General features: G+C 71.6%; 47 protein-coding genes and 1 pseudogene (1 of these 48 running past the window's edge). 38 read left to right on the forward strand and 10 right to left on the reverse strand.

Translation table 11 applies throughout. The annotated features are described in order from the left end of the window. Positions 1 to 40: 40 nt before the first annotated feature. Positions 41 to 1654 (reverse strand): NADH-ubiquinone oxidoreductase-F iron-sulfur binding region domain-containing protein, encoded by a 1614-nt coding sequence (locus ACFULQ_RS09700; RefSeq protein WP_383540579.1) that lies wholly within the window; start codon positions 1652 to 1654, stop codon positions 41 to 43. After that, a complete protein-coding gene (locus ACFULQ_RS09705) occupies positions 1651 to 2982 on the reverse strand; it encodes a cytochrome b/b6 domain-containing protein (protein ID WP_383540581.1) in 1332 nt (443 codons plus the stop codon). The genes ACFULQ_RS09700 and ACFULQ_RS09705 overlap by 4 nt, the downstream gene beginning before the upstream one ends. A gap of 447 nt (positions 2983 to 3429) precedes the next feature. Between ACFULQ_RS09705 and leuS the strand changes: the two genes are divergently transcribed. The 9 genes from leuS (at position 3430) to ACFULQ_RS09750 (ending at position 15300) form a co-directional block, all read left to right on the forward strand. Beyond that, positions 3430 to 6297: a leucine--tRNA ligase gene (gene leuS / locus ACFULQ_RS09710; RefSeq protein ID WP_383540584.1), complete on the forward strand. Its 2868-nt coding sequence runs from the start codon at positions 3430 to 3432 to the stop codon at positions 6295 to 6297. Positions 6298 to 6484: 187 nt separating this feature from the next. Continuing rightward, positions 6485 to 7219, forward strand: a complete 735-nt coding sequence (locus tag ACFULQ_RS09715; protein WP_383540586.1) for a hypothetical protein — start codon at positions 6485 to 6487, stop codon at positions 7217 to 7219. Positions 7220 to 7315: 96 nt separating this feature from the next. Continuing rightward, entirely contained in the window at positions 7316 to 8161 is an 846-nt protein-coding gene (locus ACFULQ_RS09720) for a DegV family protein (protein WP_383540589.1), read from the forward strand. Positions 8162 to 8341: 180 nt separating this feature from the next. Then, positions 8342 to 9640, forward strand: a complete 1299-nt coding sequence (locus ACFULQ_RS09725; RefSeq protein WP_383540593.1) for a helix-hairpin-helix domain-containing protein — start codon at positions 8342 to 8344, stop codon at positions 9638 to 9640. Positions 9641 to 9720: 80 nt separating this feature from the next. Then, on the forward strand, positions 9721 to 12492 hold the full coding sequence (locus ACFULQ_RS09730) for a ComEC/Rec2 family competence protein (RefSeq protein WP_383540596.1): 2772 nt from the start codon (positions 9721 to 9723) through the stop codon (positions 12490 to 12492). 4 nt (positions 12493 to 12496) lie between these two features. Continuing rightward, positions 12497 to 13351: an arylamine N-acetyltransferase gene (locus ACFULQ_RS09735; protein WP_383540598.1), complete on the forward strand. Its 855-nt coding sequence runs from the start codon at positions 12497 to 12499 to the stop codon at positions 13349 to 13351. A 65-nt stretch (positions 13352 to 13416) separates the two neighbouring features. Beyond that, positions 13417 to 13662, forward strand: a complete 246-nt coding sequence (locus ACFULQ_RS09740; protein ID WP_383540599.1) for a hypothetical protein — start codon at positions 13417 to 13419, stop codon at positions 13660 to 13662. 60 nt (positions 13663 to 13722) lie between these two features. Then, positions 13723 to 14712 carry a DNA polymerase III subunit delta gene (gene holA, locus ACFULQ_RS09745; RefSeq protein WP_383540602.1) on the forward strand — a complete coding sequence of 330 codons (990 nt, stop codon included), beginning with the start codon at positions 13723 to 13725 and terminating at the stop codon, positions 14710 to 14712. Positions 14713 to 14901: 189 nt separating this feature from the next. Further along, positions 14902 to 15300 carry a nuclear transport factor 2 family protein gene (locus ACFULQ_RS09750; protein WP_383540604.1) on the forward strand — a complete coding sequence of 133 codons (399 nt, stop codon included), beginning with the start codon at positions 14902 to 14904 and terminating at the stop codon, positions 15298 to 15300. Positions 15301 to 15485: 185 nt separating this feature from the next. Here the strand turns inward: ACFULQ_RS09750 and rpsT are convergent, their stop codons facing one another. Beyond that, a complete protein-coding gene (rpsT, locus tag ACFULQ_RS09755) occupies positions 15486 to 15746 on the reverse strand; it encodes a 30S ribosomal protein S20 (RefSeq protein WP_123760672.1) in 261 nt (86 codons plus the stop codon). Positions 15747 to 15976: 230 nt separating this feature from the next. Between rpsT and lepA the strand changes: the two genes are divergently transcribed. Next, entirely contained in the window at positions 15977 to 17845 is a 1869-nt protein-coding gene (gene lepA, locus ACFULQ_RS09760) for a translation elongation factor 4 (protein WP_030314689.1), read from the forward strand. A 236-nt stretch (positions 17846 to 18081) separates the two neighbouring features. Next, on the forward strand, positions 18082 to 19956 hold the full coding sequence (locus ACFULQ_RS09765; protein ID WP_383540608.1) for an AMP-dependent synthetase/ligase: 1875 nt from the start codon (positions 18082 to 18084) through the stop codon (positions 19954 to 19956). 79 nt (positions 19957 to 20035) lie between these two features. Here ACFULQ_RS09765 and ACFULQ_RS09770 read toward each other — a convergent pair whose 3' ends face one another. Continuing rightward, the gene (locus ACFULQ_RS09770; protein WP_383540610.1) at positions 20036 to 20581 is read right to left on the reverse strand and encodes a two-component system response regulator; all 546 of its coding nucleotides are present in this window, start codon (positions 20579 to 20581) and stop codon (positions 20036 to 20038) included. Positions 20582 to 20595: 14 nt separating this feature from the next. After that, positions 20596 to 24726: a HAMP domain-containing protein gene (locus ACFULQ_RS09775; RefSeq protein ID WP_383540613.1), complete on the reverse strand. Its 4131-nt coding sequence runs from the start codon at positions 24724 to 24726 to the stop codon at positions 20596 to 20598. Positions 24727 to 24826: 100 nt separating this feature from the next. On the opposite strand from ACFULQ_RS09775, the gene ACFULQ_RS09780 reads away from it, so the two are divergent. Next, the gene (locus tag ACFULQ_RS09780; RefSeq protein WP_383540615.1) at positions 24827 to 27427 is read left to right on the forward strand and encodes a SpoIIE family protein phosphatase; all 2601 of its coding nucleotides are present in this window, start codon (positions 24827 to 24829) and stop codon (positions 27425 to 27427) included. Between the two features lie 31 nt (positions 27428 to 27458). Next, positions 27459 to 28691 (forward strand): radical SAM family heme chaperone HemW, encoded by a 1233-nt coding sequence (hemW, locus tag ACFULQ_RS09785; RefSeq protein WP_383540617.1) that lies wholly within the window; start codon positions 27459 to 27461, stop codon positions 28689 to 28691. A gap of 191 nt (positions 28692 to 28882) precedes the next feature. On the opposite strand, the gene ACFULQ_RS09790 is transcribed toward hemW, so the two are convergent. Together ACFULQ_RS09790 and ACFULQ_RS09795 are read right to left on the reverse strand one after the other, a co-directional pair. Continuing rightward, positions 28883 to 29689, reverse strand: coding sequence for a DUF3097 domain-containing protein (locus ACFULQ_RS09790; RefSeq protein WP_383540618.1), 807 nt, complete (start codon positions 29687 to 29689; stop codon positions 28883 to 28885). A gap of 31 nt (positions 29690 to 29720) precedes the next feature. Next, positions 29721 to 30452 (reverse strand): MBL fold metallo-hydrolase, encoded by a 732-nt coding sequence (locus ACFULQ_RS09795; protein WP_383540621.1) that lies wholly within the window; start codon positions 30450 to 30452, stop codon positions 29721 to 29723. A gap of 150 nt (positions 30453 to 30602) precedes the next feature. Between ACFULQ_RS09795 and hrcA the strand changes: the two genes are divergently transcribed. From hrcA to ACFULQ_RS09840, 9 genes are all read left to right on the forward strand, one after another. Then, positions 30603 to 31619, forward strand: coding sequence for a heat-inducible transcriptional repressor HrcA (gene hrcA, locus ACFULQ_RS09800; protein ID WP_383540623.1), 1017 nt, complete (start codon positions 30603 to 30605; stop codon positions 31617 to 31619). After that, a complete protein-coding gene (gene dnaJ, locus ACFULQ_RS09805; protein ID WP_383540626.1) occupies positions 31620 to 32759 on the forward strand; it encodes a molecular chaperone DnaJ in 1140 nt (379 codons plus the stop codon). It begins immediately after the preceding gene. A gap of 53 nt (positions 32760 to 32812) precedes the next feature. Next, the gene (locus ACFULQ_RS09810) at positions 32813 to 33889 is read left to right on the forward strand and encodes a nitronate monooxygenase (RefSeq protein ID WP_383540628.1); all 1077 of its coding nucleotides are present in this window, start codon (positions 32813 to 32815) and stop codon (positions 33887 to 33889) included. Next, positions 33886 to 34632, forward strand: coding sequence for a 16S rRNA (uracil(1498)-N(3))-methyltransferase (locus ACFULQ_RS09815; RefSeq protein ID WP_383540631.1), 747 nt, complete (start codon positions 33886 to 33888; stop codon positions 34630 to 34632). Before ACFULQ_RS09810 ends, ACFULQ_RS09815 begins: the two co-directional genes overlap by 4 nt. 188 nt (positions 34633 to 34820) lie before the next feature. Beyond that, positions 34821 to 35354, forward strand: a complete 534-nt coding sequence (locus ACFULQ_RS09820; protein WP_383540634.1) for a hypothetical protein — start codon at positions 34821 to 34823, stop codon at positions 35352 to 35354. Between the two features lie 102 nt (positions 35355 to 35456). Beyond that, positions 35457 to 38600, forward strand: coding sequence for a S41 family peptidase (locus ACFULQ_RS09825; protein ID WP_383540636.1), 3144 nt, complete (start codon positions 35457 to 35459; stop codon positions 38598 to 38600). A 31-nt stretch (positions 38601 to 38631) separates the two neighbouring features. Then, complete coding sequence (locus tag ACFULQ_RS09830) at positions 38632 to 38985, forward strand: histidine triad nucleotide-binding protein (RefSeq protein ID WP_383540639.1); 354 nt, start codon at positions 38632 to 38634, stop codon at positions 38983 to 38985. A gap of 6 nt (positions 38986 to 38991) precedes the next feature. Further along, on the forward strand, positions 38992 to 39897 hold the full coding sequence (locus ACFULQ_RS09835; RefSeq protein WP_383540642.1) for a ribonuclease Z: 906 nt from the start codon (positions 38992 to 38994) through the stop codon (positions 39895 to 39897). A gap of 20 nt (positions 39898 to 39917) precedes the next feature. Next, positions 39918 to 40907 (forward strand): adenosine deaminase, encoded by a 990-nt coding sequence (locus ACFULQ_RS09840; RefSeq protein ID WP_383540645.1) that lies wholly within the window; start codon positions 39918 to 39920, stop codon positions 40905 to 40907. 71 nt (positions 40908 to 40978) lie between these two features. Here ACFULQ_RS09840 and ACFULQ_RS09845 read toward each other — a convergent pair whose 3' ends face one another. Together ACFULQ_RS09845 and ACFULQ_RS09850 are read right to left on the reverse strand one after the other, a co-directional pair. Continuing rightward, a complete protein-coding gene (locus tag ACFULQ_RS09845) occupies positions 40979 to 42169 on the reverse strand; it encodes an MFS transporter (RefSeq protein WP_383540648.1) in 1191 nt (396 codons plus the stop codon). Positions 42170 to 42357: 188 nt separating this feature from the next. Further along, positions 42358 to 43140, reverse strand: a complete 783-nt coding sequence (locus tag ACFULQ_RS09850; RefSeq protein WP_383540651.1) for an IclR family transcriptional regulator — start codon at positions 43138 to 43140, stop codon at positions 42358 to 42360. A gap of 115 nt (positions 43141 to 43255) precedes the next feature. On the opposite strand from ACFULQ_RS09850, the gene ACFULQ_RS09855 reads away from it, so the two are divergent. The 3 genes from ACFULQ_RS09855 to ACFULQ_RS09865 all read left to right on the forward strand — a co-directional run bounded on the left by ACFULQ_RS09855 (position 43256) and on the right by ACFULQ_RS09865 (position 46805). Then, positions 43256 to 44194, forward strand: coding sequence for a 5-dehydro-4-deoxyglucarate dehydratase (locus tag ACFULQ_RS09855; RefSeq protein ID WP_383540653.1), 939 nt, complete (start codon positions 43256 to 43258; stop codon positions 44192 to 44194). Then, complete coding sequence (locus ACFULQ_RS09860) at positions 44191 to 45531, forward strand: glucarate dehydratase family protein (protein WP_383540656.1); 1341 nt, start codon at positions 44191 to 44193, stop codon at positions 45529 to 45531. Before ACFULQ_RS09855 ends, ACFULQ_RS09860 begins: the two co-directional genes overlap by 4 nt. Positions 45532 to 45692: 161 nt before the next feature. Next, positions 45693 to 46805, forward strand: coding sequence for a carbohydrate kinase family protein (locus ACFULQ_RS09865; RefSeq protein WP_383540658.1), 1113 nt, complete (start codon positions 45693 to 45695; stop codon positions 46803 to 46805). A gap of 286 nt (positions 46806 to 47091) precedes the next feature. On the opposite strand, the gene ACFULQ_RS09870 is transcribed toward ACFULQ_RS09865, so the two are convergent. Next, positions 47092 to 47814: an FAD binding domain-containing protein gene (locus ACFULQ_RS09870; RefSeq protein WP_383540661.1), complete on the reverse strand. Its 723-nt coding sequence runs from the start codon at positions 47812 to 47814 to the stop codon at positions 47092 to 47094. Between the two features lie 234 nt (positions 47815 to 48048). Between ACFULQ_RS09870 and ACFULQ_RS09875 the strand changes: the two genes are divergently transcribed. From ACFULQ_RS09875 to ACFULQ_RS09935, 13 genes and pseudogenes are all read left to right on the forward strand, one after another. Further along, positions 48049 to 49107, forward strand: a complete 1059-nt coding sequence (locus ACFULQ_RS09875; RefSeq protein ID WP_078959977.1) for a PhoH family protein — start codon at positions 48049 to 48051, stop codon at positions 49105 to 49107. Between the two features lie 13 nt (positions 49108 to 49120). Next, on the forward strand, positions 49121 to 49618 hold the full coding sequence (gene ybeY, locus ACFULQ_RS09880; protein WP_020136251.1) for an rRNA maturation RNase YbeY: 498 nt from the start codon (positions 49121 to 49123) through the stop codon (positions 49616 to 49618). Continuing rightward, positions 49615 to 50922: a hemolysin family protein gene (locus tag ACFULQ_RS09885; RefSeq protein WP_383540664.1), complete on the forward strand. Its 1308-nt coding sequence runs from the start codon at positions 49615 to 49617 to the stop codon at positions 50920 to 50922. Before ybeY ends, ACFULQ_RS09885 begins: the two co-directional genes overlap by 4 nt. After that, positions 50919 to 51278 (forward strand): MmcQ/YjbR family DNA-binding protein, encoded by a 360-nt coding sequence (locus ACFULQ_RS09890; RefSeq protein WP_383540667.1) that lies wholly within the window; start codon positions 50919 to 50921, stop codon positions 51276 to 51278. Before ACFULQ_RS09885 ends, ACFULQ_RS09890 begins: the two co-directional genes overlap by 4 nt. 92 nt (positions 51279 to 51370) lie before the next feature. Further along, a pseudogene (locus ACFULQ_RS09895) lies at positions 51371 to 51484 on the forward strand (XRE family transcriptional regulator); the annotation flags it as partial. A gap of 98 nt (positions 51485 to 51582) precedes the next feature. After that, positions 51583 to 51936, forward strand: coding sequence for a cytidine deaminase (locus ACFULQ_RS09900; RefSeq protein ID WP_383540669.1), 354 nt, complete (start codon positions 51583 to 51585; stop codon positions 51934 to 51936). 249 nt (positions 51937 to 52185) lie between these two features. Beyond that, complete coding sequence (locus tag ACFULQ_RS09905) at positions 52186 to 52593, forward strand: cupin domain-containing protein (RefSeq protein ID WP_383540670.1); 408 nt, start codon at positions 52186 to 52188, stop codon at positions 52591 to 52593. Next, positions 52590 to 53615: a methyltransferase gene (locus ACFULQ_RS09910; protein ID WP_383540672.1), complete on the forward strand. Its 1026-nt coding sequence runs from the start codon at positions 52590 to 52592 to the stop codon at positions 53613 to 53615. The genes ACFULQ_RS09905 and ACFULQ_RS09910 overlap by 4 nt, the downstream gene beginning before the upstream one ends. Before the next feature lie 9 nt (positions 53616 to 53624). Next, positions 53625 to 54677: a methyltransferase domain-containing protein gene (locus ACFULQ_RS09915; protein WP_383540674.1), complete on the forward strand. Its 1053-nt coding sequence runs from the start codon at positions 53625 to 53627 to the stop codon at positions 54675 to 54677. Between the two features lie 4 nt (positions 54678 to 54681). After that, positions 54682 to 55968 (forward strand): beta-ketoacyl-[acyl-carrier-protein] synthase family protein, encoded by a 1287-nt coding sequence (locus ACFULQ_RS09920; RefSeq protein WP_383540676.1) that lies wholly within the window; start codon positions 54682 to 54684, stop codon positions 55966 to 55968. Beyond that, a complete protein-coding gene (locus tag ACFULQ_RS09925) occupies positions 55965 to 57203 on the forward strand; it encodes a beta-ketoacyl-[acyl-carrier-protein] synthase family protein (RefSeq protein WP_383540679.1) in 1239 nt (412 codons plus the stop codon). Before ACFULQ_RS09920 ends, ACFULQ_RS09925 begins: the two co-directional genes overlap by 4 nt. Further along, positions 57182 to 57610, forward strand: a complete 429-nt coding sequence (gene acpS / locus ACFULQ_RS09930; protein ID WP_383540680.1) for a holo-ACP synthase — start codon at positions 57182 to 57184, stop codon at positions 57608 to 57610. The genes ACFULQ_RS09925 and acpS overlap by 22 nt, the downstream gene beginning before the upstream one ends. A gap of 20 nt (positions 57611 to 57630) precedes the next feature. After that, positions 57631 to 57671, forward strand: partial view of an acyl carrier protein gene (locus ACFULQ_RS09935; protein WP_030314748.1) — the 5' end (the start) only. It continues 211 nt past the right edge of the window; 41 of the gene's 252 nt are visible here — the first part of the coding sequence; its start codon is at positions 57631 to 57633; its stop codon lies off the right edge, out of view.

Genomic DNA, 57671 nt, shown 5'->3' on the forward strand with positions numbered 1-57671 from the left:
CGATCCGGGCGGCCCCTCAGCCGTGCAACTGCCGTGCGGCTCAGCGGCCGAGCGCGCGCCTCCCGCGGCCCTGGGAGAGGACCGGGAGGTTGCGGGTGGGGCCCTTGTCGCGCGGTGCCTCCTCCTCCAGGCGCAGCGCCAGCGCGGGGCAGCGACGCACCGCGCGCAGCGCCTTCGCCTCGGCGTAGCGCGGCACCTGGGCCTGGGCGACGGTCGGGAAGCCGTCGGCGCCGAGTTCGAAGACCTCGGGGAGGATGTCGGCGCACAGGCCGTGGCCCCGGCACAGCGTCCAGTCCACGTAGATCTTCTGACGGCTCGGGCCGCTCTCCTCGGCCTCGCCGCCACCCGGGATGCCCGTCGGCATCTTCCCGCCCTCGAAGAGCGGCAGAACGCCCTCCACGGGCCGTCCGCAGCCATTGCCGAGGACATGGGCGGCCAGGTCGTCGGTGAACGCCTTGATGGTCGACTCCAGGAACATCGCGGAGCCGTCCGGGTGCGAGCACGCGCCGCGCCGCTTCACGTTCTTGGCGACCTGCTTGAGCGCCTCAAGAGCCGCGGGGCCGCCGCCGTTGAGGATGTCCTCCATCCCGCGCGCGGCGGCCGGCAGACCGAGATAGCAGGGGCCGCACTGGCCCGCGCTCTCCTCGGCCAGCCACTGCGCCACGCGCAGCGACTCGCCCAGCGGGCAGGTCTCCTGAGTGATCGGCAGGATCGCGCCGGCGCCGAGCGCGCCGCCCACGGCGTCCAGGGAGTTGCGGGAGACGATCGCCTCGTTGACGGTCGCCGCGTCGATCCACTTGCCGTGGTAACCGCCCGTCAGGACGCCCTGCGGGACCGGCGGGGCGCCGGCCAACTGCAGGACGTAGCGCAGCGGTACGCCCGTGGGGACCTCGATCACCATGGGGCGCGCGACCGCACCGGAGACCGTGAGCATGACGGTGCCCGGCTCGTCGTAGAGACCGGTGTTGCCGTAGCGCTCCGGGCCGATGCGGGCGGCGATGGCCAGCTGCGCGAAGGTCTCGGCGTTGGACAGCAGGGTCGGTGCGCCGCCGACGCCGTTCTGCGAGGCGCTGACCTTGCGGCCGGGCGGGATGGCCGGGCCGCCGTCGATGGAACGGATCAGCGAGGCCGCCGCTCCGGTGACCATACGGACGGGATTGCGCTGCACGCGTGCGCGTAGCGCCGATCTGCGCCCGTTGCTCAGGCCGCGTTCGGCGAGGGCCGCCTCCATGGAGCGCTGGGTGGACTCCCGGGTGACCCCCACCACGAGCGTGCGGGCACCCAGGGCCTCGGCGGCCAGCAGGGCGCCGTCCAGGATGAGGTGCGGGGCACGGTTGATGAGGACCGTGTCCTTGCGGCAGGCCGGTTCGTCCTCACTGCCGTTGACGACGACGACCGGCCGGATGCCGCGCTTGATCGCCGCTTCGGCGACCGAGCGCAGCTTCTTGTGGAAGGGGAAGCCAGCACCGCCGCGCCCCTTCAGGTTGATGGCCTCGGCGAGCTTCGCGAGCTGCTCGCCGCCCATGGGTTCGAGCGGCCCATGCACCTTCAGGTGCATGGGCAGGTCAAGTCGTTCGACAAGGTCGAAGCCCGACGTGAGCTGGGGAAGGCCGACTACGCGGACTTCCGGGACGTCGGGCAGGGCCTCGTTCACCTATAGCCTCCGGAAGGCGTGTTCCAAGGTTCCCCCGAGCCCGGCGAGTCGAAGTCGTACGACTGGCCGGACGTCTGATCTGTGGCGGGACCGCTGTTGTACGTGTCGTTCGAGTTGTACGTGCCGTACATGGTGTTCGACTCACCGGTGTCGCGCACATCACCTGTCAGATAACTGGCCGTGCCCGAATTGCTGCCATAGGTGGGGATGTTGTACCCCGTGTCCTGGAGCGGGTCGTAAGCCGACGGGGGTGCCTCGCCGACCGGCGGCGGGGACGGGATCGGCCAGTTGCCGGAGGTGCTGCCGACGCCGTCCACGCGCGCGATGGGCTCGGTGGCCGCCTGCATGTCCATCGGCAGGTCCATGCGCGCGGTCTGGCCGGTGTCGTAGGGCTGCTGCGCGCCCGGGGACATGGCGCGATAGGCGGCGGCGAATCCGCTGCCCGCGGGCTCGGGCGCCGCGGGGGACTGGTAGACGGGGTTGGCGCCGGTCTGCGACAGGCCCTCGTAGCCGGGCAGGGCGGACTCCGAGCGCCTGGCGCCGGAGTCGGCGCCCCGGCGGCTCTCGCGGGCCGGTGCGGCCGTCTCGGCGGCCCTCCTGGCCCGGCTGGCCTCCAGCTCCTCGCGGCCCGGCCGCTCCTCGGTGCCGAGCAGCATGGCGACCCGGTCGGTGACCTTGCGCTTGAAGGGGCGCGGAGCCGCACGCAGGGCGAGAGCCACTATGACGCCGAGCACGCAGAGCGCGTACAGGTACGTGAAGATCGGGGCCTTCACCGCGCGGCCCGCGTACAGGCCGTGGACCAGGCCGGCGCACCAGGCCGGGTAGGCCAGCATGTGCATGGCCCGCCAGCGGGCCGCGACCGGGGCCGGGGAGGCGAAGCGGTTGCGCAGCGCCCCGGTGATGCCGACGAAGATCATGAGCTGGCCGGCCAGGGTGCCGAGGCCGATGAGCCCTCCGCTGCTGCTGAAGCCGAGCCCGAACGGGATGAACGCGGCGATCCACGTCGTGTGTTCGAGGGTGAGTTTGATCCCGATGTGCAGCAGAAGGAACGCGATCGAGCCCACGGCGGTGATCCGGTGCACACCCTGGGCGACGATCCGCTGCCGGGTGTTGAGGATCAGCCGGTCCTGTGCGACGAGTCCCCAGATCACGGAACAGGTCAGGAGCACGAGCGTCACCACGCCCGCTCCGAAGTTGAGGAAGTCCTGGAGCCAGACACCTCCGTACACCACGACCAGAGGGATGGCCAGCAGGAAGACGGCCGTCGCCACCCCATAGGCCGACCGGCCCGTCCTGGGGAGCGTGCTGTTGCTACTACGAGGGTTCATGGGGGCAACTCCGAGCGGTTCGGGAAGGCGGTCCCGCTGCCGCACTCTAAGTGGCGCCATACCGATGGGTACGGCGTTTGAGTTATTGCGTTGTTATCAAACGGTCGCGGGGCTGTTGTGATGCCCCTTAGCGGCTGTTACGCGAAGTAACCTCTGGCCTTGCTCCAGTTCCTCTCGGGTGGATACGGTGCGGCTCGACTGCGGCGGCGAGTGCGGCACCCGGTGCCGAAGAGGCATACGTAAGCTCGTCGCGGCTTGCTCAACGGCTGCGGTACCCTAACGCCATGCGTGCCGTACGCCTTCTGCTTAGCGAGCCGCGCTGATCAGTCCCGACCACCGGTGAAGACGTGGTCGGAATCGGCGCGGCGTCCCCTCCTGTGCGAGGGGATTTTTCGTTTCCGGACGACACAGCCGCTGGCAGAGACGATCGATGGAGCTTTGAGGACCATGAGCGAGACGAACCCCGCTGCCGCCGAGCCGGCCGCGCCGCACCGCTACACGGCCGCCGTCGCGGCCGAGATCGAGGCACGCTGGCAGGACTTCTGGGACGCCGACGGCACCTACGCGGCGCCCAACCCCAAGGGCGACCTGGCGGGCGACCCGGAGGTCGTCGCCCGGCCCAAGAAGTACATCATGGACATGTTCCCGTATCCCTCCGGCGCGGGCCTGCACGTCGGCCACCCGCTGGGCTACATCGCCACCGACGTCTTCGCCCGCTTCCAGCGGATGACGGGCCACAACGTCCTGCACACCCTGGGCTTCGACGCCTTCGGTCTGCCCGCCGAGCAGCACGCCGTCCAGACCGGCGAGCACCCGCGGATCACCACCGAGGCCGCGATCAACAACATGAAGTCCCAGCTGCGCCGGCTGGGCCTGGGCCACGACAAGCGCCGGTCGTTCGCCACGATCGACCCGGACTACTACAAGTGGACCCAGTGGATCTTCCTGCAGATCTTCAACTCCTGGTACGACGACGAGGCGAAGAAGGCCCGCCCGATCGCCGAGCTGGTCGCGCAGTTCGAGTCCGGTGAGCGCGCGGTCCCCGGCGGCGGCTCCTGGAGCGAGCTGTCGGCCGCCGCCCGCGCGGACGTCCTGGGCGAGTACCGCCTGGCCTACGCCTCCGACGCGCCGGTCAACTGGTGCCCGGGCCTGGGCACCGTGCTGGCCAACGAGGAGGTCACCGCCGACGGCCGCTCCGAGCGCGGCAACTTCCCGGTCTTCAAGGCCAAGCTGCGCCAGTGGAACATGCGGATCACCGCGTACGCCGACCGGCTGCTGGACGACCTGAACGAGCTGGACTGGCCCGAGGCCATCAAGCTGCAGCAGCGCAACTGGATCGGCCGCTCCGAGGGCGCCCGCGTCGACTTCCCGATCGACGGCGAGAACATCACCGTCTTCACCACTCGCCCGGACACCCTGTTCGGCGCCACCTACATGGTGCTGGCGCCCGAGCATCCGCTGGTCGAGAAGTTCACCCCGGCCGCCTGGCCCGAGGGCACGCACGACGTGTGGACCGGCGGTCACGCGACCCCGGGCGAGGCCGTCGCCGCCTACCGCGCGCAGGCCGCCTCCAAGTCCGACGTGGAGCGACAGGCCGAGGCCAAGGACAAGACCGGCGTCTTCATCGGCTCGTACGCCACCAACCCGGTCAACGGCGAGCAGGTCCCGGTCTTCATCGCGGACTACGTCCTGATGGGCTACGGCACCGGCGCGATCATGGCCGTCCCCGGCCACGACTCCCGCGACTTCGAGTTCGCGCGCGCCTTCGAGCTGCCGATCCGGTGCGTCGTCGAGCCGACCGACGGCCGCGGTACCGACCCCTCCACGTGGGAGGACGCCTTCGTCTCGTACGACGCGAAGATCGTCAACTCCACCGGCGAGGACGTCTCCCTGGACGGCCTGGGCGTCGTCGAGGCCAAGCCGCGCATCACCGAGTGGCTGGAGCGCAAGGGCGTCGGCGAGGGCACCGTCAACTTCCGCCTGCGCGACTGGCTGTTCAGCCGCCAGCGCTACTGGGGCGAGCCCTTCCCGATCGTCTACGACGAGGACGGCATCGCCCACTCGCTGCCCGAGTCGATGCTGCCGCTGGAGCTGCCCGAGGTCGAGGACTACTCGCCGCGCACCTTCGACCCGGACGACGCGGACACCTCCCCGGAGACCCCGCTGTCCCGCAACGAGGACTGGGTGAACGTCACCCTGGACCTGGGCGACGGTCCCCGCAAGTACCGCCGCGAGACCAACACCATGCCCAACTGGGCCGGTTCCTGCTGGTACGAGCTGCGCTACCTGGACCCGCACAACGACTCCGTACTGGTCGACCCGGAGATCGAGCGGTACTGGATGGGCCCGCGCGCGGGTCAGCCGCACGGCGGTGTCGACCTGTACGTCGGCGGCGCCGAGCACGCCGTGCTGCACCTGCTGTACGCGCGCTTCTGGTCCAAGGTGCTGTTCGACCTGGGGCACATCTCGTCGCCCGAGCCGTTCCACAAGCTGTTCAACCAGGGCATGATCCAGGCCTTCGTCTACCGCGACAGCCGGGGCTTCCCGGTGCCGGCCGCCGAGATCGAGGAGCGGGACGGGAAGTTCTTCTTCCAGGGTGAGCCCGTCAAGCGCGAGCTGGGCAAGATGGGCAAGTCCCTGAAGAACGCCGTCACTCCCGAGGCGATCTGCGAGGAGTACGGCGCCGACACCCTGCGCCTGTACGAGATGGCCATGGGCCCGCTGGACGTCTCGCGGCCGTGGGACACGCGCGCGGTGGTCGGCCAGTACCGGCTGCTGCAGCGGCTGTGGCGCAACGTCGTCGACGAGGCCACCGGCGAGGTGACCGTCGTCGACGCCGAGCCCGACGAGGCCACGCTGCGTGCCCTGCACAAGGCGATCGACGGGGTGCGGCACGACCTGGAGGGGCTGCGCTTCAACACCGCCATCGCCAAGGTCACCGAGCTGAACAACCACCTGACCAAGGCGGGCGGCCCGGTGTCGCGCCAGGTCGCCGAGGCGCTGGTGCTGCTGATCACGCCGCTGGCCCCGCACATCGCCGAGGAGCTGTGGCGCCGGCTGGGCCACACCGACTCGGTCGTCCACCAGGACTTCCCGGTCGCCGACCCGGCCTACGTCGTGGACGAGACGGTGACCTGCGTGGTCCAGATCAAGGGCAAGGTCAAGGCGCGCCTGGAGGTCTCGCCGGCCATCTCCGAGGACGAGCTGGAGAAGGTCGCGCTGGCCGATGAGAAGGTCGTGGCGGCGCTGGAGGGGGCGGACATCCGCAAGGTGATCGTGCGGGCGCCGAAGCTGGTGAACATCGTTCCGGCGTAGGGCCGGCCGGTGGGGGGGTCGGGCTGGCGTGAGGCCGGTCCGGTCCGGCCCGATTCGGGGTCGGGCCGGGCCCCTAGGGGTTTCGTGCGGGCAGGTTCGGGGTTCTTCCGGAACTCCGGGCCTGCCCGCTGCGTTTACCTTGGAAGAGCGGCGCGGCGGGTGCCGTGCCGGTCGGAGGAGGAGAGACGTGGAAGCAGTGATCGCGATCGTGGCCCTGCTTTTCGTGCTCTTCGTGGCGCTCGGCGCTTACGCGACCGTGAAGGTGGTCGGCGCCGCCAAGCGAGGCGTGGACCGCACCATCACGCAGGCCCGGCGCACGGTCGAGGACCACACCCTGCGGGCCAAGTCCTTCGCCCAGCTCGGCCCGGCGGGCGAACTGGCCCAGCTGCGGCTGAAGCTGCGCACCTCGATGCGGGCCACCCAGGACGCCTTGCACGCGGGCGTCGCCGAGGACGAGTCCCTCAAGGAGTCGCTCGGGCTCTTCCAGCGGCTCAGCGCCCACGGCCACGAACTGGACGGCGAGCTCAAGCGCCTGGAGTCCGAGCCCGACCGGGCCAAGCTCGCCGAGCGCCTGCCCGGACTGCGGGAGCGCACCGAGCGCATCACACAGTCGGCCGACTCCCTGCGCTGGGCGGCCCGTGACCGTGCCCGCCGGTTCGCCGAGGACGACCTGGACACCCTGAGCGCGCAGATCGACGTCGAGTCCGGAGCCCTGCGGCACTGGACCAAGGCCGAGCCCACCGCGACGCCGCCGCCGTGGCCCGAGGCCCCCGCCGCCGAGGGCAGCACCGAGCAGCAGACCTGGCCCGAGACGCCCCGCTCCCGCGCCGCCGAGGAACCGACGCGGCCCGCGATCACTCCGCCGGGCACGCGCCCGACCTACCCCTGGCAGAAGAAACCCCGCCCGGAGAGCACGACTTGATGCACGGCCCGACGTCCGACCCGAACCAGACGCGGCAGCCCCGGGCGACAAGGGCCGGGCTGCCGCAGGCACGCTACGGCAGGTAACCTCCAGCTCATGTCCCGCCATGTCGCGATCGTCACGGATTCAACGGCCTACCTGCCGCAGGGGACGATGGAGCGGCACGGCATCACAGCGGTCCCCCTGACCGTGGTCCTCGGCGACCACGCGCTGGAGGAGGGAACCGAGATCACGGCCCGTTCGCTGGCTCAGGCCCTGCAGAAGCGACGCCCCGTCACCACCTCGCGACCCAGCCCCCAGGCCTTCGCGGAGCACTACCGCAAGGTCGCCGAGTCCGGCGCCACGGGCATCGTGTCGCTGCACCTGTCCGCCGAACTCTCCGGCACCTACGACGCGGCGGTCATGGCGGCGCGCGAGGCGCCGGTTCCGGTGCGGGTGGTCGACACCGGCATGATCGCGATGGCCCTCGGATTCTGTGCTCTCGCCGCCGCCGAGGCCGCCGAGGCGGGCGGCACGGTGGACGAGGCGGTCACCGCCGCGGAGAAACGGGCCGCGGGCACGTCCGCCTACTTCTACGTCGACACCCTCGACTATCTGCGCCGCGGAGGCCGGATCGGGGCCGCGCAGGCCCTGCTCGGCTCCGCGCTCGCGGTCAAGCCGCTGCTGAAGCTCGACGGCGGCCGGATCGAGCCGCTGGAGAAGGTGCGGACGGCGTCGAGGGCCATCGCCCGCCTGGAGGAGATCGCGGCCGACCGGGCCGGCAGCGCCCCGGTCGACATCGCGGTGCACCATCTTTCCGCCCCCGACCGGGCAACGGCCCTCGCGGACCGACTGCGGGCCCGGGTGACGGGGCTGGCCGACCTGCATGTGAGCGAGGTCGGGGCGGTGATCGGGGCGCATACGGGGCCTGGGTTGCTGGGGGTTGTCGTCTCTCCTCGGTGACGGGGCGTTGTGGGCCGCGGGTTGTGGGTCGGGGGCTGTGGACGCCGGGCTGTGGACGCGTGGGCTCGGGGAGTGGGTGCGTCACTCGTGCGGGTGGCGGAGTTTTCCACAACCGGTGGGTAGTCCACGGGAATTGACCAAGATCATCGCGAGAGTGCGGGTGTGGTCGATCCTCGGCGCATGGCACTTCGATCACGTTCACGTACAGCGACGGCTACCAGCGGACCGGGCCGCGGCCCCCACTCCGACGGACGCTCACGGCATCGCCGCCCGCCCGCCACCCGGGGCGGAGGCGGGGGCCGGGCCCGGCATCGGCATGCCTCCTCGGCGGACGAACTCCAGCGGCGGGCGGAGGTGTTGTTCGCCGAACGGGTGGGGGCGCGACGGGACTCGGGGAAGGGGCCGCCGACGGATGCGCGGGGCTTGGCCGAGGAGGGGGCGGGTGGCGGTGCCGTCGATCTCGTCGGGGGCGGGGCGGCGGTCGAGGGGGCTGGTTCCGGGGACGGTGACGTAAGGAGTCCTGATGCCTGGGACACCAGCACGCGGGAGGCCGGTGCCAGGGAGACGAGTCGGCGAGATTCCGGACTTCTGGACGAGGACTGGCGTGGTGTCGATTCTGGTGATGAGGCCTGGCGTGCTGTCGATACCCGGCGTGAGGTCCGGCACGGTGTCGATGCCCGGCGTGAGGCCCGTGCTGGTGTCGAGGCCGGGGACGGTGCCTGGCGGGAGCGGGCCGGGATGGCTCTGCGGGAGCGGCTGCCGGTGTGGTTGCAGGCGCGGTGCGGTCTGGAGCGGCGGAACGTCGTAGCCCTCTCCGTACTGCTGGTCGTGGCCGCGGTGTTCGCCGTGCAGCACTTCTGGACCGGCCGGACCCAGTCGGTTCAAGCGCCCGAAGTGGTGCGTGCGGCGGCTCCGTTCGAGGAGAGCGGGACAGGCGGCCAGGACGGCGGCCCGCGAGGGGAGACTCAACCGGCGGTCTCGGGAGAGGGCTCCAACACCCCGGGGACGGCGGGCGCCGAGATCGTCGTGGACGTCAGCGGCAAGGTCCGTGAACCTGGGGTCCATCGGCTGCCGGCCGGGTCCAGGGTCGCCGACGCGCTGAAGGCGGCGGGTGGGGTGCGACCGGGTACGGACACGGACGCCCTCAACCGGGCCCGGTTCCTGGTGGACGGTGAGCAGGTCGTCGTCGGCGGCCCGGCTCCCGCACCCGCGCCAGGCGTGGCCGGCGGTCCTGTCAACGGCGGTCCCGCCGGTCCTGTGGGCGGTGGCGGCCCGGCCGGTGCGGCGGCTCCCGTCTCCCTGAACACGGCCACCGTGGACCAGCTCGACACCCTGCCCGGCGTCGGCCCGGTGCTGGCCCAGCACATCCTCGACTACCGCACCCGGCACGGCGGCTTCCGCTCGGTGGACGAACTGCGGGAGGTCAACGGCATCGGCGACCGCCGCTTCGCCGACCTGCGGAATCTCGTACGGCCATGAGGTACGGCTCGGGGGGCCCGCGAGGGGACGAGGGCGAGGTGCGGAGGGTGGCCGGAGGTGGGCGGCGTGGACGCTCCGCCGTGCACGCCGACTCAGGGAAGCGGCTCGGGGACGCTCATCCCCGGCAGGAAGGCCCCACGGATCTGCGCCTGGTCCCTGCGGCGCTGGCGGCGTGGGTGACGGCAGCGGTGGCCCTGGAGGTCCCGGCGGGGTGGGTCACGGGGCTGGTGGCCGGGTGTCTCGTCGTCGCCTGCGTGCTGTTGTCGGGCCGGTGGCGCCGGTGGTGCCGGATGCGCCGGTTGCGGGGCCTCGGCGCGAGCGCCAGGGTGCCGGTCGCCGCGGTGCTCCTCTGTATCGCGGCGGCCGCGGTCTCCGCGGGGCTGCACGGGGCGGATCTGCGGCGGGGGCCGGTGCCGGAACTGGCCCGGCAGTACGCCACGGTGACCGCCGAGGTCGAGCTGACCGCCGACCCCCGCCTCACCCGGCCCCGGATCACCGGGGACCACGCGGCACCGACCGCCGTGATCATCAAGGCCGACGTGCGACGCCTGGAGACGGTGGACGGCAGAGCGCCGGCGAGGACGGAGGGCTGGACGGGGACGGCGGAGGGCCGGACGGCGAGGGCGGAGGGCTGGACGGGGACGGCGGAGGGTGGGAGCGAGGTGGCGGCGAACCGGAGCGCCGTGGTGACCCGGACGCCTGTGCTCCTGATCGTCGACGTGGGCGCGGAAGGGAGGAGAGGAGGCGACCGGAGTTCCGTTGCCGGTGGGGTGAGGCGTGGGGCGCCGTCGGTCGTGGGCGATCCGCCGCGGTCGCCGTGGCTCGGGCTGTTGCCGAGCACGCGGGTGCGGGTGGTCGCGCGGGTGGTGCCGGCGCTGGTCGGGGGTGATCGGGTCGCGGCCGTGTTGCGGGTGCGGGACCGGGCGGGGCCGGAGGTCGTGGCGGAGGCGTCGGGGGCACAGCGGTTCGCGGGGCGCTTGCGGGCGGGGCTGCGGGAGGCCACCGACGGACTGCCGGCGGATTCCCGGGCCCTGTTGCCGGGGCTGGTCGTGGGGGACACCTCGCGGATCACACCGGAGCTGGACGAAGCCTTCAAGGAGACCGACCTCGCGCACACGCTCGCCGTCTCCGGCAGCAACCTCACGATCCTGCTCGCCCTGCTCATCGGACCGCCCGGCCTCGCCCAGCTGGTCGAGCGACGGGGACTGGCACCCCGGCTGGGGGTGTCGCTGCGGACGACCGCGTTGCTCGGCGGTGGGCTCACGCTGGCGTTCGTCATCGTGTGCCGGCCGGACCCGAGTGTGCTGCGGGCCGCGGCCTGCGGGGCCGTGGCGTTGCTCGCCCTCGCGACCGGTCGGCGCAGATCGCTGATCCCGGCGCTGGCGACGGCCGTACTGCTGCTGGTGCTGTACGACCCGTGGCTGGCCCGCAGTTACGGCTTCCTGCTCTCCGTCCTGGCCACCGGGGCCCTGCTGACGCTCGCGCCACGCTGGAGCCTGGCCTTGCGGCGGCGCGGGGTGCCGCCCAGGCTCGCTGAGGCGTTGGCGGCGGCGGCCGCGGCACAGGCCCTGTGCGCGCCGGTGGTGGCGGTGCTGTCGGCGCGGGTGAGTCTGGTGGCGGTGCCGTGCAATCTGCTCGTGGAGTTCGCGGTCGCACCGGCGACGGTCCTGGGGTTCGCGGCGCTGGCGATGGCCCCCGTCATGATGCCGGTGGCCAAGGCGCTGGCCTGGTGCGCGAGTTGGCCCGCCGGGTGGATCGCGGAGGTCGCCCGCACCGGGGCGTCGCTGCCCGGCGGGGGAGTGGACTGGCCGGGCAGTTGGCCGGGGGCAGGACTGCTCGCCCTCGCCACCGCACTGGTGCTGCTCCTGGGGCGACGTCTGCTCGGGCACCCCTGGTGGTGTGCGCTCTGCGCGGTGCTGTTCGTGCTGGCGGTCGTGCAGCCGCCTCCGCTGACCAGGGTGGTCACGGGATGGCCGCCGCCGGGCTGGCGGCTGGCGATGTGCGATGTGGGCCAGGGCGACGCCGTGGTGCTGGCGGCGGGCGAGGGCACGGGAGTCGTCGTGGACGCCGGACCCGATCCGGCGCTCGTCGACGACTGCCTGCGCAGCCTCGGCATCACCAAGGTGCCGCTCGTGGTCCTGACCCACTTCCACGCCGACCATGTGGCGGGCCTGCCCGGGGTGCTGCGGGGCCGCTCGGTGGGGGCGATCGAGACGACGGGGTTCGGGGAGCCGGTGGACCAGGCCGAGTTCGTACGGCGGGAGGCGGCGGCCCGGCGGATTCCGGTGACGCGCGCGGTGGCCGGGGAGCAGCGGCGTACGGGGTCGCTGACGTGGGAGGTGCTGTGGCCGCCCGCGGGGCCGGCGGCGGTGGCGGCGGACGGGCCGAACGACGCCAGTGTCACCATGCTCGTCCACTCGGCCGGGCTGCGCTTCCTCCTGCTCGGGGACCTGGAACCCCCGGCCCAGCAGGAGCTGTTGCGGTCGCCGACGGGGGCGCGGCTGACCGGGGTGGACGTCCTCAAGGTCGCCCACCACGGGTCGGCCTACCAGGACCCGGAGCTGATACGCCGGGTCGCCCCGCGGCTGGCGCTCATCTCGGTCGGGGCCGGCAACTCCTACGGCCACCCGGCGCCCAGTACGGTCGCCGCGCTGCGGGCCGGGGGCGCGGCGGTGCTGCGGACGGACCGGGACGGGGCGTTGGCCGTCGTCGGGTCCGGAGGCGACCACGGCGAAGGGAGCGGAGGGGGCACGGGGAGTGCGGGTGAGGGCGCCGGAGGTGCGGGCGGGAAGGTCGATGGACGGAGAAGCCGTGGTGTGCGCGGTGGGGAGCTGTGGGTGGCGCGAGACTGAGGGCATGAAGCCCACACAGGTTGACGCCTATCTCCGCCGCCTGGGAGTCCAGCACCCGGCGTGGCCCACCGTGGAGGTCCTGCGCGAGCTGCATCTGCGCCATTTGCAGACCGTGCCCTTCGAGAACCTGTCGGTGCACCTCGGCGAGGAGATCGTGCTGGAGGAGGAGCGGCTGGTGGAGAAGGTGGTGAGCGCCGGGAGGGGAGGGTTCTGCTACGAACTGAACGGGGCGTTCGGGGCCTTGCTGGCCGCGCTCGGCTTCGATGTGACGCTGCTCGCGGGGCGGGTGTACGGCGACGAGGGGCGGTTCGGCATCCCGTACGACCATCTCGCGCTGCGGGTGCGGTCGGTTGACGGGGGCGAGTGGCTGGCCGATGTCGGGTTCGGGGCGCACAGTCACTATCCGCTGGCGTTCGGGGCGCGGGACGAGCAGGTGGATCCCGCCGGGACTTTCCGGATCGTGGAGGCGGGGCCCGACGCGGCGGGGGTGCGGGGCGGGGACGGTGCGGGGGCGAAGGGCGGGGGTGAGGCCGCGGATCTGGATGTCGTCGTGGGCGGCAGGAGTCAGTACCGGCTGGAGGTGCGGCCGCGGGTGCTCGGTGACTTCATGGCCGGGGCGTGGTGGCACAGCACCTCGCCGGCCTCGCACTTCACGCAGTCCCTGGTGTGTTCGAAGGTGACGGAGGACGGCGGGCGGATCACGCTCAGCGGGCGCATGCTCAAGGTGACGGCGGCGGACGGGGCACGGGAGGAGCGGGAGTTGGGGACGGACGAGGAGGTGCTGGGGGTGTACCGGGAGCGGTTCGGTATCGGGCTGGACCGGGTGCCGGTGGTGCGGAGCCCCGGTCGGGACGGTTAGCGGTACGTGCGGGCGGCGTCGGTTGCAGTGGCGGTGTCGGTGGCGGTGGCCTGGAAAATGGTTCCGTGAGCGATGTGAGACATGTGCTGGTGCTGCCGGATCGGGATGCCGCGGAGGAGGTCGTCGAGGGGCTGCGGGAGCGGTTCGGGGTGATGGAGGAGCCGCAGGTGGTCCGGGACGCGTTGGCGGGGGAGGACGATGCGGAGGACGCGCAGTGGCTGGTCGTGCTCCGGGACGAGGCGGGGCGGCTGGATCCGGGGGAGCTGGATGCGTTCGTGGGGGAGTGGGAGGGGTGGCGGGAGGAGCCGTAGGTCCCCGGCCGGGGCGTCGTCCTGGTCGGGCTGTCAGTGGGGCGTGGGATGCTGTCGGGGATGGCCAAGAAGACTGCTGATGACGACCTGCTCGCTCCTGTGACCCTTGCTGTGGGGCAGGAGGAGCTGCTGCTCGACCGGGCTGTGCAGGAGGTGGTCGCCGCTGCTCGGGCCGCTGACGCCGACACCGATGTGCGGGACCTGACCTCGGACCAGTTGCAGCCGGGGACGCTCGCCGAGTTGACCAGCCCGTCGCTGTTCGCGGAGCGCAAGGTCGTGATCGTGCGCAACGCGCAGGATGTGTCGGCCGACACGGTCAAGGACGTGAAGGCATATCTCGGGGCGCCCGCCGAGGAGATCACCCTGGTGCTGCTGCACGCCGGTGGGGCGAAGGGCAAGGGGCTGCTCGACGCCGCGCGGAAGGCGGGGGCGCGGGAGGTCGCCTGTCCGAAGATGACCAAGCCGGCGGACCGGCTGGCCTTCGTGCGACAGGAGTTCCGGGCGACCGGGCGGTCCGCCACGCCCGAGGCGTGCCAGGCGCTCGTCGACGCGATCGGGAGTGATCTGCGGGAGCTCGCGTCCGCGGTGTCGCAGCTGGTCGCCGATGTCGAGGGGACGATCGACGAGGCCGTCGTGGGGCGGTACTACACGGGACGGGCCGAGGCATCCAGCTTCACCGTCGCCGACCGGGCCGTGGAGGGGCGGGCCGCAGAGGCCCTGGAGGCGCTCAGGTGGTCGCTGGCGACCGGGGTCGCGCCGGTCATGATCACCAGCGCGTTGGCGCAGGGGGTGCGGGCGATCGGGAAGCTGTCGTCGGCCCGGGGCGGGCGGCCCGCGGATCTCGCGCGGGAGCTGGGGATGCCGCCGTGGAAGATCGACCGGGTGCGGCAGCAGATGCGGGGGTGGACGCCGGACGGAGTGGCGTTCGCGTTGCGGGCCGTGGCCGAGGCGGACGCCGGGGTCAAGGGCGGCGGGGATGATCCCGAGTACGCGCTGGAGAAGGCGGTTGTGGCGATCGCCCGGGCGGCGCGGTCCCGGGGACGGGGATAGCCGGCCGGCGGTGCTGTGCCGTGCTTGAGGCGGAGCCATCGCGCCATCGGGGGTGCCGCACATTGTCGTAGCGCGTCTGCGACATCCGTCGTGGCCGGGCGCGCAGTTCCCCGCGCCCCTTCGGGCGCTCGGGAGGAGAATCGGACCTGTCAGCCAACATCGCCGGAACACGGAAAGGTGGCGGTAGTCATGGCTGAGCATCCGCATGCGGCGCTCGTACGCAAGGGATTCGAGGCGTTCACCCGAGGGGACATGGACACCCTGCGGGAGTTGATCGCGAAGGACGCGACGCACCATGTGCCCGGTAGTCACCCGCTCTCCGGGGACTTCAAGGGGCAGGACGCGATCATCGACATGTATCAGCGGCTCGGCCAGGAGACCCAGGGGTCGATGCGGCTCGAGATGCTCGGGATCGCCGTCGACGGGCGGGGGCACGCCGTCGGGATGTGCCGGGTCACCGCGGAGCGCAAGGGCCGGCGCCTGGACGACACGGGATGCATCGTCTTCCGGATCGTAGGGGACAAGGTCACCGACCTCGACGAGTGCGTCGAGGACATCGACAAGAGCAACGAGTTCTGGGCCGACTGAACGCCGAAGGCCCCGGTGCCGTCGTCCTGGGGAAGGGCGAGGGCGCCGGGGCCTCGGTTCAAGCTTTTCGGAGACCACGCCCGCGTGGCGAACGCAGGCCGCGCGTGGCTCCTGGGTGCCGGTCGGGAGCGGATGAGAGAGGGCCCGCTCGGGTCCTTCCGGCGTCAGATCAGAAGAGAGAGGCCTTAGAGGGCCGCGACCTTCGAAGCAAGCGCCGACTTCTTGTTGGCGGCCTGGTTCTTGTGGATGACGCCCTTGGAGACGGCCTTGTCGAGCGCACGCGCAGCAGCGCGCTGGTACTCGGTGGCCTTCTCGACGTCACCCGCGGCAGCGGCCTCGCGGGCCTTGCGGATCGCGGTCTTCAGGGAGGACTTGACGGCCTTGTTGCGCAGCCGCGCCTTCTCGTTGGTCTTGATCCGCTTGATCTGGGACTTGATGTTCGCCACGAATGAGCCTCTACAGGTTCAGGCACGGGGCCGTGCAGGACCCGTACCGGTGATTTTCAGAGTGTGTGCCTCGCGCTGAGAGGGCATGAGACACAGCTGCCCAGACTACCAGCGGCCCGGCAGGTGGCCCAAACCGGTCGCCGGTCCCCGCCCGTGGGACCATGGAGGCTACGTATCGATCCGACCCGAGACCGCAGACACTGCGGACGCCTCAAGAATCAGGACCCTGCGTGCCCGCGATCCCCAGCCACGTGCCCGAGCCGAGCCGTACCGACCCGGCTCTGATCCGCAACTTCTGCATCATCGCGCACATCGACCACGGCAAGTCCACGCTCGCCGACCGGATGCTCCAGCTGACCGGCGTGGTCGAGCAGCGCCAGATGCGTGCTCAGTACCTCGACCGCATGGACATCGAGCGTGAGCGCGGAATCACGATCAAGTCGCAGGCGGTGCGTCTGCCGTGGGCCCCGACCCACGACAAGAGCAACACGCACATCCTCAACATGATCGACACCCCGGGGCACGTCGACTTCACCTACGAGGTCTCGCGGTCGCTCGCCGCCTGCGAGGGCACCGTCCTCCTCGTGGACGCCGCCCAGGGGATCGAGGCCCAGACTCTCGCCAACCTGTACCTGGCGATGGAGAACGACCTCACGATCATCCCGGTGCTCAACAAGATCGACCTGCCGGCCGCGCAGCCCGAGAAGTTCGCCGAGGAGCTCGCGAACCTCGTCGGCTGCGACCCGTCCGACGTGCTCAAGGTCTCCGCCAAGACCGGGCTCGGTGTCGACGCGCTCCTCGACCGGGTCGTCAAGGAGGTCCCGGCTCCGGTCGGTGTCGCCGATGCCCCCGCCCGCGCGATGATCTTCGACTCGGTCTACGACTCCTACCGCGGTGTCGTGACGTACGTCCGTGTCATCGACGGTCAGCTCAACAAGCGCGAGCGCATCAAGATGATGTCGACCGGCGCCACCCACGAGCTGCTGGAGATCGGCACCAACTCGCCCGAGATGCTGGGCGCCGACGGCCTCGGCGTCGGTGAGGTGGGCTATCTCATCACCGGTGTGAAGGACGTCCGCCAGTCCAAGGTCGGCGACACCGTCACCAGCCAGCAGAAGGGGGCCACGGAGGCGCTCGGGGGGTACAAGGACCCGAAGCCCATGGTCTTCTCCGGTCTGTATCCGCTGGACGGCTCCGACTACCCCGAGCTGCGCGAGGCCCTCGACAAGCTCCAGCTCAACGACGCGGCTCTCGTCTACGAGCCAGAGACCTCCGCGGCCCTCGGCTTCGGCTTCCGCGTCGGCTTCCTCGGCCTGCTCCACCTCGACGTGATCCGCGAGCGCCTGGAGCGCGAGTTCGGGCTCGACCTGATCGCGACCGCGCCCAACGTGGTCTACCGGGTGGTCATGGAGGACGGCACCGAGCACACCGTCACCAACCCGAGCGAGTTCCCCGAGGGCAAGATCAACGAGGTGTACGAGCCCGTCGTACGCGCCACGATCCTCGCCCCGACCGAGTTCATCGGCTCGATCATGGAGCTGTGCCAGACCCGGCGCGGCACCCTGCTCGGCATGGACTACCTCTCCGAGGACCGGGTCGAGATCCGCTACACGCTGCCGCTCGCGGAGATCGTCTTCGACTTCTTCGACCAGCTGAAGTCGAAGACGCGCGGGTACGCCTCGCTGGACTACGAGCCCACCGGTGAGCAGACCTCCAGCCTGGTGAAGGTCGACATCCTGCTGCACGGCGACAAGGTGGACGCCTTCTCGGCGATCACCCACAAGGACGCCGCGTACGCCTACGGGGTGCGGCTCGTCGCCAAGCTGCGCGAGCTCATCCCGCGGCAGGCCTTCGAGGTGCCGATCCAGGCGGCCATCGGCTCCCGGGTCATCGCCCGCGAGACCATCCGTGCCATCCGCAAGGACGTCCTCGCCAAGTGCTACGGCGGTGACATCTCCCGGAAGCGGAAGCTGCTGGAGAAGCAGAAGGAAGGCAAGAAGCGGATGAAGATGGTGGGTTCCGTGGAGGTTCCGCAGGAGGCCTTCATCGCGGTGCTTTCCAGCGATGACAGCGCGGGGTCGGGCAAGGGCAAGAAGTAACCGCGGGTTACACCCGGTTACCCGTCGAATCGGATGGAAAGGGGTCCGTCGTGCGAAAGTGCGGCGGGCCCCTACGCGTGCGTAACGTCGCGCTCTGTAGGAAGTGACAGGCCGCCGCCCCTTACGAACGGGTCGGCCGCGCTTTACTCTGATCTCTGCTCGATAGTTACTCGCGAGTTAAACAACAGCCGCAAACCTGAGAGCCAGCCGCACTGTCGCGGGCCCCGGAGGATGTCGTGAGCGACACACAGACACTGATCGAGAACCGTCCGCCGAGTGTGGCGACCCTCTTCCTGGAGCGTGTTGCGAGCACACCGGACGCCGAGGCGTACCGGTACCCGGTGCCCGCGGCCTCCGGCGAGGGCCCGGACGAGTGGAAGTCGCTCAGCTGGGCGCAGGCCGCGGAGCGGGTGCACGCCATCGCCGCCGGGCTGATCGAGCTGGGGGTGCAGCCCGAGCAGCGGGTCGCCCTCGCCTCCTCTACCCGGCTCGACTGGATCCTCGCGGACCTCGGCATCATGTGCGCCGGCGCCGCCACGACCACCGTCTATCCGCAGACCAACGCCGACGAGTCGGCGTTCATCCTCTCCGACTCCGAGAGCCGGGTGCTGATCGCGGAGGACGCTGCCCAGCTCGCCAAGGCGGTCGAGAAGCGCGGCGAGCTGCCCGCGCTGACCAACGTCGTGGTGATCGACTCCGCCGGTGTCGAGACCAGCGACTTCGTACTGACCCTCACCGAGCTGGAGGCCCGGGGCGCCGCCCGGCTGGAGAAGGACCCCGACCTGATCAAGGAGCGGGTGGGTGCGATCACGGCCGAGCAGCTCGCGACCCTGATCTACACCTCCGGCACCACCGGCCGTCCCAAGGGTGTACGGCTGCCGCACGACAACTGGTCCTACATGGCGAAGGCTATCGCCGCGACGGGCCTGGTCGGCCCCGAGGACGTGCAGTACCTGTGGCTGCCGCTCGCGCACGTCTTCGGCAAGGTGCTCACCTCCGGGCAGATCGAGGTCGGTCACGTCACCGCCGTCGACGGCCGCGTCGACAAGATCATCGAGAATCTTCCGGTCGTGCAGCCGACGTACATGGCCGCCGTGCCGCGCATCTTCGAGAAGGTCTACAACGGGGTCGCCGCGAAGGCCCGTGCGGGCGGTGGCGCCAAGTACAAGATCTTCCAGTGGGCCGCCGGGGTGGGGCGCGAGTACGCCAAGGTCACCCAGGACAACTTCCGGCGCACCGGGGTCGCCTCCGCGCCCTTCGGGCTGAGCGCCAAGCACAAGGTGGCCGACGCGCTGGTCTTCGCGAAGATCCGGGAGGCGTTCGGCGGGAACCTGCGGGCCTGTGTCTCCGGCTCCGCCGCGCTCGCGCCCGAGATCGGCTACTTCTTCGCCGGCGCCGGGATCCACATCCTTGAGGGATACGGCCTCACGGAGTCCTCCGCGGCCTCCTTCGTCAACCCGGGCGAGGCCTACCGCACCGGCACGGTCGGCAAGCCGCTGCCCGGCACGGAGGTCAGGATCGCCGACGACGGGGAGATCCTGCTGCGCGGCCCCGGGATCATGGAGGGCTACCACGGGCTGCCGGAGAAGACCGCCGAGGTCCTCGAGGCCGACGGGTGGTTCCACACCGGGGACATCGGTGAGCTGTCGCCCGACGGGTACCTGCGGATCACCGACCGCAAGAAGGACCTCATCAAGACGTCCGGCGGCAAGTACATCGCGCCCGCCGAGGTGGAGGGGCAGTTCAAGGCGGTGTGCCCGTACGTGTCCAACATCCTGGTGCACGGGGCGGACCGGAACTTCTGCACCGCGCTCATCGCGCTGGACGAGGTGTCGATCCTGGAGTGGGCCAAGGAGAACGGGCTCGAAGGGAAGTCGTACGCGGAGGTCGTCGCGGCGCCGGTCACCGTCTCCCTGGTCGAGGGGTATGTGAAGCAGCTCAACGAGGGGCTTCAGCGGTGGCAGACGATCAAGAAGTTCCGGTTGCTGCCGCGGGACCTTGACGTGGAGCACGGGGAGATCACGCCGAGTCTGAAGCTGAAGCGGCCTGTGGTGGAGCGGGAGTACAAGGCGTTGATCGAGGAGATGTACGCAGGGTCTCGGGAGGCGTAGGGGGTGGCTGGGGAGCGTGTGCGACCAGCGGTAGTTCGTGGCTGGTCGCGCAGTTCCCCGCGCCCCTGGGGAAACAAGCTCACCGCTTCTCCAGAAGGTGCCGTATTTCCTTCACCTGGATGCGCTGGGCCTCCGTCAACTCGTCCTCCAGCGCCGCCAGTCGCCTGCCCACCTCATGGTAATCGGCGTGTTGGCGCGCCAGCAGGCGCTCCAGCTGCTGGTTCTTCCGGTACAGGTCCAGGAAGACGCTGACCTTCGCTCGGAGCACCCAGGGGTCGAACGGCTTGGTCAAGTAGTCCGCCGCGCCGGTCGCGTAGCCGCGGAAGGCGTAGCCCGAGTCGTCCTCCGCTCCGGTGAGGAAGATGATCGGGACGTCTTTCGTCTGGTCCAGGCGTTTGATGTTGGCGGCGGTCTCGAAGCCGTCCATGCCCGGCATGCGGACGTCCAGGAGGACCAGGGCGAAGCGGCGGCGGAGCAGGGCCTTCATCGCCTCCTCGCCCGAACGGGCGCGCACCAGCGGTTCGTTGAGGGACCCCAGGACGGCCTCCAGCGCGATCAGGTTGTCCTCCATGTCGTCGACCAGGAGGATGCCCGCACTGTCGTCGGTCGTTGCCTCAGCGCTCATGTGACTGCCCTCATTCAGTCGTCGGTGGGCGGGACCACCGCCTCCTCGGCGTCGGCCGGCTCCTGCATCTCCGCGCCCTCGGGGTCCAGGAGCGCGCAGACGACGGTCAGCAGCTGGTCGACGTCCACCGGCTTGGGTACGTAGTCGTTGGCACCGCGCGCGATCGACTTCTCGCGGTCGCCCGGCATCGCCTTCGCGGTGAGCGCGACGATGGGCAGCCCGGCCCAGCGGGCGGTGCGGCGGATGGCGGCGATGGTCTCGTAGCCGTCCATCTCCGGCATCATGATGTCCATCAGGACCAGCTCGACGTCCGGGTTGCGCTCCAGGGTCTCGATGCCCTCGCGGCCGTTCTCCGCGTACAGCACCGGCATGCCGACCCGGCCCAGCACATGGGTGAGCGCGAAGACATTGCGGATGTCGTCGTCCACGATCAACACCCTGCGCCCGGACAGGACTTGACCCGCCCGACCGGACTTCCACGCCTCCAGCTTGGTGGGTGCGGGCCAGGAGTCCTCGGCGTCGTGGGCGGTCGGGTAGGGCTCGGTGGACAGGTCCTCCGGGGCCGGCAGCAGGCGGTCCTCGGTGGTCGGGCCGGTGGCCGTGTGGCCGGGGCTGACCACGGGGACGTAGAGCGTGAAGGTGGAGCCCTTGCCGGGTTCGCTCTCGGCGACGATACGGCCGCCCAGCAGGCCCGCGATCTCCCGGCTGATGGAGAGGCCGAGCCCGGTGCCGCCGTACTTGCGGTTGGTGGTGCCGTCGGCCTGCTGGAACGCCTCGAAGATCACCGGGAGTTTCTCGCGGGCGATGCCGATGCCGGTGTCGGACACCGCGAAGGCGATCACGTCGTCGCTGTCGCGGACGTACCGGTGCTCGGGGTCCTTGATGCGGTTGACCCGCAGTTCGACGCGGCCGGTGGCGGTGAACTTGATCGCGTTGGAGAGCAGGTTGCGCAGGATCTGCTGGAGGCGCTGCTCGTCGGAGTACATCTCGCGCGGCACGTCCTCGCCGACCGCCACCTCGAAGGCGAGCCCGCGGTCCAGGGTGAGCGGGCGGAAGGTGGCGTGGACGTAGTCGAGCAGCTTGATGAGCGGCAGCTTCTTCGGGCGTACGTCCATCCGGCCGGCCTCGATCTTCGACAGGTCCAGGATGTCGTTGATCAGCTGGAGGAGGTCGGAGCCGGAGCGGTGGATCGTCGTCGCGAACTGCACCTCCTGGTCGGAGAGATGGCCGTCCGGGTTGTCGGAGAGCAGCCTGGCCAGGATCAGCAGGGAGTTCAGCGGGGTGCGCAGTTCGTGGGACATGTTCGCCAGGAACTCCGACTTGTACTGGGAGGAGGTGGCCAACAGGGCTGCCTTCTCCTCCAGTTCCGCGTTCGATCGCTGCAACTCGGCCTGCTGCATCTGGAGTTCGTCCGAGCGTTCCTGGAGCTGCATGGCCAGGCGCTGGGACTCGCCGAGCAGGGACTCGGTGCGGGAGTTGGCGATGATGGTGTTGATGGCGACGCCGATGGTGTTCACGAACTGGTCGAAGAAGGCCAGGTGGACATCGGAGAAGCGGGAGAAGGAGGCGAGTTCGATGACGCCCAGGAGCTTGTCCTCGAAGAGGATCGGGATGATCACCACGCTGGCGGGAGCCGCCTCGCCCAGACCGCTGTTGATCTTGATGTAGTCCGGCGGGGCCTCCTCCACCAGGATCCGCTTCTTCTCCCGGGCCGCCTGACGGACCAGACCGTGCACCGGCATGCCGCCGGTGTCGACGGTCGCGCCCTGCGCCGAGCCGTAGCCCGCGATGAACGCCAGTCCCTTTGCAGGAACGGTTGTGCGCAGAGAGGCGCCGTCCTCGTCCGGGTCGGCCAGGAAGAATGCGCCGTACTGGGCGTTCACCAGCGGGGTCAGCTCGCGCAGGATCAGGTCGGCGACCTCCATCAGGTCCCGGTGGCCCTGCATCAGCGCGGCCAGACGGGCGAGGTTGGACTCCAGCCAGTCCTTCGCGCGGGTCGTCTCGCGGAGGTTGGCCACCATCAGGTTGATGTTGTCCTTGAGCTCGGCGACCTCGCCCTGCGTCTCCACGGTGATCGAGCGGGACATGTCGCCCTGGGCCACCGCGGAGGCGACCTCGGCGATCGCGCGGACCTGGGTGGTGAGGTTGGAGGCGAGTTCGTTGACGTTGGTCGTCAGGCGCTTCCAGGTGCCGTAGACGCCCTCGACCCGTGCCTGGCCGCCGAGTTGGCCCTCGGAGCCGACCTCGCGGGCCACCCGGGTGACCTCGGAGGAGAAGGAGGAGAGGGTGTCGACCATGGTGTTGATGGCGGTCTTCAGCTCCAGGATCTCGCCGCGGGCGTCCACGTCGATCTTCTTGGAGAGGTCTCCGTTGGCCACGGCCGTGGTCACCTGGGCGATGTTGCGGACCTGCGAAGTGAGGTTGTCCGCCATGTAGTTGACGTTGTCGGTCAGGTCCCGCCAGACGCCGGAGACGCCGAGGACCTGGGCGCGCCCGCCGAGCCGTCCGTCGGTGCCGACCTCGCGGGCCACGCGGGTCACCTCGTCGGCGAAGGCGCGCAGCTGCTCCACCATCGTGTTGACGGTGTCCTTCAGTTCGAGGATCTCGCCGCGCGCGTCGACCGTGATCTTCTTGGACAGGTCGCCGTTGGCGACGGCGGTCGTCACCTGGGCGATGTTCCGCACCTGCGACGTCAGGTTCAGGGCCATGAAGTTGACGTTGTCGGTGAGGTCCTTCCAGACGCCGGAGACGCCCCGCACCTGCGCCTGGCCGCCGAGGTTTCCTTCGGTGCCGACCTCGCGGGCGACGCGGGTCACTTCGTCGGCGAAGGCGGAGAGCTGGTCCACCATCGTGTTGATGGTCGACTTCAGCTCCAGGATCTCGCCCTTCGCCTCCACGGTGATCTTCTTGCCGAGGTCGCCCTGGGCGACGGCGGTCGAGACGAGGGCGATGTTGCGGACCTGCGAAGTCAGGTTGTCCGCCATGAAGTTGACGTTGTCGGTGAGGTCTTTCCAGACGCCGGAGACGCCTCGCACCTGGGCCCGGCCGCCGAGGTTTCCTTCGGTGCCGACCTCGCGGGCGACGCGGGTGACCTCGTCGGCGAAGGCGGAGAGCTGGTCGACCATGGTGTTGATGGTGGACTTCAGCTCCAGGATCTCGCCCTGCGCGTCCACGGTGATCTTCTGCGACAGGTCGCCGTTGGCCACGGCGGTGGTCACCTGGGCGATGTTGCGGACCTGCGACGTCAGGTTCGAGGCCATGAAGTTGACGTTGTCGGTGAGGTCCTTCCAGACCCCCGAAACGCCCCGCACCTGGGCCCGGCCGCCCAACTGCCCCTCGGTGCCGACCTCGCGGGCCACGCGGGTCACCTCGTCGGCGAAGGCGGAGAGCTGGTCCACCATCGTGTTCACGGTCAGCTTCAGTTCGAGCAGCTCGCCGGTCGCCTCGACCGTGACCGTGCGGGTCAGGTCACCGCGGGCCACCGCCGTGGTCACCAGGGCGATGTCCCGGACCTGGGCGGTCAGCCGGGACGCCATGGTGTTGACCGCCTCGGTCACGTCCCGCCAACTGCCCGACAGGCCGGTCACCTTGGCCCGCCCGCCGAGCCGGCCCTCGGTGCCGACCTCACGGGCCACCCGGGTCACCTCACCGGTGAACAGGGAGAGCTGGTCGACCATCTTGTTCACGGCCCGGCCGAGACGCCTTAGATCACCGCGCAGTTGGCGGTTGCCGTCGTGCAGATCGACCCGCTGGGTCAAGTCGCCGCCGGCCACCGCGTCCAGGACCCGGGTCGCGTTGGCGGCGGGGGCCACCAGGGCGTCCAGCAACTGGTTGACATCGTTGACGCGGGAGGTCCAGGTGCCCTGTCCCGGGCTGGGGGAGAGCCGCTCGTCGAGCCGGCCGTGCCGCACCAGCTCCCGCTTCACCCGGTTGACCTCACCGGTGAAGTGGACGTTGCGGTCGACCAGTTGATTGAAGATGGCCGTCAGCTCGGCCACGATCCCGTCGCCCGACTCCGGCATCCGGCGGAAGTCGCCGTCGCGGGCAGCGGTCATCGCGGCGAGCAGAGGGCGTAGGTCCGATGCTCGAATTCGGTCGGCATTCTGCCCGTCTTCGAGCACAGGCGTACCACTGTTCTCACTCATGACGGCCCACTTCGGTAACTCGGCGCTTATGGGCGTGCCCAGTCTGTCACTCTGTCCGCATCCAGAGGCGTAATCGTCCGAACTGCTCGGGGAGACGGACATGGGGGCCATTCCTGCGCAACGGGAATCCGTTGCCCGTGGGGCCGACACGTGTGCGCCCGGCGCCGGTGACGTGCCCGCTCCGGGGCACGTCCGTGCCATCTTCCCCGGCAGCCCGTTCACTCCGGGCGCGGCCCGGGCGCTGTTACGGTCCGCGCTGGAGGAATGGGCTCAACTCGGCCTGCCTGGTACCGAGTTCCTCACCGACCGGCAGTCGGACGACGCCGTGGTGGTCGTCAGCGAGCTGGTCACCAACGCCGTCGTGCACGCCGGCACCGAGGTGGAGCTGGACTGCCGGCTGGAGGCGCACACCGGCGCGCTCGTCGTCGAGGTCCTCGACCACCACCCCTCGCGCGCCCCACGCGACGGCGACACCGAAGCGTCCTACGGCATACCGGAGTACGGGCGCGGCCTGCGCCTGGTCGCCGCCCTCGCCGAGTCCTGGGGGATCACGTATCGCACGGGCGCCAAGACGGTGTGGGCGCGGTTGCCGGGGGGAGGGAAGGAGGCCCTCGACGGCATCCAGGCGTACGCCGGGGAGCGGGTGCATGAGCGGGGGTTGCGGGTGGCGGGGATACTCGCGCCGGAGGCCACGGGGGTGGGGGCGGGGGCGGGGAGCGCTGGGGTGGCTGGGGCGTCGGCGGCTAGCGGGGCCTTGATGTCGGGCGGGGTCTCCATGCCGAGCGCGGTGTCACCGTCGAGCGGGGGGTCTACGTCGGACGGGGCTGCGGCATCGGACGGGGCTTCGGCAGCGAACGGAGTTTCGGCGCCGACCTCGCCCTCGCCCTCGGCGCCGACCTCGGTTTCTTCGGCGTCGGCGTCGACGACCACCTCGGACTCGGACTCGGACTTGCCTGGGACCTCGACCCCGCCCCCCTCCCCGTCCCGCGTCGAGCAGGACCGGGACTGGCTCAACCGCGGAGCCCTCTCCTTCCTCGCCGAGGCGTCCGACCTGCTCGCCGGGCAGCTCGACGAGAACCTGGTCGCCGCGCTGGCCGGTCAGCTGATCGTGCCGCGGCTGGCCGACTGGTGCGCGGTGTGGCTGGAGGACGAGGTCGCCGGGCGCTGGGGCTCTCCCCGCCCGGGTGAGGCCGAGGCGGGCGGAGGCTGGGGCGACAGCGGTGCTCCGGGGCCCCGACTGGCCCGGGTGTGGCACAGCAGCGAGAGCCGTATCGAGGACCTGAAGCGGGTGCTGGAGAAGGAACCGCCGCGACTGCCTGGCGGCCCGGACCGCCTGGGCCCGACCCCCTTCCCTTGGCCGACCGAGGCCCTCGGCGCGCATGGCTCTGGTCCTGGGTCCCCGCATGGTTCCGGTCCCGGCTCCGTGCATGGCTCTGGTCCTGGCTCCCCGCATGGTTCCGGTCCCGGCTCCCCGCATGGCTCTGGTCCTGGCTCCCCGCACGGTTCCGGTCCTGGCTCCCCGCATGGCTCCGGCCCCAGCTCCCCACAAGGCTCCGGTTCTGGCTCCCCGCAGGGCTCCGGTCCCAGCTCCCTGCACGGCTCCGGTCCCAGCTCCCCGCACGGCTCTGGCCCCGGCTCCCCGCACGGTTCCGGCCCCGCCTCCCCGCATGGCTCTGGCCCCAGCTCCGCGCAAGGCTCCGGCCCCGGCTCCCCGCAAGGCTCCGGCCTCAGCTCCCCGCAGGGGTCCGCGCTTGCCTACCGCCTAACCGCCGGTGGCCGTCCGCTGGGCACCCTCGTCATCGGGCGGGCCGGGGTGAGCGCCTTCCCCGACGAGATCACCGGGCTCGTCGAGGACCTCAGCCGCCGGGTCGCGCTCGCCATCGGTGCCGCCCGCCAGTACGCGCGCCAGGCCACCATCAGCGCGGTGCTCCAGCGCGGGCTGCTGCCGGGCGCGGTCGCCGAGATCCCCGGTGTGCGCAGCGCCCTGGTGTACGAGCCGTGCGACAAGGGCGGGCCCAGCGGCGACTTCTACGACCTCTTCCCGGCCGGCGACGGCCGCTGGTGCTTCGCCGTCGGTGACGTGCAGGGCAAGGGCCCCGAGGCCGCCGTGGTGATCGGGCTGGCCCGCCCCTGGCTCCGGCTGCTGGCCCGCGAGGGCTACCGGGTCGCCGACGTCCTCGACCGCCTCAACCAGCTGCTCCTCGACGACGCGACGGAGGCCGCGGACGCGGCGGCGCGGGCGCTGGCCTCCGCGGGCGGACGCCCCCCGCACCCCGGCGAGGGCCCGCAGACCCGCTTCCTGTCCCTCCTCTACGGCGAGCTCGTGCCCTTCGACGGCGGAGTGCGCTGCACCCTCGCCTCCGCGGGCCACCCGCTGCCGCTGCTGCTCGGGGCGGGCGGTGAGGTCCGTACGGCAGCCCGCCCGCAGACCCTGCTCGGGGTCGTCGAGGACGAGACGTACACCAGCGAGACCTTCGAGCTGCGGCCCGGCGACAGCCTGCTGTGCGTGACCGACGGGGTGACCGAGCGGCGCAGCGGCAGCCGCCAGTTCGACGACGAGGACGGGCTCGCGGACGCCCTCGCCGGCTGCGCGGGCCTCGACGCCGAGCTGATCGCGGAGCGGATCAAACGGCTGGTGCACGAGTTCGGGGCGCGACCGCCGGAGGACGATCTGGCGCTGCTGGTGTTGCAGGCGGAGTAGGTCCCCGGCGGGGTGCTGGACAATGGAGGACATGCCCTCCGCACTCCCCGACGGCGAACCCGTCCCCGACGACGGCTCGCTCCCCGCGTCCGCGCTCACCGGCGCCGCCGACCGCCCCCTCGGCTTCTACCTGCACGTCCCGTACTGCGCGACCCGCTGCGGCTACTGCGACTTCAACACCTACACCGCGACCGAGCTGCGCGGCACGGGCGGGGTGCTGGCCTCCCGCGACAACTACGCCGACACCCTGATCGACGAGATCAGGCTGGCCCGGAAGGTGCTGGGCGACGACCCGCGGCCCGTGCGGACGGTGTTCGTCGGGGGCGGTACGCCGACGCTGCTGGCCGCCGGGGATCTCGTACGGATGCTCGCGGCGATCCGTGACGAGTTCGGGCTGGCGGAGGACGCGGAGGTCACCACCGAGGCGAACCCGGAGTCCGTCGACCCGGCGTACCTGTCCGCGCTGCGCGAGGGCGGCTTCAACCGGGTGTCCTTCGGGATGCAGAGCGCCAGGCAGCACGTACTGAAGGTGCTGGACCGCACGCACACGCCGGGGCGGCCCGAGGCGTGCGTCTCGGAGGCCCGGGCGGCGGGGTTCGACCATGTCAACCTCGATCTGATCTACGGCACCCCCGGTGAGTCCGACGACGACTGGCGGGCCTCGCTGGAGGCGGCGATCGGGGCCGGTCCCGACCATGTGTCGGCGTACGCGCTGATCGTGGAGGAGGGGACGCAGCTGGCGCGGCGGATCCGGCGGGGCGAGGTGCCGATGACCGACGACGACGTGCACGCGGATCGCTATCTGATCGCCGAGTCCGTGCTCTCGGGGGCCGGGTTCGACTGGTACGAGGTGTCCAACTGGGCCACGTCGGACGCGGGGCGCTGCCTGCACAACGAGCTGTACTGGCGGGGCGCCGACTGGTGGGGCGCGGGCCCCGGAGCACACTCGCACGTGGGTGGGGTGCGGTGGTGGAACGTCAAGCACCCGGGCGCGTATGCAGCGGCGCTGGCCTCCGGCAGGTCCCCGGGTGCCGGACGCGAGCTGCTCTCGCAGGAGGACCGGCGGGTGGAACGGATCCTGCTAGAGCTGCGGCTGCGGGAGGGGGTGCCGCTCGGCCTTCTGCGCGAGGAAGGGCTGGCTGCTTCTCGCCGTGCGCTGGGGGAGGGGCTGCTGGAGACCGGGCCGTACGAGGAGGGGCGGGCTGTATTGACGCTTCGGGGGCGGTTGCTGGCGGATGCGGTGGTGAGGGACCTGGTGGACTGAGGCCCACGGGGGTGGGGGCTCTGTCGTCCGGCGGATGCGGGTGCGTTGTGGCTGGTCGCGCAGTTCCCCGCGCCCCTGAGTAGGTTGCGCTGCCGTCAGCGACAGGCCGACCTAGCTGCGCCCGCCCAAGGGGCGCGGGGAACTGCGCGACCAGCCCCCACCGGCCCGCAGACGCACGACCACCCGCTTGCTCACGGCGCCGTGACGAAGTCGATCAGTTCCTCCACTCTTCCCAGAAGCTCCGGCTCCAGGTCCTTGTACGAGTTCACTCGCTTCAGGATCGCCTGCCAGACCGCGCCCGTGTTCTCCGGTGGCCAGCCCAGGGCCTTGCAGACGCCCGTCTTCCAGTCCTGGCCGTGCGGGACCCGGGGCCACGCCTCGATGCCCAGGGACGACGGCTTCACCGCCTCCCAGATGTCGATGTACGGGTGGCCCACGACCAGGGCGTGGTCGCTGGTCACCGACGCGGCGATCCGGGACTCCTTGCTGCCCGGCACCAGGTGGTCCACCAGGACGCCGAGGCGCGCGTCCGGGCCCGGCGCGAAGTCGGCCACGATCGCCGGGAGGTCGTCCACGCCCTCCAGGTACTCCACGACCACGCCCTCGATGCGCAGGTCGTCGCCCCAGACCTTCTCGACCAGTTCCGCGTCATGGCGGCCCTCGACGTAGATACGGCCGGCGCGGGCCACGCGTGCGCGTGCGCCGGGCACGGCCACCGAGCCGGAAGCGGTCCGGGACGGTCGTACGGGAGCCGCGGCCGCGGGTCTGACCAGGGTCACCACCCGGCCCTCCAGCAGGAAACCGCGGGGCTCCAGCGGGAACACCCGGTGCTTGCCGAAGCGGTCCTCCAGGGTCACCGTGCCGGCCTCGCAGCGGATCACCGCGCCACAGAACCCGGTGCCGGGCTCCTCGACCACCAGACCGGGCTCGGCCGGGATCTCCGGTACCGGCTTCGGCTTCTTCCACGGAGGGGTCAGGTCGGCGGAGTACTGGCGCATTCGGATGACGATAGGAGAAGCCCGCCGCCGGCTAGCGCGACACGCCGAAGTTTCTCGCCAGGGCGTCCCGTTGACGTCGTACGAACGCCGCGTCCACCACCGCTCCGTGACCGGGCACGTACAGCGCGTCCTCCCCGCCCAGGCCGAGGAGGCGGTCCAGCGCGGCCGGCCAGTGCTGCGGTACGGCGTCCGGGCCCGCCTGCGGTGCGCCGGACTCCTCGACCAGGTCGCCGCAGAAGACCACCTCGGGGGAGCCGGGGACGAGGACGGCGAGATCGTGGGCCGTGTGGCCGGGGCCGACGTTCGCCAGCAGGACCTGGCGGCCGTCGCCCAGGTCGAGCGTCCACTCGCCGGAGACTTGATGCCGGGGAGAGACGAGGGCATCCACGGCCTCGTCGGCCACCGACGGCTCCAGGCCGTTGCGCACCGCGTCCGCCCGCAGTTCCGCGCGGCCCAGGCGCCCCGCCAGCACCGTCTCCACGCCCACCGCGCCGAACACCTCCGCGCCCGCGAACGCCGCCGCCCCGAAGACATGGTCGAAGTGGGGGTGCGTCAGCGCGAGATGGGTCACACGGTGGCCGGCCAGTTCCTCGGCCTCGGCGCGCAGCCGCGCGCCCTCCGCGAGACCGGAGCCCGCGTCGATCAGGAGGGCCGTGCCCGCGCCGATCACCAGGCCCGCCGTACAGTCCCAGCCGGGCAGCCGGCACCGACCCACACCGGTCGCGACCCGCTCCCACCCGAGCTCTTCCCAAGTCACCGTCATACCGCGACGCTAACGGCAGGAACCCGCCCCGCAGGACCGACCTTGCCCTGGGAGTACCCCACCGCCGTACACTGGCCCGGGGAGCGCTGGCACTCGGACGGACAGAGTGCCAGGCGAGACGCCAAGGGACGCATTCTGGAGGTGTGCGCGATGCTGAGTGAACGCAGGCTTCAGGTGTTGCGCGCCATCGTCCAGGACTACGTCGGCACCGAGGAGCCGGTCGGGTCGAAGGCCCTGACCGAGCGGCACAACCTCGGAGTCTCCCCGGCGACCGTCCGCAATGACATGGCGGCCCTGGAGGACGAGGGGTTCATCGCCCAGCCGCACACCAGCGCCGGGCGGATCCCAACCGACAAGGGGTACCGCCTCTTCGTCGACAAGCTCGCGGGCGTCAAGCCGATGACCGCGCCCGAGCGGCGCGCGATCCAGAACTTCCTCGACGGCGCCGTCGACCTCGACGACGTGGTGGCGCGGACCGTACGGCTGCTCGCGCAGCTCACCCGGCAGGTCGCCGTCGTGCAGTACCCCTCCCTCACCCGGTCCACCGTCCGGCACGTCGAGCTGCTCTCGCTCGCGCCCGCGCGCCTGATGCTCGTGCTGATCACGGACACCGGCCGGGTCGAGCAGCGGCTGGTCGACTGCCCGGCGCCCTTCGGGGAGGCCTCGCTCGCCGATCTGCGGGCGCGGCTCAACAGCCGGGTCGCGGGACGCCGGTTCACCGATGTGCCCAGACTGGTCGAGGACCTGCCCGAGGGCTTCGACGTCGAGGATCGGGGTACGGTCGCGACAGTGCTCTCCACTCTCCTGGAGACACTCGTCGAGGAGAACGAGGAGCGGCTGATGATCGGCGGCACCGCCAATCTCACTCGCTTCGGACATGACTTTCCCCTCACCATCCGGCCCGTCCTGGAGGCCCTGGAGGAGCAGGTCGTCCTCCTCAAACTCCTTGGCGAGGCCGGGGATTCGGGCATGACCGTCCGTATCGGTCATGAGAACGCCTACGAGGGACTCAACTCCACTTCCGTGGTGTCGGTCGGCTACGGTTCGGGCGGCGAGGCAGTCGCCAAGCTCGGCGTGGTCGGACCGACCCGCATGGATTACCCGGGAACGATGGGAGCGGTACGCGCAGTGGCACGGTACGTCGGACAGATCCTGGCGGAGTCGTAAGTGGCCACGGACTACTACGCCGTTCTCGGCGTGCGCCGCGACGCGTCGCAGGATGAGATCAAGAAGGCGTTCCGCCGGCTCGCGCGCGAGCTGCACCCGGACGTCAACCCGGATCCGAAGACCCAGGAGCGGTTCAAGGAGATCAACGCCGCCTACGAGGTGCTCTCGGACCCGCAGAAGAAGCAGGTCTACGACCTCGGCGGCGACCCGCTCTCGCAGGCCGGCGGCGGTGGCGCGGGCGGCTTCGGGGCCGGTGGGTTCGGGAACTTCTCGGACATCATGGACGCGTTCTTCGGTACGGCCTCGCAGCGGGGGCCGCGCTCGCGGACCCGGCGCGGCCAGGACGCGATGATCCGGCTGGAGATCGAGCTCGACGAGGCGGCCTTCGGCACCACGAAGGACATCCAGGTCGACACGGCGATCGTCTGCTCCACCTGTAGTGGTGAGGGTGCGGCGCCGGGGACCTCCGCGCAGACCTGTGACATGTGCCGTGGTCGCGGTGAGGTGTCGCAGGTGACGCGGTCCTTCCTGGGCCAGGTCATGACTTCGCGTCCGTGCCCGCAGTGCCAGGGCTTCGGCACCGTCGTCCCGACCCCGTGCCCGGAGTGCGCGGGCGACGGCCGGGTGCGCTCGCGCCGCACGCTGACCGTGAAAATCCCGGCCGGTGTGGACAACGGCACCCGGATCCAGCTCGCGGGCGAGGGCGAGGTCGGTCCCGGTGGTGGGCCCGCCGGTGACCTCTACGTCGAGATCCACGAGCTGCCGCACGCGATGTTCCAGCGGCGCGGGGACGACCTGCACTGCACGGTCACCATCCCGATGACGGCGGCCTCCCTCGGGACCAAGGTCCCGCTGGAGACGCTGGACGGCTTGGAGGAGGTCGACATCCGGCCCGGCACCCAGTCCGGCCAGTCGATCCCGCTGCACGGCCGGGGCGTCACGCACCTGCGCGGCGGCGGCCGGGGCGACCTCATCGTCCACGTCGAGGTCCAGACCCCGACGAAGCTGGACCCGGAACAGGAGCGCCTGCTGCGCGAGCTGGCCAAGCTGCGGGGCGAGGAGCGGCCTACGGGGCAGTTCCAACCGGGGCAGCAGGGGCTGTTCTCTCGGTTGAAGGACGCCTTCAACGGGCGTACCTGAGTCGGGGGAAGGTCGGATTCGGACTTGTTCGGAGGACGTGACAACATGCCGTCATGTCCTCCGCACTGACCGATCTCTTCCCTCATCCGATCGTGCAGGCGCCCATGGCGGGCGGCGTCTCCGTGCCGCGGCTCGCCGCCGCCGTCGCCGATGCGGGCGGGCTCGGGTTCCTGGCCGCCGGGTACAAGACGGCCGACGGGATGTACCAGGAGATCAAGCAGCTGCGCGGGCTGACCGGGCGGCCCTTCGGCGTCAACCTCTTCATGCCGCAGCCGGAGTACGCCGACCCCGCCGCCGTCGAGGTCTACGCCCACCAGCTCGCCGGCGAGGCGGGCTGGTACGACACCGAGCTCGGCGACCCCGACAGCGGACGGGACGACGGCTACGACGCCAAGCTCGCCGTACTCCTCGACAACCCGGTCCCGGTGGCCTCCTTCCACTTCGGCATCCCGAGCGCCGAGGCCCTGGAGTCGCTGCGCCGGGCCGGCACCTTCACCCTGGTCACCGCGACCACCCCGGAGGAGGCCCTCGCCGTCCAGTACGCGGGCGCCGACGCCGTGATCGCACAGGGCGTGGAGGCCGGCGGTCACCAGGGCACCCACCGGGACATCCCCGAGCAGGACGGCTCCGGCCTCGGACTGCTCTCTCTGGTCGCGCAGATCCGCGAGACCGTGACCATCCCGATCGTCGCCGCCGGCGGCATCATGCGCGGCAGCCAGATCGCCGCCGTCCTCGCCGCGGGCGCGAGCGCGGCCCAGCTCGGCACGGCGTTCCTCGCCACCCACGAGTCCGGCGCCCACGACCTGCACAAGCAGGCGCTGACCAACCCCCTCTACGTCCGCACCGAGTTGACCCGGGCCTTCTCCGGCCGCCCCGCCCGTGGCCTGGTCAACCGCTTCCTGCGCGAGCACGGGCCCTACGCGCCCGCCGCCTACCCCGAGGTCCACCACCTCACCGCGCCGCTCAGGAAGGCCGCCGCCAAGGCCAAGGACCCGCAGGGCATGGCGCTGTGGGCGGGACAGGGGCACCGCATGGCCCGCGATCTGCCGGCGGGCCGGCTGGTGGAGCTCCTCGCGGCCGAACTCGCCGACGCGCAGACAGCGTTGTCGGCCAAGGGAGGTCTGCGATGACCGCTCCGGTGTTCGTCGTCGACCACCTCGACACGGGCGGCGGCGAGTACGTCCTCGACGGCCCCGAGGGCCGGCACGCCGTCTCCGTGAAGCGGCTCCAGCCCGGCGAGGAGGTCGTCCTCACCGACGGCGCCGGGCGCTACGCCGTGTGCCGGGTGATCGCCGCCGAGGGCAAGGACCGGCTGGTCGTCCAGCCGGCCTCGGTCGCCGAGGAACCGGAGCCGACGCCCCGTATCACCGTCGTCCAGGCCCTGCCCAAGGGGGACCGGGGCGAACTCGCCGTCGAGACCATGACCGAGGTCGGGGTCGACGCCATCGTGCCGTGGCAGGCGGCCCGTTGCATCACCCAGTGGCGGGGCGACCGGGGTCTGAAGGCGCTCGCCAAGTGGCGGGCCACCGCGCGGGAGGCCGGCAAGCAGTCCCGGCGGGTCCGCTTCCCGGAGGTCGCGGACGCGGCGAGCACCAAACAGGTTGCCGCACTTCTCGCCAAAGCCGACTTCGCCGCGGTGCTGCACTCCGACTTCGAGCGCGGCAGCGCGCCGCTGGCCACCGCCGAACTGCCCGCCGAGGGCGAGATCGTGCTGGTCGTCGGCCCCGAAGGAGGAGTCGCCAAGGACGAGTTGGCGCTCTTCGAGGAGGCGGGTGCGCGCCCCTACGTCCTCGGACCCACCGTGCTGCGCACCTCGACCGCCGGCACCGCGGCGACCGCCCTCCTCCTCGGCCGCACCGGCCGCTGGTCCTGACCTCCTGGAGGACGGCTGTCACGCAGCCCGTCCGGCGTTCGAGGACGAGGCCTTTCGGGCCGAAGCGGGGGCCGGGGGGCGGCAGCCCCCTGCGGCGGTCACGTCACCGCAGGGACGTTCGCAACCGGCGCGCCCAATGACCGTATGCGCCCTACCGCCGGACGGCACGCAGTGGCAGTCTGCCCTTCATGGTGGCGTTGAGGCGGAAAGTGCGTCGGCCGCGCGGGGTGCGAGTGGCGGGTGTGGTCGGGGGTGTCGTGCTGGTCGTGGGTGGAGTTGCCGCCTGTGATCCGACCGGTGTGGTCAGTTCGGCGACCGTCTCCTACACCACCGACCAGTTGGTCACCAAGGAGCTCAACCGGCAGAAGGCCGACGTGAGTTGGCTGACCTGTACGGCCTCGTACGACAACGGTGACCGGACGCCGAGCGCCAGTGTGAACACCGTCGCCACCGTCGACTGCGACGGGAAGACGCAGGACGGCAAGGACATCACCGTCAAGGGGAAGGTGACCCGGACCGTCAGCGGGGCGTGTGTGCGCGGGGACCTGACCGCCACCGTGGGCGGCAAGCAGTGGTTCCGGGTCCAGGGGCTCGGGGACTGCGACGCGACCCCCACCCCGCCCGTCAACAACCCCCAGCAGCCCGGCCCCACCGTCACCGTGACCGTCACCAAGACCATCTGGTGCCAGCGGGACCCGCAGTGCTGGCCCGACGGCAAGTGATCGAAACCCCTGTGCACGGCGACCGCGCGTGCATAGGGTGATCGGGTGACACAGCCTGCGACGTCTGCATATCTTCGGTTTCCGCATCTGCAGGGCGACTTGGTGGCCTTCACCGCCGAGGACGACGTGTGGCTCGCGCCCCTCGACGGCGGACGCGCCTGGCGGGTCAGCGCGGACAACGTCCCGGTCACCCACCCCCGCATCTCGCCCGACGGCACGACCGTCGCCTGGACCTCCACCCGCGACGGCGCCCCCGAGGTGCACGTCGCCCCGGCCGACGGCGGACCGACCAGGAGACTGACCCACTGGGGCAGTTCCCGCACCCAGGTGCGCGGCTGGACCCCCGAGGGCGAGGTCCTCGCGATCACCACCCACGGCCAGGCGAGCCTGCGCCGCAGCTGGGCGCACGCCGTCCCGCTCGACGGCGGACCGGGCACCCGGCTGCCGTACGGCCCCGTCGGCCATGTCGCCCACGGGCCGGCCACTGTCCTCCTCTCCGCTCCCATGGGCCGGGAGGCCGCGTGGTGGAAGCGCTACCGGGGCGGCACCGCGGGCAAGCTGTGGATCGACCGCGAGGGCGACGGCGAGTTCGTACGGCTGCACGAGGACCTGGACGGAAACCTGGAGTACCCGGTGTGGGCCGGCGACCGGATCGCCTTCCTCTCCGACCACGAAGGCGTCGGCGCCGTCTACTCCTCCCTCGCCGACGGCTCCGACCTGCGCCGCCACACCCCCCTCGACGGCTACTACGCCCGGCACGCGTCCGGAGACGGCACCCGGGTCGTCTACAGCTCCGCCGGTGAGCTGTGGATCCTCGACGACCTCGACGGCGCCGAACCCCGCCGCCTGGACGTCCGGCTCGGCGGCCAGCGCGCCGACCGGCAGCCGTTCCCGGTCAACGCCGCCCACTGGTTCGGCTCGGCCGCCCCCGACCACACCGCACGCGGCAGCGCGGTCGCCGTGCGCGGAGCCGTGCACTGGGTCACCCACCGCGCCGGACCGGCCCGCGCGCTCGCCGTCGAACCCGGCGTCCGGGCCCGGCTGCCCCGCACCTTCCGCACCGAGGGCGAGGAGTGGGTGGTGTGGGTGACGGACGCGGAGGGCGACGACGCCCTGGAGTTCGCGCCCGCCACCGGACTCGCCCCCGGCGCCACCCCGCGCCGCCTCGCCGCCGGACAGCTCGGCCGGGTCCTCGGCCTCGCGATGGCCCCCGACGGCAGCCGGGCCGCGGTCGCCGCGCACGACGGCCGGGTCCTGCTCGTCGAGCGGGAGACCGGCGAGGTCCGCGAGGTCGACCGCAGCGAGGACGGCGACGTCCGCGGCCTGACCTTCTCGCCCGACTCGGCCTGGCTCGCCTGGTCGCACCCCGGCCCCGGCCCGCTCGCCCAGCTGCGGCTCGCCAACACCACCGACCTCGCGGTCACCGAGGCGACCCCGCTGCGCTTCCAGGACTACGCCCCCGCCTTCACCCTCGACGGCAAGCACCTGGCGTTCCTGTCCAACCGCTCCTTCGACCCGGTCTACGACGAGCACGTCTTCGACCTCGCCTTCGTGGTCGGCGACCGTCCGCACCTGATCACCCTCGCCGCGACCACCCCGTCCCCCTTCGGACCGCAGCGCCACGGCCGGCCCTTCGAGACCCCGGACAAGGACGAAACCCCCGACAGCGAGGGCACCCCGACCACCCGCGTCGACCTGGAGGGCCTCGCCGACCGGATCGTGCCCTTCCCGGTGGAGGCCGGCCGCTACTCCAACCTGCGCGCGGCCAAGGACGGCGTCCTGTGGCTGCGCCACCCCGTCCAGGGCGTCCTCGGCTCCTCCCGGGCCACCCCGGACGACCCCGACCCCAAGACCGACCTTCAGCGCTACGACCTCGCCCAGCAGCGCCTCGAACACCTCGCCACCGACGCCGACCACTTCGCCGTCAGCGGCGACGGCAAGCGGGTGCTGCTGTGGACCGACGGCCGCCTGAAGGTCGTACCGAGCGACCGCCGTGCCTCGAACGACGACGACAGCGACACCAACATCAGCGTCGACCTCGGCCGGATCCACCAGACCGTCGACCCGTCCGCCGAGTGGCGGCAGATGTACGACGAGACCGGCCGCATCATGCGGGACCAGTTCTGGCGGCCCGACATGAGCGGCGTCGACTGGGACGGCGTCCTCGACCGCTACCGCCCCGTCCTGGACCGCCTGGCCACCCACGACGACCTCGTCGACCTGCTGTGGGAGGTGCACGGCGAACTCGGCACCTCCCACGCCTATGTCACCCCGCGCGGCGGCCACGGCCACGGGCCCCGGCAGGGACTCCTCGGCGCGGACATCTCCCGCCACGAGGACGGCACCTGGCGCATCGACCGCATCCTGCCGACCGAGACCTCCGACCCCGCCGCCCGCTCCCCGCTCGCCGCACCCGGAGTCGCGGTCCGCGCCGGGGACGCGATCGTCGCGGTCGGCGGCCACCCGGTCGACCCGGTCACCGGCCCCGGCCCGCTCCTCGTCGGCACGGCCGACAAGCCGATCGAGCTGACCGTCTCCCCGTCCGGCGGGGGCGAGCCCCGGCACGCCGTCGTCGTACCGATCTCCGACGAGGAGCCGCTGCGCTACCACGCCTGGGTCGCCGACCGCCGCGCCTACGTCCACGAGAAGTCGGGGGGACGGCTCGGGTATCTCCACGTCCCCGACATGCAGGCCCCGGGCTGGGCCCAGATCCACCGCGATCTGCGGGTCGAGGTGGCCCGCGAGGGACTCGTGGTGGACGTCCGCGAGAACCGCGGCGGCCACACCTCCCAACTGGTCGTCGAGAAGCTGGCCCGCAGGATCGTCGGCTGGGCGGTGCCGCGCGGCATGCGGCCGTACAGCTATCCGTGGGACGCGCCCAGGGGGCCGGTCGTGGCGGTGGCCAACGAGTTCTCCGGCTCGGACGGCGACATCGTCAACGCGGCGATCAAGGCGCTGGGCATCGGCCCGGTGGTCGGCACCCGCACCTGGGGCGGCGTCATCGGCATTGACAGCCGCTACCGCCTGGTCGACGGCACCCTGATCACCCAGCCGAAGTACGCCTTCTGGCTGGAGGGCTACGAGTGGGGCGTCGAGAACCATGGCGTCGACCCGGACGTGGAGGTCGTCCAGCGGCCGCAGGACTACGCGGCGGGGAGGGACGTACAACTGGACGAGGCGGTGCGGCTGGCTTTGGAGGCGCTGGAGGCCAGTCCTGCGAAGATTCCACCGAGCACGCCTCGTTAAGATGCCTCAGGCCCTCGAAGGAAGGAACAACATGGCTGGGGAACCCCAGGACGACTGCTTGTTCTGCAAGATCGTGGCAGGTCAGATCCCGGCGACCATCGTCCGTGAGACGGACACCACCGTCGCCTTCCGGGACATCAACCCCCAGGCCCCCACCCACGTCCTCGTGATCCCCAAGGCGCACTACGAGAACGCCGCCGCCCTGGCCGCCGCCGCTCCCGAGCTCGCCGCGGACGTCCTGCGGGAGACCCAGGCCGTCGCCGACGACGAGAAGCTGGAGAGCTACCGGACCGTCTTCAACACCGGCAGCGGCGCGGGGCAGACCGTCTGGCACGCCCACGCGCACATCATCGGCGGCCGGGGCCTCCACTGGCCTCCCGGATAACGCCCCATGTCCGTACGTGAGTTGGTCGTCCTCGGCACCGCGAGCCAGGTCCCCACCCGGCACCGCAACCACAACGGCTACCTGCTGCGCTGGGACGGCGAGGGCCTCCTCTTCGACCCCGGCGAGGGCACCCAGCGCCAGATGCTGCGCGCCGGGGTCGCCGCCCACGACCTGAACCGGATCTGCGTCACCCACTTCCATGGCGACCACTCCCTCGGCCTCGCGGGCGTGATCCAGCGCATCAACCTCGACCGGGTCCCGCACCAGGTCACCGCGCACTACCCGAAGTCCGGCCAGCGCTTCTTCGACCGGCTCCGGTACGCGACGGCCTACCGCGAGACGGTCCGGCTCACCGAGGCACCGGTCGCCGAGGACGGGGTGATCGCGCGGACCGGCGGCTACACCCTTCACGCCCGCAGGCTCTCCCACCCCGTCGAGTCCTACGGCTACCTCCTGACCGAACCCGACGGCCGCCGCATGCTCCCCGACCGGCTCGCCGCGCACGGCATCAAGGGCCCCGACGTCGGCCGGATCCAGCGCGAGGGCTCGCTGAACGGCGTCTCGCTCGACGACATCAGCGAGGTCCGCCGGGGCCAGCGGTTCGCGTTCGTCATGGACACCCGCCTCTGCGACGGCGTCCAGGCCCTCGCCGACGGCGCCGACCTGCTCGTCATCGAGTCGACCTTCCTCGACGAGGACGAGCAACTCGCCGTGGAGCACGGTCATCTGACCGCCGGTCAGGCCGCGACGGTCGCCCGGGACGCCGGCGTACGGCATCTCGTGCTGACCCACTTCAGCCAGCGCTACTCGGACCCGGACGAGTTCGAGCGGCAGGCGCGGGCCGCCGGGTACGAGGGCGAGCTGACCGTGGCCCATGACCTGCTGCGGGTACCGGTTCCGAAACGGCGATAAAGCAGCCGTACGATGCTTTGATGTCCCTCCCCAAAGCTGAACTGCACCTGCACATCGAAGGCACCCTGGAGCCTGAGCTGGCTTTCGAGCTGGCCACGCGCAACGGCGTCCCGCTGCCGTACGCCTCCACGGACGAGCTCCGCACGGCGTACGACTTCGAGGACCTCCAGTCCTTTCTGAACCTGTACTACGAGCTCATGGCCGTCCTGCGCACCGAGCGGGACTTCGAGGACCTGGCGAACGCGTATCTCGCCCGGGCCGCGGCGCAGGGGGTGCGGCACGCGGAGATCTTCTTCGACCCGCAGGCGCACATCGCGCGGGGTGTGGAGATGGGGACGGTCGTCGAGGGGCTGTGGCGGGCGCTCGGCCGCAGTGCGGAGACCCACGGGGTCTCCACCCAGCTGATCATGTGCTTCCTGCGGGACGAGTCCGCGGAGTCGGCGCTTGCGACCCTGGAGGCCGCGAAGCCCTACCTCGACCGGATCGTGGGGGTCGGGCTGGACTCCGCGGAGGTGGGGCATCCGCCGGTGAAGTTCCGTGAGGTGTACGAGGTCGCCGCCTCGCTGGGGCTGCGGCGGGTGGCTCACGCGGGGGAGGAGGGGCCGCCGTCGTACATCGTCGAGGCGCTGGACGTGCTCGGGGTGGAGCGGATCGACCACGGGCTGCGGTGTGTGGAGTCGCCGGAGCTGGTGGCTCGTCTGGTGCGGGATCGTGTGCCGCTGACCTTGTGTCCCTTGTCCAACGTGCGGCTTCGGACGGTTGATGTGCTGGGTGATCATCCGTTGCCGGCGATGATGGATGCGGGGCTTTTGTGCACGGTGAACTCTGATGACCCGGCGTATTTCGGGGGGTATGCGGGGGACAACTTCGAGGCGGTGCGGTTGGAGTTGGGCCTGGGGGAGGAGCGGTTGCGGGAGTTGGCCCGGAACTCTTTCCTCGCGGCCTTCTTGGAGCATGATGAGGGGCTGCGGGCTCGGTATCTTGCGGAAGTTGAGGCGTACGTGTTCTGAGGTGCGTTGTCGGGTGCGGGCCGGTGGGGGCTGGTCGCGCAGTTCCCCGCGCCCCTAAAAGCAACAAGCCCTCACGCGGCCGTCGCTTTGTCGTACACCTGGGTTTCCACTGGGATCTCGACGACCGGCAAGGTCCGGCGGCCGGCGCCCAGTGCCACCGCTGTCATCGGCAGCGCGATCAGTAGCAGGACCAGTGCGAGGACCGTGCCCATCGTCGAGAAGCCGGCCTGGGCGGACAGCAGACTGCCGGTCAGGGGACCCGCTGCCGTGCCCAACGACGACGCCGAGCCGACCAGGACCGCCCAGCGGCCTCGGGGGTCCAGGGAGGCCGCCAGGCCGATCACGTACGACAGGACTATCGGGTAGAGGGTGTTCCAGGCGATCTCGCCCGTCGCGAAGGTCGTGAGGTCGGTTGCCGAGGCGCTCAGGGCGATGCAGGCGGCGATGAGCACCGTGCCGCCGCCGATGGGGAGGGCGCGGCCGAGGCGGGGGCCGAGGGCGCCCGCGCCGATGACGCCCAGCAGGCCCGCGCCGAGGGCGATCGCGAAGACCGCGCCGACGGTGGCCTCGGAGAGGTGGGCCTGGGTGAGGCCGATGCGGCCGCTGACGCCCCACAGGGCGTTCTGGGCGAGGGACCAGCAGGGCAGGGTGGCGGCCAGGAGGAGGCCGGCGCGCAGGTGGGGGAGAGGGGTGGGCGGCGTGTCCCGGTTGCGGGCAGGGGCCGTGGCGAGCGGGAGCCGGCCCGTCAGGGGCCAGACCGCGAGCGCGGTGAGGGCGATCGCCGCCAGGGGTTGGCCGTGGCCCTGGCCCAGGTGGGGGACGGTCAGGTAGACGGCGCCGGCCAGGGCGGAGACGCCCAGGAGGCCGGCCGTGGTGGTGCGGTGCGGGTCGGGCTGGGCGGCGATGCCGGTGGCGGCCACCGCCGTCGCCGTACCGGATCCGAAGCCGCCGATCAGGGCGCCCGCGACGACGGCCGGGACGGCGTGGGCCAGGGCGGCGCCGCCGTAGCCGAGGACGGCCAGGGTGAGGCCGACGCGGGCGAGGGCGCGGGGGCCGAGGCGGTCCACGCGGGAGGCGAGCAGGAAGCCCGCCGCCGCCGAACTCAGCAGCAGGGCACTGCCGACGGCGCCCGCCTCGGTGGCGGTGAGCGGGAGCCCCGAGTCGAGTCTGCCGACGGTGGTGGGCAGGAGGTAGGGGGCGAGGTACCCGGCCGTGAACAGGGCGATCAGGGGCCAGGGCAGGGTGGAGCGACGGGCGAACACGGGCGTTCCCAGGGCATGCGAAAGAAAGCGGCTCAAGAAGGGGGTGGGCGCAGGCCGTCGACGGACAGGAACGCGCGAAGAATTTGTATCAAGCACGCGGTTGCGGAGACAGCCCGGGTGGCGTGATGTGGATCACGTTCCGTTTGGGGTGAGAGGCGCCGGGTAGACGAGGGCCTTTTCCGGTGGCTCTAGCGCCAGTTCGGGGCGCCTCCCGCGCCCGGGGCGGTCGCCTCGATCTTGCTCCTGATCTCCCGCATCACCGTGACGATCTGCTGCTCGTGTTCCGGCGTCAGACGGGCGACCGGCACCGAGCAGCTGATCGCGTCCTGGGCGGGGGAGTCGTAGCGCAGGCAGAAGCCGAAGCCGACGATGCCGAGGACGCCCTCCTCGCGGTCGACCGAGTAGCCCCGCGCCCGGACCTCGGCGAGGTCGGCCAGCAGGGAGTCGCGGGTGGTGTGGGAGTTCGGGGTGAGTGCCTCGTACGGCCCCTCGGGGAGCCGTTCGTCGGGCCACTCGGCCAGCAGCGCCTTGCCGAGCGCGCCCACGTGCGCGGGGAGGCGGCGGCCCACCCTGCTGATCGTCCGCAGGTATTCGTGCGACTCGCGCGTCGCCAGGTACGCCACGTCCCGGCCGTCGAGCCGGCCCATGTGGATCGTCTCGCCCAGCGCCTCGGACGCCTCGTCGAGATACGGCCGTACGGCCCGCACGCGCGGGTCGGAGTCCAGGTAGCTCGTGCCGGTGAGCAGGGCGTGGATGCCGATGCCGTACAGGGAGCCGGTGAGGTCCGTGCGGACCCAGCCGCGGGAGATCAGGGTCTGGAGCAGCGCGTACATCGAACTGCGGGGCACGCCCAGCTCGTCCGCGAGCTCCTGGAGCCGGGCCGGGCGGTCGCCGCGCGCGGCCAGCAGTTCGAGCAGCTCGACCGTGCGGGCCGCCGACTTCACCTCGCGGACGCCACCTGTCTCCGACATGGGCCGATCGTAATCGGCCCGCCGAACCCGATGCCGACCCATTGACGTGGCTGGTTCGCCTATCTAATCTTCATCTTCATACGTGAATGACATCTACATGGGGAGATGAGTACGGGTGACCCTCGACCCGGACACGGCCCGACGGCTGCGGGACGGCATGGCACGCGGTGTGCTGTCGTTCCCGCTCACGAGCTTCCACGACGACGGCACCCTCGACCCGGACGGCTTCCGGGCCCATGTCGCGGCCCAGATCGCCACCGCCCCCGGCGCGGTCTTCCCCGCCTGCGGCACCGGCGAGTTCTTCTCGCTGGACGAGGACGAGTACCGCCAGGTCGTCACGATCACGGTCGAGGAGGCCGGCGGCCGGGTGCCCGTCGTCGCCGGGATCGGCTACGGCTGGGCGCAGGCCGTACGCTTCGCCCGGATCGCGGAGGACGCCGGCGCGGACGCGCTCCTCGTGCTCCCGCACTACCTGGTCGCCGCCCCGCAGGACGGCCTCGTCGCACAGCTGGAGCAGATCGCCGCCCGCACCCGGCTGCCGCTCATCGCCTACCAGCGCGGACAGGTCGCCTTCGGCCCGGCCGCGTTCCGCCGGATCACCGCGATCCCCGGGGTCATCGGGCTCAAGGACGGGCACAGCGACCTCGACCGGCTCCAGCGGCTCACCCTCGCCGCCCCCGAGGACTTCCTGTTCTTCAACGGCGCCGCCACCGCCGAGATCCAGGCCCGCGCCTACGCCGCCGTCGGCGTCCCCGCCTACTCCTCGGCCGTCCACGCCTTCGCCCCCGAGATCGCCGACGCCTTCTTCACGGCCCTGCGCGACGGCGACGACGGCACGGTCGACAAGCTGCTGCGCGACTTCTACGTCCCGTTCGTCGAGCTCAGGGACCGGGTGCCCGGGTACGCGGTGTCCCTGGTGAAAGCGGCCGCCCGGCTGCGGGGCCGCCCGGTGGGGCCGGTGCGCGCACCGTTCACCGATCCGACGGCCGCCGATCTCGCGGACCTCCGGCTGCTGCTGACCACCGGACTCGACCTCGTGGGAGCCCAGCTGTGAACCTCACGATCACCGACGTCCGCCTCACGCCGATCCTCGTCGCCGACCCGCCGCTGCTGAACACGCAGGGCGTGCACCAGCCGTACACGCCCCGGCTGATCGTCGAGGTGGAGACCGCGGACGGGGTGACCGGGCTCGGGGAGACGTACGGGGACACCAAGTACCTCGAACTGGCACGGCCGTTCGCGGCGAAGCTGATCGGTCGTCAGGTCAGCGATCTGAACGGGCTGTTCGCGATCGCCGACCAGGTGGCCGTCGACTCCTCCCGGGTCTCCGGGCAGGTCGACGTCGGAGGGCTGCGGGGTGTGCAGACCGCCGACAAGCTTCGCCTTTCCGTGGTCTCCGGATTCGAGGTGGCCTGTCTCGACGCGCTCGGCAAGGCGCTCGGGCTGCCCGTGCACGCGCTGCTCGGGGGCAAGGTGCGCGACGCCGTGGAGTACAGCGCCTACCTCTTCTACAAGTGGGCGTCCCACCCCGAGGGCGTGGCCGCCGAGAAGGACGACTGGGGGGCGGCCGTCGACCCCGCCGGGGTCGTCGCGCAGGCCCGGTTGTTCACCCGGGCGGCCGTCGACCCCGCCGGGGTCGTCGCGCAGGCCCGGTTGTTCACCGAGCGGTACGGGTTCACCTCCTTCAAGCTCAAGGGCGGGGTGTTCCCGCCCGACGAGGAGATCGCGGCGATCCGGGCCCTCGCCGAGGCGTTCCCGGGACATCCGCTGCGACTCGACCCCAACGGGGCGTGGAGCGTGCCGACTTCGCTGAAGGTCGCCCGGGAACTCGGGGACGTCCTGGAGTACCTGGAGGACCCCGCGCTGGGCACGGCGGCGATGGCCGAGGTGTCCGCGGGGACCGAGGTGCCGCTGGCCACCAACATGTGCGTGACCACCTTCGCCGAGATCAAGGAGGCCTTCGCGCGGGACGCGGTGCAGGTGGTGCTCTCGGACCACCACTACTGGGGCGGACTGCGCAACACCCAGCAACTCGCCGCGATCTGCCGGACGTTCGGGGTGGCGGTGTCCATGCACTCCAACACCCACCTGGGGATCAGCCTGGCCGCCATGACCCAGGTCGCCTCCACCGTGCCCGACCTCCACCACGCCTGCGACTCGCACTACCCGTGGCAGTCGGAGGACGTGCTCACCGAGCGGCTGGTGTTCGAGGGCGGGGCCGTGACGGTCTCCGACGCGCCGGGGCTGGGGGTGGAACTCGACCCGGAGAAGCTCCGGTTCCTGCACCGGCGCTGGCTGGACGACGACGGGACGCTGCGGGAGCGTGACGACGCGGCGGCCATGCGGGTGGCCGACGCCGGGTGGGTCACGCCGGAGGTGCCTCGCTGGTAGCGGGCCGGTCCTTACCGTTGGTCCTTGCCGCGGGTCCTCACCGCCGGTCCTTTCCGCGGGCCGAATCGCCCGGGGCCGGGCGGGGCTGACGTGGCGGACGGCTGGTTGTCGGTGCCGTGGTGCAGACTGGGCTGATCGGCACCACGTGCAGGGAGCTCACCGTGATCGCGTCCAACGGGAAGGGACCGTCGTACAAGGCCCAGGTCGACCCCCTGGCCGCAGTGCGCGCAGCCGACGATCCGCCCTGGGACGTCTATCTCACCGGCACCGTCTTCCTCGACATCGTCTTCACCGGACTCGGCTCCGCCCCGGTGCGCGGGACCGAGTCCTGGGCCCGCGGCATGGGGTCAAGCCCCGGCGGTGTCGCGAACATGGCCACCGCCCTGGCCCGGCTCGGGCTGCGCACCTCCCTGGCCGCGGCCTTCGGCGACGACCACTACGGCGAGTACTGCTGGGACGCCCTGGAGCGGGGCGAGGGCATCGACCTCTCGCCGTCCCGCACCGTTCGCGGCTGGCACTCCCCGGTCACCGTCTCCATGGCGTACGAGGGCGAGCGCACCATGGTCTCCCACGGCCACGAACCGCCCCCGGAGGAGCCCGCGCCCGACTGCCCGCCCCGCGCGCGTGCGGCCGTGGCCTCGCTGGAACCGGGCAGACGGGCCCCCTGGATCGCCCAGGCGGCCCGCAAGGGGACCCGTATCTTCGCCGACGTCGGCTGGGACGAGACCGGGGCCTGGGACCTGGCGGGCCTGCCCGACCTCGCGCACTGCGAGGCCTTCCTGCCCAACGCGGAGGAGGCCATGCGGTACACCGGCGCCGGCTGCCCCCGGGAGGCCGCGCACGCCCTCACCGAGCATGTGCCGCTGGCCGTGGTGACCCTGGGCGCGGAGGGCGCGTACGCCGTGGACCGGCGGACCGGGGAGACCGCCGAGGTCCCGGCCATCGAGGTCGAGGCGCTGGACCCGACCGGTGCCGGGGACGTCTTCGTGGCCGGCTTCGTCACCGGCACGCTGGCGGGCTGGCCGCTGGCGGACCGGCTCGCCTTCGCCGGCCTTACCGCCGCGCTCTCCGTCCAGGAGTTCGGCGGCTCCCTCTCCGCGCCGGGCTGGTCCGAGATCGGCGCCTGGTGGCGCAGGGTCCAGTCCGTCGACACCCAGGACCCCACGGCCCTGCGCCGCTACGCCTTCCTGGCCGGCCTGGTCCCGGAGGAGGAGACCCCGGCCTGGCCCCTGCGCAGGGCGGTACCGACGATCGGGTTCGGGAGGTCGGCGTGATGGCCGGGGTGGGTGTGGCTTCGGTGGCGGAGTGACGTCGTGGGCGGGTGTGGCTTTGGTGGCGGCGTGATTTCCCGGGGTGGGTGTGGCTTGGTGGCGGCGTGGGCCCAGGTCGGCGTGAGCCCGGGCCGACGTAAGCCCGGGCCGAGGTGAGTCCAGGCCGACGTAAGCCCGGGCCGGCGTGAGCCCAGGCCGGCGTGAGCCCAGGCCGGCGTGAGCCCAGGTCGGCGTGGAGTTCCGGTCGGGTGTGGGTTGCCGGCCGGCGGGAGTTCCGGTCGGTGTGGCCTCAGAGGCCCGCGGCGCGCTCCAGCACCGCGACCACCTCGTCCCGCACCACCTCGCGGGCCTCGGCCCGCAGCGCCGCGATCGTCGTACCGCTCAACGCGTCGAGCACGCTCTCCGCGCCCGCTGAGCAGGGCACGCTCTCGCTGAGGAACTCGTAGCCGTCGCGGACGGCGACGCGCAGCACCCGGCCGCCTTCCCCGGTCGCGTGCACGGCCGTGGCGACGACCAGCGGCGGCGGGCCGCCCGGGGCCTCGGTCACCTTGCGGTAGCCGCTGACCAGGGGTTCGTCCCAGTGCAGGCTCAGCAGCAGCGGCTTCTTGGCGAGCAGTTCGGCGAGGTCCGTCTCGAACGGCCCCTCCGCCGCCAGCACCCGCGCGCGGGCGTCCAGGACGAGCGCCGCGGGCAGCAGACAGCGCAGGGTGCTGCCGACGACGTTGCCGCCGACCGTGGCGGTCCGCCGCACGGCCCCCGTGCCGATCCCGGACGCGGCCCGGCGCAGCACCTCCGGCACCCGCTCGTCGATCCGGTGCAGCAGCACGGCCGCGCCCAGTTCCCGCGCGCCCAGGACGTTCGCCTCCGGCACCTCGCGCAGCGACACCGCCAGCTCGGGGAAACCGTCGCGTTGCCAGGCGGCCCACACGAGGGTGGCACCGCCGACGGGTATCGCCCCGTCGGTCAGACACTCCTGTGCCTCGGGCAGGGAGGTGGGCAGACGCAACAGCACGGGCTTCCCGCTTTCTCCATGGGCCTTCGCCACCGTCTTCGAACACGCGTGGCAGCGAGCGCATTCTCCCCAGGGCCCGGGGGGAGCATGCAGGGCTCACCGCGGCAAGGAGGGCGCCCTCGCCGTCGAAAAGCCCTACGGCGTTGTCAGTGCACCGTCGTACTCTTGAAACCGTGAGGCCGCCTTCCGATGCGGCCGTGACGAGGAGGAACCGCAGGCCTTCAGCGCCGGCCCATGACTCAGACACCCACAGGTCACAGCCCCGCGCAGGGGCAGGCGAGAGCACAGTTCACCGTCCCCGCCCAGCACCCCATGGTCTCGGTACTGGGGTCCGGCGATTCGCTCCTGCGCGTGATCGAGAAGGCCTTCCCGGCGGCCGACATCCATGTCCGGGGCAATGAGATCAGCGCGACCGGCGCGGCGGCGGACGTCGCCCTCGTGCAGCGCCTGTTCGACGAGATGATGCTGGTGCTCCGCACCGGACAGCCGATGACGGAGGACGCAGTGGAACGCTCGATCGCCATGCTGCGAGCGAGCGAGAACGGGACGAGCGACGGCCAGGAGACCCCGGCCGAGGTGCTCACACAGAACATCCTGTCCTCGCGCGGCCGCACCATCCGCCCCAAGACCCTCAACCAGAAGCGGTACGTCGACGCGATCGACAAGCACACGATCGTCTTCGGCATCGGCCCCGCGGGCACCGGCAAGACCTACCTGGCCATGGCCAAGGCGGTCCAGGCCCTCCAGTCCAAGCAGGTCAACCGCATCATCCTGACCCGCCCGGCGGTGGAGGCGGGAGAGCGCCTGGGCTTCCTGCCCGGCACGCTGTACGAGAAGATCGACCCCTACCTGCGCCCGCTGTACGACGCCCTGCACGACATGCTGGACCCGGACTCGATCCCGCGGCTGATGGCGGCGGGCACCATCGAGGTCGCGCCGCTGGCGTACATGCGCGGTCGCACCCTCAATGACGCCTTCATCATTCTCGACGAGGCCCAGAACACCTCGCCCGAGCAGATGAAGATGTTCCTCACCCGGCTCGGTTTCGACTCGAAGATCGTGATCACCGGTGACGTGACGCAGGTCGACCTGCCCAACGGCACCAAGTCGGGGCTGCGGCAGGTGCAGGACATCCTGGAGGGTGTGGAGGACGTGCACTTCTCCCGGCTGTCCTCCCAGGACGTCGTACGGCACAAGCTGGTCGGCCGTATCGTCGACGCGTACGAGAAGTACGACACCGAGAACGGTACGGAGAACGGCACCCACAAGGGCGGCCGGAACAAGCGGAAGTAGACAAGCCAGCACCATGTCGATCGACGTCAACAACGAGTCCGGAACCGAGGTCGACGAGCAGGCGATCCTCGACATCGCCCGCTACGCGCTCGCGCGGATGCGCATCCACCCGCTCTCCGAGCTCTCGGTGATCGTCGTGGACGAAGATGCCATGGAGCAGCTGCACATCCAGTGGATGGACCTGCCGGGGCCCACCGACGTCATGTCCTTCCCGATGGACGAGCTCAGGCCGCCCAGCAAGGACGACGACGAGCCCCCGCAGGGCCTCCTCGGCGACATCGTGCTCTGCCCCGAGGTCGCCAAGAAGCAGGGCGAGGAGGCCGAGACGCAGCACTCCATGGACGAGGAGCTCCAGCTCCTCACCGTCCACGGCGTGCTGCACCTGCTCGGCTACGACCACGAGGAGCCGGACGAGAAGGCCGAGATGTTCGGCCTCCAGGCGGCCATCGTCGACGGGTGGAGGCAGGAGAAGGGGCTGACCGGTCCGTCTCCCGCGCCGACCGTCTCATGAGCCTGCCCCTCGTCGCCGGCGCGATCGCCCTGGTCGTCGTCGCGTGGCTCGCCGCCTGCGCGGAGGCGGGCCTCGCGCGCGTCTCCAGCTTCCGCGCCGAGGAAGCCGTACGGAACGGGCGCCGGGGCAGTGCCAAGCTCGCCCAGGTCGCCGCCGACCCGACCCGGTACCTGAATCTGGCGCTGCTGCTGCGGGTCGCCTGCGAGATGGCGGCGGCCGCGCTGGTCACCTACGCCTGCCTCCAGCAGTTCCCGGGCACCACCCGGGCCCTGCTGGTCGCGATCGGCGTCATGGTGCTGGTGTCGTACGTCGCCGTCGGGGTCTCCCCTCGCACCATCGGGCGTCAGCATCCGCTCAACACGGCGACCGCGGCGGCGTACATCCTGGTCCCGCTGGCCCGGGTCATGGGCCCGATCCCCTCGCTGCTGATCCTCATCGGCAACGCGCTCACCCCCGGCAAGGGCTTCCGCCGGGGCCCGTTCGCCTCCGAGGCGGAGCTGCGGGCGCTGGTCGACCTCGCCGAGAAGGAGTCGCTGATCGAGGACGAGGAGCGCCGGATGGTGCACTCGGTCTTCGAACTGGGCGACACGCTGGTGCGGGAGGTGATGGTGCCGCGCACGGATCTCGTCGTCATCGAGCGCTACAAGACGATCCGTCAGGCCCTCACCCTCGCCCTGCGTTCCGGCTTCTCACGCATCCCCGTGACCGGGGAGAGCGAGGACGACATCGTCGGGATCGTGTATCTGAAGGATCTGGTCCGCAAGACGCACATCAGCCGGGACGCGGAGAGCGAGCTGGTCTCGACGGCCATGCGGCCCGCCGCCTTCGTGCCGGACACCAAGAACGCCGGCGACCTGCTGCGCGAGATGCAGCAGGACCGCAATCACGTGGCCGTCGTCATCGACGAGTACGGCGGCACCGCGGGCATCGTCACCATCGAGGACATCCTCGAGGAGATCGTCGGCGAGATCACCGACGAGTACGACCGTGAACTCCCGCCGGTGGAGGACCTCGGCGACGACCGCTTCCGGGTCACCGCGCGCCTCGACATCACCGACCTGGGCGAGCTGTACGGGCTGGACGAGTACGACGACGAGGACGTGGAGACCGTGGGCGGCCTGCTCGCGAAGGCGCTGGGCCGGGTGCCCATCGCCGGGGCGTCGAGCGTGGTCGAGCTGCCCGACGGCCGCTCGTTGCGCCTGACGGCGGAGGCCGCCGCCGGCCGCCGGAACAAGATCGTGACGGTGCTGGTGGAGCCGGTGGCCGCCCTCGAACCCGCCGAAGCGGAGAAGGAGTCCGAGTGACCGCCGAGGAACTGCGCGCCCTGTGCCTGTCGTTCAACGCGGCGGTGGAGGACTTCCCGTTCAGCCCGGAGATCTCGGTCTTCAAGGTGCTCGGCAAGATGTTCGCCCTGAGCTGGCTGGACAACCGCCCGCTGACGGTCAACCTCAAGTGCGACCCGGAGGACGCGATCCGGCTCCGCACCGACCACCCGGGGCTGATCATCCCGGGGTACCACATGAACAAGCGTCACTGGAACACCGTCACGGTCGACGGCGAACTCCCCGACCGTCTGGTCCGGGAGCTCGTAGAGGACTCGTACGACCTGGTGGTGGCCGGCCTACCGCGCGCCGAGCGACTGCGCCTCGACCGCCCCTGAGCGAGCCCGCAGCCCCCGCCCTGGACTCCGTCGGCCGGGTGCTGCGGCTCAGCAACGCCGAGCGGCGGCATCCGTACGTCCTCGCCGGACTGAACCTCACCGTCGTCCTGCACACCCCGCTGGACGAGGCGGGCACCGCGGCCAAGCTGGAGTGGCTGGCGTCGGCGGAGGGGCGGCGCGGGGCGATGTATCCGGTGGCGGGGTGACGTACCTCGACGGATCCCGTCGTATCCCGACGGACCCCGACGGACCCCGGCGTACCCCGTGACGAGGTGACCCGGGGTTCGGTTCGTATGCTCCTGTCATGACCGACAACAGCGCGCTTGACCCCGAGGACCGCAAGATCGTGACCCTGGCCCGTTCGGCTCGGGCTCGCAACGGGGTGCCCGAGGGGGCGGCCGTACGGGACGAGACCGGGCGGACGTATGTGGCCGGGACCGTGGCCCTTCCCTCGTTGCGGCTGAGTGCTCTGCGGACCGCGGTGGCGATGGCCGTGGCGTCGGGGGCGAAGTCGCTGGAGGCGGCGGCCGTGGTGACCGAGGCGGAGACCGCCGCGGCGGAGGACCTGGCCGCCGTACGGGATCTCGGCGGCGCCGGGACGCCGGTGCTGGTCGCCTCGCCGGACGGGACGGTACGGCTGACCCTGTCGGCCGGCTGACGCTTTTTCTTCCCTGAACATTCTCTCCCGGTGACGTTTCGCTTTCCGCACCGGGGAATGGGGCCGGGTGATTGTCCTGCGGGGTGGGCACATGTCCCGCTCGGACAGGGGACATTGTCACCCGGCGATGGTGACTGCTGTCCGTAGAACGCTTCGGCGACACCGCCATAGAGTCGCTTTCTGAAATCCCGGGACGACGGGTCCCCGCGATCGGAAAGGCGGCCGATGAAACGCGTGCACCGAACCGAAGTGAAGGCGGAAATCGTAAGGGAACCGGGAGCGAAGGAAACCACCCACCGGAAACTGATCGACACCCCCGACGGCGCCGACCGCTTCGTCCTCACCGAGTTCGAGGTGGCGCCGAACGGTTCCACGCCACCCCACCACCACGACTGGGAGCACGAGATATACGTGCTCGACGGCTCCATGGGCCTCGTCCTGCCCGACCAGGGCCGCACCGAGCAGGTCGGACCGGGCGAGGCCATCTTCATCCCGCGCGGCGAACCGCACGGGTTCGTCACCGGCCCCGGCCAGACCTGCCGCTTCCTCGTCGTCGCCCCGTGCGAACGGCCGCCGGTGCGCAACGTGTTCCTCTCCGAGGACCCCTACGAGTACACGCAACTGCCCGAGTACACGAGCCTCCTGGAGAGCAAGTGACCACAACCCCGGCAGCCGCGGACCTCGACTCCTCCCGGGTCCACTCCGTCCTGACCGCCTACCTCCAGTCCAAGGCCGTGTTCACAGCGATCGACCTCGGCGTCTTCGAGGCCCTGGAGAAGCAGCCCGCCACCCTGACCGAACTGGCCGACGGACTCGGCCTCGAACAGCGCCCCGTCCGCGCCCTGTTGGTCGCGCTCACCGGCCTGGAGCTGGTGCGCGCCGAGGACGGCAGGTACCTCAACACCGAGGAGGCCAGCCGCTATCTGGTGGCCGGCCGCCCCGAGTACATGGGCGGGTTCGCCGCCCACCAGAACTCCCACTTCGGCCACTTCGCCCGGCTCGACGAGGCCGTCCGCAACAACGCCTCGCTCAACCAGCGCGTCCTGAAGCAGGGGTACCGCGACCAGGGCGCCGCCCAGGGCGAGGGCCGCGAGGGCACCGGACGGCTCATCCAGGCCATGCGGGTCAGCTCCCGGCTCCAGGCGGGCAAGCTCGCCGAGGCCGCCCCGCTCGACGGCGTCCGCCATGTCGTCGACCTGGGCTGCGGCTCGGGCGACTACTCCATCGCGCTGGCCGGCCGCCACCCCGAACTGCGGGTGACGGCCCTCGACTACCCGGCCGTGACCGACCTGGCGCGCGCCAACGTGCGGGAGGCCGGACTGGAGGACCGGGTGGAGGTCCGTGCCGCCGACATCATGGCGGACGAGTGGCCGGACAGCGACGCCGTCCTGCTCTCGCACGTGCTCGACGGATACGGCCCCGAGCGCGCCGCGCACCTGGTCCGCCGTATCCACGCGCATCTGCCCGCCGACGGGCTGCTGTTGGTGCACTCCCACATGCCCACCCTGGCCTCCGGTCTCTTCCCCGCGATGTTCGGGCTGATCCTCCTGGTCAACACCGAGGAGGGCGAGGTCCGCGACGTGGACGAGATCCGCGGCTGGGTGGAGGACGCCGGGTTCCGCGGGATCACGACCCGGAACGTGTCCCTGCTCTCCGGCCTGCTCACGGCCACCAGGTAGGCGTCGGCGATGACGGACACACCGTCTCCCGCCGGGGCGCTCGCCCGCTACACCCAGGCCCCCGACCCCGGTTCCCTGCTGGCCCTGAACTTCGGCTTCGCCAGGGCCAGGGCGCTCGGTACGGCGCTGGAACTGGGCGTCTTCAGCGCCCTGGCCCGCGCCCCGCGCACCGCGCCCGAACTCGCCGCGGACCTGGGCTGCGACCCCCGCGGGGTGCGCGATCTGCTCGCCGTGCTGGAGGAGTTCGGGCTGCTGGAGGAGGGCTCCGGGCCGCAGGCTGCGGACGGTGGGCGCCGCCTCGCGCCGACCGAGCTCGCCCGCGCGTATCTCGTCGACGGTGAACCCGGCTGTCTCGGCGGGCACTTCGCGGACGTGCTCGGGCAGTGGGACCGGTGGGCCACGCTGACCTCGGTCGTCCGCACCGGCGAGCGCTCCGGGGACCTCGGTGCGCCGGCCGCGCGCGGACGGAATCCGGGGTTGTTCGGGGGCGCGTTCCCGCTCGCCGTCCGGGTCGCCTTCGACGCGGTGCGCCGGCTGCGGCCGGTCCCGGCGGGCCGGGTGCTGGACCTCGCCTGCGGCGCCGGAGAGTGGGGCATCGCGCTGGCCGCCGCCGACCCCGGAGCCCGGGTCACCGCGCACGACGACCCGGCACTGCTGGCCGAAGCCCGGGCGCGGGCCGAGGAGTTCGGGGTGGGCGGGCAGTTCCGGTTCGTGCCCGCCGACTTCGACGACCCACCGTTCGAGGACGCCGGGTTCGACACCGTCGTCCTCGCGCACGCGGGCCGCTTCGCCGGTCCCACGGAGACGGCACGGCTGCTGAGGGAGGCCGCCCGTGTCCTGCGTCCCGGCGGCACCCTGCTGGTCGCCGACGTCATGCGCCCGGAGCCGGGCGGGCCGTCCCTGAGCCGGCCGATGCTCGCGCTCAGCCTCCTCGTCAACACCGCCGACGGCGCGGTCCTGGCGGTGGACGAATATCGCGCCCTCATGGAAGAAGCCGGTGTCACGGCAAAGGAATGCGTCACACGGGGGCTGGTGACGGCCCAGACAGGTGAAAGGCGATAAACCCATGCGAGAAGTGGTCGTCACCGGGCTCGGAGTGGTCAGCCCGGCCGGAACAGGGAAAGACGTCTTCTGGGACACGGTCTCGGCGGGCAGGAGTGTTACGAAATCCCTTTCCGACATCACGAGTTCCAGCCTTTTCAAGTCCTTCGAATTCGCCTCGGACGCGGTCGCCGAGGTCCCCGACTTCGACGAGCAGCTCCCCGCGCTGCCCCCGGAGGTGCGCCGCCTCGACCGCTACGTCCAGTTCGCCGTCGTGGCGGCCCTCCAGGCCGTGCGGGACGCCGGACTCGAACCCGGCGGCCACGCCCCGGACCGCACCGGCATCTCCCTGTCCACGGCGATCTGCGGCACCCCGAAGATGGAGGAGGAGTTCCTCGCCGTCACCGACGAGGGCCGGCTGCCCATCGACCCCGCCAAGGCCGGCCGCGACCTGTACCTGGCGTCCATGTCGAACACACCCGGGGCCGTGCTGTCGGCGCTGCTCGGCGCGCAGGGCCCCTGTGTGACCCTGTCCACCGGCTGCATCGGCGGCATCGACGCGGTGGGCCACGCCTTCGAGACGATCGCCCACGGCGACGCCGACATCATGATCGCGGGCGCCAGCGAGGCCCCGATCACCCCGGTGACCGTCGCCTCCTTCGAGATCATCAACTGCCTCTCGCGCGCCCACCGGGACCGCCCCGCGGCCGCCTCGCGCCCCTACGACGCCGACCGCGACGGGTTCGTGCTCGGCGAGGGCTGCGGGGTGGTCGTCCTGGAGGAGCGTGAGCACGCGCTGCGCCGGGGCGCCACGCCCTATCTCCGGATCGCCGGGTTCTCGCACAGCTCCAACGCCATCCACATGACCGACCTGCTCTCCGACGGGGCCGACCTGACCCGCGCCATGAGCCAGGCCATCGAGCGCTCCGGGCTGCGCCCCGGCGACATCGACCACGTCAGCTCGCACGGCAGCTCCACCCGGCAGAACGACACCTGCGAGACCAGCGCCCTCAAGCTCGCCCTCGGCGAGCGCGCCCTCCAGGTCCCGGTGAACTCGGCGAAGTCCATGCTCGGCCACGCCCTGGCCGCCGCCAGCGCCATGGAGATCGTGCTGTGCGCCCTCGCCGCGGAGCACTCCTACGTCCACCCCACCGCCAACTACGAGAACCCCGACCCCTCCTGCGACCTCGACTACGTGCCGGGCACCGGGCGCCCCTGGGACGGCGAGGTCATCCTCAAGGACGCCAGCGGCTTCGCGGGGCTGCACGCGGCGATGGTCGCCCGGGCCGAGCGTGCGGGGGCGCTGCGATGAGCGTCGTCGTCACCGGCATCGGCGCCCTGACCCCGGCCGGCACCGGCATCGATCCGCTGTGGGAGGGCGCCCGCGACGGGGTCCCGCACCTCACCGCCATCGACCGCTTCGACGCCTCGGCGTACGCCTGCCCGGTCGCCGGCCAGTCCCCCTTCGACGCGGACGCCGAACTGCCCTCCCGCTTCGTCAAGCGCACCGACCGCTTCACTCACCTCGCCGTGCACGCGGCCCGCCAGGCGCTGGCGGACGCCGGGGTCGTGGTCGGCGAGGACAGCGACCCGGAACGCACCGGGGTCATGGTCGGCAACGTCCTGGGCGGCTGGGAGTTCGCCGAGCGGGAGCTGCGCAAGCTGTGGACCGAGGGTCCGCGGGCCGTCAGCCCCTACCAGGCCACCGCCTGGTTCCCGGCGGCACCGCAGGGCAACATCTGCATCGACCAGGGCATCAGGGGGCCCGCCCGCACCTTCGTCGCCGACCGGGCGAGCGGGGCGTACGCGCTGATCGGCGGCGCCGAGGCGCTGTTGCGCGACCGGGCCGACGTGGTGCTCGCGGGCGGGGTGGAGGCCCCGCTGTCGCCGTACGGCTGGCTCTGCCTGGAGACCAGCGGACTGGTCGCCAAGGCCCGGTCCGTCCTGGCCCCGCACGAGCTGTACCGGCCCTTCGACGCGGGACACGGCGGCAGCGTCTTCGCCGAGGGCTCGGTGTTCCTGGTGCTCGAACGCCGGGAGCACGCCGAGGCCCGCGGCGCCCGGATCCTCGGCGAACTCGCCGGCTGGGGCGTCAGCACCGACGGCTACATGCCGTACTACACGGTCGAACCGACCGGGCAGGTGCTGGCCCGCGCCATGACCACCGCCACCGAGCGGGCCGGGATCACCGGCGGCGACCTGGGCGCGGTCTTCGCGCACGGCTCCGGCATCCCCTTCGAGGACGTCACCGAGGGCTACGCCCTGTACGAGGCGTACGGCGCCGACGCGGGCCGGCTGCCGGTCACCGCGCCCAAGTCCGGCTTCGGGCATCTGCTCGGCGCCGCGGCCCCGGCCGACGTGGCGCTCGCCCTGCGGGCCATGGCGGAGGGCTCGGTGCCGCCCACCGTGAACGTGGACCGTCCGGCACCGGGCATCGACCTGGACGTCGTACGCGAAGGGGCGCGCCGGGATCCCGGGTGGGAGCACACCCTGGTGGTCTCCCGCGGGCTGGGAGGGGTGAACGCGTGTCTGCTGCTGAGGCGTTGATCGCACAGGTCACCGGGGACAGCCCCGCGACGGTGCGGGGGATCGGCATCGACGTGGTCGACGTGGAGCGGCTGCGGGCCATGCTGGAGCGGCGCGGACAGCCCCTGTGCGACCGGCTGTTCACCCCCGCCGAGCAGGCCCTGTGCGAGGGCGGCTCGCCGCGCCACCGGGCCTGCCGGATGGCGGGCCGGATCGCGGCCAAGGAGGCGGTCCGCAAGACCCTCGGCGGCTACGGACAGGGCTGCGGCTGGCTGGACATCGACGTCGGCCGCGCGGACTCGGGACAGCCGGTGCCACGGTTGTCCGGGCGGGCCGAACAGGCCTTCCGGCTGGCCTCGTTCACCGGACTGCATCTGAGCATCACCCACGAGGCGGGCGTCGCCGTGGCGATCGCCGTCGCCGTCTGACCTGAGGAGACAGGGACATCATGGACGTACGGGAACAGGTGGTCGACGTCATGCGCGGGGT

Origin of the sequence: Streptomyces sp. NPDC057253 (assembly GCF_042669125.1) — a bacterium.
Taxonomy (GTDB): Bacteria; Actinomycetota; Actinomycetes; order Streptomycetales; family Streptomycetaceae; genus Streptomyces.

Bases quoted from the DNA above. Each gene is read 5' to 3' on its own strand.
- ACFULQ_RS09705 (WP_383540581.1), bottom strand. From the start codon at position 2,982: ATGAACCCTCGTAGTAGCAACAGCACGCTCCCCAGGACGGGCCGGTCG.
- leuS (WP_383540584.1), top strand. From the start codon at position 3,430: ATGAGCGAGACGAACCCCGCTGCCGCCGAGCCGGCCGCGCCGCACCGC.
- ACFULQ_RS09720 (WP_383540589.1), top strand. From the start codon at position 7,316: ATGTCCCGCCATGTCGCGATCGTCACGGATTCAACGGCCTACCTGCCG.
- ACFULQ_RS09725 (WP_383540593.1), top strand. From the start codon at position 8,342: ATGGCACTTCGATCACGTTCACGTACAGCGACGGCTACCAGCGGACCG.
- ACFULQ_RS09735 (WP_383540598.1), top strand. From the start codon at position 12,497: ATGAAGCCCACACAGGTTGACGCCTATCTCCGCCGCCTGGGAGTCCAG.
- holA (WP_383540602.1), top strand. From the start codon at position 13,723: ATGGCCAAGAAGACTGCTGATGACGACCTGCTCGCTCCTGTGACCCTT.
- ACFULQ_RS09750 (WP_383540604.1), top strand. From the start codon at position 14,902: ATGGCTGAGCATCCGCATGCGGCGCTCGTACGCAAGGGATTCGAGGCG.
- ACFULQ_RS09770 (WP_383540610.1), bottom strand. From the start codon at position 20,581: ATGAGCGCTGAGGCAACGACCGACGACAGTGCGGGCATCCTCCTGGTC.
- ACFULQ_RS09775 (WP_383540613.1), bottom strand. From the start codon at position 24,726: ATGAGTGAGAACAGTGGTACGCCTGTGCTCGAAGACGGGCAGAATGCC.
- ACFULQ_RS09780 (WP_383540615.1), top strand. From the start codon at position 24,827: ATGGGGGCCATTCCTGCGCAACGGGAATCCGTTGCCCGTGGGGCCGAC.
- hemW (WP_383540617.1), top strand. From the start codon at position 27,459: ATGCCCTCCGCACTCCCCGACGGCGAACCCGTCCCCGACGACGGCTCG.
- ACFULQ_RS09790 (WP_383540618.1), bottom strand. From the start codon at position 29,689: ATGCGCCAGTACTCCGCCGACCTGACCCCTCCGTGGAAGAAGCCGAAG.
- ACFULQ_RS09795 (WP_383540621.1), bottom strand. From the start codon at position 30,452: ATGACGGTGACTTGGGAAGAGCTCGGGTGGGAGCGGGTCGCGACCGGT.
- hrcA (WP_383540623.1), top strand. From the start codon at position 30,603: ATGCTGAGTGAACGCAGGCTTCAGGTGTTGCGCGCCATCGTCCAGGAC.
- ACFULQ_RS09810 (WP_383540628.1), top strand. From the start codon at position 32,813: ATGTCCTCCGCACTGACCGATCTCTTCCCTCATCCGATCGTGCAGGCG.
- ACFULQ_RS09815 (WP_383540631.1), top strand. From the start codon at position 33,886: ATGACCGCTCCGGTGTTCGTCGTCGACCACCTCGACACGGGCGGCGGC.
- ACFULQ_RS09820 (WP_383540634.1), top strand. From the start codon at position 34,821: ATGGTGGCGTTGAGGCGGAAAGTGCGTCGGCCGCGCGGGGTGCGAGTG.
- ACFULQ_RS09830 (WP_383540639.1), top strand. From the start codon at position 38,632: ATGGCTGGGGAACCCCAGGACGACTGCTTGTTCTGCAAGATCGTGGCA.
- ACFULQ_RS09835 (WP_383540642.1), top strand. From the start codon at position 38,992: ATGTCCGTACGTGAGTTGGTCGTCCTCGGCACCGCGAGCCAGGTCCCC.
- ACFULQ_RS09840 (WP_383540645.1), top strand. From the start codon at position 39,918: ATGTCCCTCCCCAAAGCTGAACTGCACCTGCACATCGAAGGCACCCTG.
- ACFULQ_RS09850 (WP_383540651.1), bottom strand. From the start codon at position 43,140: ATGTCGGAGACAGGTGGCGTCCGCGAGGTGAAGTCGGCGGCCCGCACG.
- ACFULQ_RS09875 (WP_078959977.1), top strand. From the start codon at position 48,049: ATGACTCAGACACCCACAGGTCACAGCCCCGCGCAGGGGCAGGCGAGA.
- ybeY (WP_020136251.1), top strand. From the start codon at position 49,121: ATGTCGATCGACGTCAACAACGAGTCCGGAACCGAGGTCGACGAGCAG.
- ACFULQ_RS09885 (WP_383540664.1), top strand. From the start codon at position 49,615: ATGAGCCTGCCCCTCGTCGCCGGCGCGATCGCCCTGGTCGTCGTCGCG.
- ACFULQ_RS09900 (WP_383540669.1), top strand. From the start codon at position 51,583: ATGACCGACAACAGCGCGCTTGACCCCGAGGACCGCAAGATCGTGACC.
- ACFULQ_RS09915 (WP_383540674.1), top strand. From the start codon at position 53,625: ATGACGGACACACCGTCTCCCGCCGGGGCGCTCGCCCGCTACACCCAG.
- ACFULQ_RS09920 (WP_383540676.1), top strand. From the start codon at position 54,682: ATGCGAGAAGTGGTCGTCACCGGGCTCGGAGTGGTCAGCCCGGCCGGA.
- ACFULQ_RS09925 (WP_383540679.1), top strand. From the start codon at position 55,965: ATGAGCGTCGTCGTCACCGGCATCGGCGCCCTGACCCCGGCCGGCACC.